Genomic DNA, 54,294 nt, shown 5'->3' with positions numbered 1-54,294 from the left:
CGACCCCCGCGCAGTGCGTCAGAGGTGACGGTCTTGAGGTTCGACGAATATGAAGCCGTCCGGAGAACCTGCGGGCATACCGCACGCACTCTAAGGACAGTGGACGCCACCTTACCGGCGACTATGGCCCCCTAGGAACGACCAACCGGGGATGCCCCTTTTGAGAGGCATCCCCGGTCGGATGTTCAGGCCATCGAGTCGTCTCAGACGAGCTCGGTGACGGTGCCGCCGGCGGCGGCGATCTTCTCCTTGGCGGAGCCGGAGACGGCGTCGACCGTCACCTGCAGCGCCACGGAGACCTCGCCGGTGCCGAGCACCTTGACGAGCTGGTTCTTACGAACCGCACCCTTGGCGACCAGATCGGCCACCGTGACCTCGCCACCCTGCGGGTAGAGCGCGGCCAGCTTGTCCAGGTTCACGACCTGGTACTCGGTGCGGAACGGGTTCTTGAAGCCCTTGAGCTTCGGGAGGCGCATGTGGAGGGGCATCTGCCCACCCTCGAAGCGCTCCGGAACCTGGTAACGGGCCTTGGTGCCCTTGGTACCACGACCGGCCGTCTTACCCTTCGACGCCTCACCACGACCCACACGGGTCTTGGCGGTCTTGGCGCCCGGGGCGGGACGGAGGTTGTGGATCTTGAGCGGGTTGTTCTCCGCCATGATCAGTCGACCTCCTCAACCGTCACGAGGTGGCGGACGGTGTGCACCATGCCGCGGAACTCGGGGCGGTCCTCCTTGACGACCACGTCGTTCAGGCGCTTGAGCCCGAGCGAACGAAGGGTGTCGCGGTGGTTCTGCTTGCTGCCGATGTACGACTTCGTCTGCGTGATCTTGAGGCGAGCCATTACGCACCCGCTCCCGCACGCGCACGAAGCAGAGCCGCGGGGGCGACGTCCTCGAGGGGCAGACCACGGCGAGCCGCGATCTCCTCGGGACGCTGCAGGCCCTTGAGGGCCGCCACGGTCGCGTGCACGATGTTGATCGCGTTGTCGGAGCCGAGCGACTTCGACAGGATGTCGTGGACGCCGGCGCACTCGAGCACGGCGCGCACGGGGCCACCGGCGATCACACCGGTACCGGGGGAAGCAGGCTTGAGCAGGACGACGCCCGCGGCCTTCTCGCCCTGGATCGGGTGAGGGATGGTGCCCTGGATGCGCGGAACCTTGAAGAAGTTCTTCTTGGCTTCCTCGACACCCTTGGCGATGGCCGCGGGAACTTCCTTGGCCTTGCCGTAACCGACACCTACCGTGCCGTCACCGTCGCCCACCACGACCAGCGCGGTGAAGCTGAAGCGGCGACCACCCTTGACAACCTTGGCGACGCGGTTGATCGCGACAACGCGCTCAACGTACGCGGTCTTCTCGGCGGCAGCGCCACCGTCGCGGCCCTTCCGGTCCCGCCGCTCGCCGCCACCGGCACCGCTTCCGCGGCGCTGGGGTCCAGCCATTGGATTACCTCTCTCTGTTACGTCCGTTAGTCCCGGAACCGGGGCTTAGAACTTCAGCCCGGCTTCGCGGGCGGCGTCAGCCAGAGCGGCAATGCGCCCGGCGTACCTGTTGCCACCACGGTCGAACACGACGGCCTCGACACCGGCGGCCTTGGCGCGCTCAGCGACCAGGGCACCGACCTGCTTGGCCTGCGCGGACTTGTCACCCTCGCCACCGCGGATCGACGCGTCCAGGTTCGACGCCGACGCCAGGGTGTGACCCTTGAGGTCGTCGATGACCTGAGCGGTGATGCCGCGGTTCGAACGCGTCACGACGAGGCGCGGACGCTCCGCCGTACCCGACACGTGCTTGCGGATGCGCAGGTGACGGCGCGCCTTGGCAGCGCGCTTGTAAGCGTCGCCCTTGGCGATCTTGACACCGTATGCCATGGCTTACTTACCAGCCTTTCCGACCTTGCGGCGGATGACCTCGCCCGCGTACTTGACACCCTTGGCCTTGTACGGGTCGGGCTTACGCAGCTTGCGGATGTTGGCGGCGACCTCGCCGACCTTCTGCTTGTCGATGCCCTCGACAGCGAACTTGGTCGGGGACTCGACCTTGAACGAGATGCCCTCGGGCGCCTCGACCAGGATCGGGTGGCTGTAGCCGAGCTGGAACTCCAGACCGGAGCCCTTCGCGGCCACGCGGTAACCGACACCGCTGATCTCGAGCGCCTTGACGTATCCCTGGGTCACACCGGTGATCATGTTGGCCACCAGCGTGCGGGACAGGCCGTGGAGGGCCTTGTTCTGACGCTCGTCGTTCGGACGGGTGACGTTGAGAACGCCGTCCTCGCCCTTAACGATCTCGATCGGGGAGGCAACGGTGTGGGTGAGGGTGCCCTTGGAACCCTTCACCGTGACCGTGCGGCCCTCGATGGTGACGTCCACGCCGGCGGGAACCGGGATGGGGAGCTTGCCAATGCGAGACATAGCTTTTCCTCCGTTCCCGACTACCAGACGTAGGCGAGGACTTCCCCACCTACGCCCTTCTTGCCTGCCTGCTGGCCGGTCAGGAGACCGTGGGACGTGGAGATGATCGCCACGCCCAGGCCGCCGAGAACCTTCGGCAGGTTGGTGGACTTCGCGTAAACCCGGAGGCCGGGCTTCGAGATCCGCTTGATGCCCGCGATGGAGCGCTCACGGTTCGGACCGAACTTGAGCTCGAGGACGAGGTTCTTGCCGACCTCGGCGTCCTCGACCTTCCAGCCCGTGATGAAGCCCTCCTGCTGGAGGATTTCCGCGATGTGAGACTTGATCTTGCTGTGCGGCATCGTCACGGTGTCGTGGTATGCCGAGTTCGCGTTACGCAGACGCGTGAGCATGTCTGCGATCGGATCAGTCATGGTCATGAATTGGCCTTCGGCCTCTCTCGCCGGGGTTTCCTGGTGCACCATCCCTCTCCCCGATCCGAGACGGGGCGGGTGCGGTGCGGTGGACCTACGGCGTAGTAAGTCGTACGGGCGGCGGACGCCCAACCCCACTAGCCTAAGCCATACGGGGGTGGGCCTCCGCCAACCCAGTGCTTACCGAGAGACTCCGGTCATTCACCAACGCCCAAAGGGCGAAGGGGAATTACCAGGAGCTCTTGGTCACGCCCGGCAGCTCGCCACGGTGAGCCATCTCACGAAGGCACACGCGGCACAGGCCGAACTTGCGGTACACGGAGTGGGGGCGACCGCAGCGCTGGCAGCGGGTGTAACCCCGCACGCCGAACTTGGGCTTGCGGGCAGCCTTCGCGATGAGAGCCTTCTTCGCCATCTCGCTTACGCCTCCTTGAACGGGAAGCCGAGGTGACGGAGAAGCGCGCGGCCCTCGTCGTCGTTGGTCGCCGTGGTCACCACGGTGATGTCCATACCCCGGGTACGGTCGATCTTGTCCTGGTCGATCTCGTGGAACATGACCTGCTCCGTGAGACCGAAGGTGTAGTTGCCACGGCCGTCGAACTGCTTGGGGGACAGGCCGCGGAAGTCGCGGATGCGCGGCAGCGCGAGCGACAGGGTGCGGTCCAGGAACTCCCACATGCGGTCGCCACGGAGGGTGACGTGCGCACCGATCGGCTGACCCTCACGCAGCTTGAACTGCGCGATGGACTTGCGGGCCTTGGTGATGGCCGGCTTCTGACCGGTGATGGTGGTCAGGTCACGGACGGCACCGTCCATGAGCTTCGAGTCACGGGCGGCGTCGCCGACACCCATGTTGACCACGATCTTCACGAGGCCGGGGATCTGCATGACGTTCTCGTACTTGAACTCGTCACGCAGCTTGCCCGCGATCTCCTCGCGGTACTTCGTCTTGAGACGCGGAGTGGTGGTAGCCATCAGATGTCCTCACCCGTCCGCTTGGCAACGCGGATCTTGTTGCCCTCGTCGTCGAAGCGGTAACCGACACGCGTGACGACCTTCTTGCCGTCCTTCTCCACGACCAGCTGGACGTTGGAGACGTGGACCGGAGCCTCGGTCGTCACGATGCCGCCGGCCTGCGAGGGACCGGCCTTGGTGTGCTTCTTGACCCGGTTGACACCCTCGACCAGGACACGGTTCTCCGTAGGGAAGGCCGTGATGACCTTGCCCTGCTTGCCCTTGTCCTTACCGGTGATGACCTGGACCAGGTCGCCCTTCTTGATCTTCATGCTTACAGCACCTCCGGCGCGAGCGAGATGATCTTCATGAACTTCTTCTCGCGCAGCTCACGGCCCACCGGGCCGAAGATACGGGTGCCGCGAGGGTCGCCGTCGTTCTTCAGAATGACGGCGGCGTTCTCGTCGAAGCGGATGTACGAGCCGTCCTGGCGGCGGCGCTCCTTGACGGTGCGAACGATGACCGCCTTGACGACGTCACCCTTCTTCACGTTGCCACCGGGGATCGCGTCCTTGACGGTGGCGACGATGACGTCACCGATGCCCGCGTAGCGGCGACCCGAGCCACCGAGAACACGGATGCAAAGGATCTCCTTGGCACCAGTGTTGTCGGCGACACGCAGTCGCGACTCCTGCTGGATCACGTCTTATCTCCTGATTTGTCTGCCGGTTCCCCGCCGGGGGCCGATCACTCGGCCCCCGGCGGAGCCTGGCGGAACGAACCTGAGGGAATCCTCAGGTGCTTACTTGGCCTTCTCGAGGATCTCGATGACGCGCCAGTGCTTCGAGGCGGACAGCTTGCGCGTCTCCATGAGGAGGACACGGTCGCCGACGCCCGCAGCGTTCTGCTCGTCGTGAGCCTTGAGCTTGTTCGTACGGCGGATGACCTTGCCGTACAGCGCGTGCTTGACGCGGTCCTCGACAGCGACGACGACGGTCTTGTCCATCTTGTCGCTGACGACGAGGCCCTCGCGGACCTTGCGAGCGTTGCGCTCGCCCGCGTTCGATGCAGTCTCAGTCACGTTGTTCTCGCTCATCAGACGTTCTCCACCGTCTCGATGCCCAGCTCACGCTCGCGCATCAGGGTGTAGATCCGGGCGATGTCCTTACGGACGGACTTGAGCCGACCGTGGTTCTCGAGCTGGCCCGTCGCCGCCTGGAAGCGGAGGTTGAACAGCTCTTCCTTGGCCTCGCGGAGCTTGGCGACAAGCTCCTCGTTGCCCAGCTCGCGCAGCTCGGACGCCTTGGTACCGGCCGACATCACAGCTCACCTGCCTCGCGCTTAACGATCTTGCACTTCATCGGCAGCTTGTGAGCCGCACGAGTCAGAGCCTCACGCGCGATCTTCTCGTTCGGGTAGGACAGCTCGAACATCACCCGACCGGGCTTGACGTTCGCGATCCACCACTCGGGAGAACCCTTACCGGAACCCATGCGGGTCTCGGCCGGCTTCTTCGTGAGCGGGCGGTCCGGGTAGATGTTGATCCAGACCTTGCCGCCACGCTTGATGTGGCGGGTCATCGCGATACGCGCGGCCTCGATCTGACGGTTGGTCACGTACGCCGGCGTGAGGGCCTGAATGCCGTACTCGCCGAACGCAACCTGCGTGCCACCCTTGCTCATGCCAGAGCGCTTGGGGTGGTGCTGCTTGCGGTGCTTGACCCTACGGGGGATCAGCATTTCGGTCAGGCCTCCGTTCCGGTGCTCTCAGCAGCCGGAGCGGCGGCGGGAGCGTCGGCCTTGGGGGCCTCGGCAGCCTGAGCCTGCTGCGGCTTGCGACCGCGACCGCCACGCTCGCCACCGCGGCCACCGCGGCCGGCCGGACGGTCAGCGCCGCCACGGGCCGGGCGGTTGCCAGCGCGGGCAGCAGCGTTCTCGGCGCGGACCTCGGCGATGTTCTTGACGTCGCCCTTGTAGATCCAGACCTTCACGCCGATGCGGCCGAAGGTCGTCTTGGCCTCGAAGAAGCCGTAGTCGACGTTCGCGCGGAGCGTGTGCAGGGGCACGCGGCCCTCGCGGTAGAACTCCGAGCGGGACATCTCGGCGCCGCCGAGACGGCCGCCGCACTGGATCTTGATGCCCTTGGCGCCGGCCTTCATCGTGCCCTGCATGCTCTTACGCATGGCGCGACGGAAGGAGACGCGGGAGGAGAGCTGCTCGGCGACGGCCTGGGCCACCAGCTGAGCGTCCATCTCGGGGTTCTTGACCTCGAGGATGTTCAGCTGGACCTGCTTGCCGGTCAGCTTCTCCAGCTGGCCACGGATCTTGTCGGCCTCGGCGCCGCGGCGACCGATGACGATGCCCGGGCGAGCCGTGTGGATGTCCACGCGGACGCGGTCACGGGTGCGCTCGATCTCAACCTTCGAGATGCCGGCGCGCTCCATGCCGGACGTCAGCATCCGACGGATGGCGACGTCTTCCTTGACGTAGTCCTTGTACAGCTTGTCGGCGTACCACCGGGACTTGAAGTCCGTGGTGATGCCGAGCCGGAACCCATGCGGGTTAACCTTCTGGCCCATTACCGGGTTCCTTCCTTGCTGCTGACGACCACGGTGATGTGGCTGGTCCGCTTACGGATCCGGTAGGCACGGCCCTGGGCACGCGGACGGAACCGCTTCAGGGTCGGGCCCTCATCCACGTACGCCTCGCTGATGACCAGCGAAGAGGCGTCAGTGTGGTCGTAGTTGTGCGCGGCGTTGGCGATGGCGCTGTCCAGCACCTTGCCAACCGGCACGCTCGCGGCCTGCGGGGCGAAACGCAGGACCGCCTGAGCCTCCGTGGCGTCCATGCCACGGATAAGGTCCACCACGCGGCGGGCCTTCATGGGCGTGACGCGGATGTACCGCGCCTGGGCCCTGGCTTCCATGGTTGTCCTTCCAGTGTCTGTCATGGTCATTCCACCCCGCTACTAGCGGCGCTTCGACTTCCGGTCGTCCTTCACGTGACCCCGGAAGGTGCGCGTCGGCGAGAACTCGCCGAGCTTGTGGCCGACCATCGACTCGGTGACAAACACCGGAATGTGGGTCTTGCCGTTGTGCACCGCGATCGTGTGGCCGAGCATGGCCGGGATGATCATCGAGCGACGGGACCAGGTCTTGATGACGTTCTTGGTACCGGCTTCGTTCTGTACGTCCACCTTCTTGATGAGGTGTCCGTCGACGAAGGGTCCCTTCTTGAGACTGCGCGGCATCTAAACCCGCTCCTAGCGCTTCTTGTTCGTCTTGCGGCGGCGGACGATGTACTTGCTCGAAGCCTTCTTCGGCGAGCGAGTACGACCCTCCTTCTGACCCCACGGGGAGACCGGGTGGCGACCACCGGAGGTCTTACCCTCACCACCACCGTGCGGGTGGTCGACCGGGTTCATCGCCACACCGCGGACGGTCGGGCGAACGCCCAGCCAGCGCTTACGGCCGGCCTTGCCCCAGTTGATGTTCGACTGCTCGGCGTTGCCGACCTCGCCGATGGTGGCGCGGCAGCGGGCGTCGACGAGACGGATCTCACCGGACGGCATACGAAGGTGGGCCATCGTGCCCTCCTTCGCCAGCAGCTGCACGGAGGCACCAGCGGAACGCGCGAACTTGGCGCCGCCACCGGGGCGGAGCTCGATCGCGTGGATCGTGGTACCGACCGGGATGTTGCGGAGGGCCAGGTTGTTACCGGGCTTGATGTCCGCGCCCGGGCCGTTCTCGACGCGGTCACCCTGCGTCAGGCCCTTGGGGGCGATGATGTAGCGCTTCTCGCCGTCCGCGTAGTGCAGGAGCGCGATGCGCGCGGTGCGGTTGGGGTCGTACTCGATGTGAGCGACCTTGGCCGGCACGCCGTCCTTGTCGTGACGACGGAAGTCGATCACACGGTAGGCGCGCTTGTGTCCACCACCCTGGTGGCGAACGGTGATCCGACCGGTGTTGTTACGGCCGCCCTTGCTGTGCAGGGGGCGAACCAGCGACTTCTCCGGCGTGGACCGCGTGATCTCGACGAAGTCGGCTACGGAGGAGCCACGACGGCCCGGCGTAGTCGGCTTGTACTTGCGGATTCCCATTTCTCAGTCCTCGTCCGATTCCGGACGATCCAGACCGCCGTTAGGCGGTCGGACCGCCGAAGATGTCGATACGGTTGCCCTCAGCAAGGGTCACGATGGCGCGCTTGGTGTCCTTGCGCTTGCCGAAACCGGTCTTGGTGCGCTTGCGCTTACCCTGACGGTTGATCGTGTTGACCCCGGTGACCTTGACCGAGAAGACCGCCTCGACGGCCTGCTTGATCTGGGTCTTGTTGGCGCCGGGCGCGACGATGAACGTGTACTTGTTCTCGTCCAGCAGCGCGTAGCTCTTCTCGGAGACAACCGGCTTGACGAGAATGTCGCGCGGGTCCGTGAAGGTCTTGCTGGTGATCGTGGCCTCGGACATCAGGCCTCGCTCCCTTCGGTCGTGGTGGCCTGGGGGCCAGACACGAAGGACTCGAGGGCGGCCTGGGTGAAGACCACGTCGTCGGATCGCATCACGTCGTACGTGTTCAGCTGGCCCGGCTCCAGGATGTGCACCTGGGGCAGGTTGCGGGCGGACAGCCACGCGGCCTCGTCGGAGCGCTCGACGACCAGGAGCAGGTTCTTGCGCTCCGAGATCTTGCCGAACAGCGTCTTGGCGGCCTTGGTGGAGATGCCACCCTCGACCACGCCGGAGACGACGTGGATGCGGGAGTGGTTCGCCCGGTCGGTGAGGGCACCGCGGAGGGCGGCGGCCTTCATCTTCTTCGGGGTCCGCTGCGAGTAGTCACGCGGCACGGGACCGTGCACGACGCCACCACCGGCGAACTGGGGGGCGCGGGTCGAACCCTGACGGGCGCGGCCGGTGCCCTTCTGGCGGTAAGGCTTCTTGCCACCACCACGGACCTCGCCACGCGTCTTGACCTTGTGCGTGCCCTGACGGGCGGCGGCCAGCTGCGCGACGACGACCTGGTGGATCAGCGGGATGCTGACCTTGGCCTCGAAGATCTCGGCCGGGAGCTCGACGGTCCCGGTCTTGTCGCCCGCGGGCGACAGAATGTCAATGGTGCTCATATCCTCAGGCCCCCTTGGCCGCGGTGCGGACCAGGACGAGGCCGCCGTTCGGACCAGGAACCGCACCCTTGATCAGGAGCAGGCCCTTCTCCGCGTCAACGGCGTGGACGGTCAGGTTCTGGGTGGTCACGCGCTCGTTGCCCATACGGCCGGCCATGCGCATGCCCTTGAAGACGCGGCCCGGGGTGGCGCAGCCACCGATCGAACCAGGCTTGCGGTGCACGCGGTGGGCACCGTGAGAAGCCTTGCCACCACGGAAGTTGTGGCGCTTCATGACACCGGCGAAGCCCTTGCCCTTGCTCTTGCCGGTGACGTCGACCTTCACGCCGGCCTCGAAGACCTCGGCGGTGATCTCCTGGCCGAGCGCGTACTCGGAGGCGTCAGCGGTGCGGAGCTCCACCAGGTGGCGGCGCGGGGTGACGTCGGCCTTGGCGAAGTGACCCTTGAGGGGCTTGTTCACCTTGCGCGGGTCGATCTCGCCGAAGGCGATCTGGACCGACTCGTAGCCGTCGTTGTCGTTCGTACGGACCTGGGTCACGACATTCGGGCCGGCCTTGACGACGGTCACCGGGACGACCCGGTTGTTCTCGTCCCAGACCTGCGTCATGCCGAGCTTCTCGCCCAGGATGCCCTTGATGTTCTTAGCCATCTGCGCGCCCTCAGAGCTTGATCTCGATGTCGACGCCCGCCGGCAGGTCGAGACGCATGAGCGAGTCGACGGTCTTCGGCGTGGGGTCGAGGATGTCGATGAGGCGCTTGTGCGTGCGCATCTCGAAGTGCTCGCGCGAGTCCTTGTACTTGTGCGGCGACTTGATGACGCAGTACACGTTCTTCTCAGTGGGCAGCGGCACCGGGCCCGCGACCGACGCACCAGTGCGCGTCACCGTCTCGACGATCTTCTTCGCCGAGGAATCGATGACCTCGTGGTCGTAGGCCTTGAGCCGGATGCGGATCTTCTGTCCCGCCATGGCTACTCAGTAGTCCTTTGTCTAGAAACGCTCTGGAACCCGGGGGTTCTACCGACTCCCTCTCCGACCCACGCGGTCGGGCGTGTCGCACTCCCTCTACGAAGAATTCCCTAGGGAATTCCCAACCAAGGGGGTGCGGGCCCAAAAAAACCCGCGAAGCCGGGGATGGAACACCACCCGGGTGCCTGGTCGGCACCCCGCTGACACTTCCCGGAAGATTCCCGTACGTCCGCTCCTGAACAGGGGCGACGAGTACTGTGGGACTCGCTTCCGGTCCTCCCGGCGGGAGGCGCGCAGCATCGGTACTCAACCGAGCAACCCCGACAGTCTGCCACACGTGGCCATCCCGCCGCCAATCGAGGTCGAAGACTGTACCCCACGTCACGTCGGGGTACACGCAGGGGCACGACCGGCGGGCCGCGCCCCCGTGGGGCCTCAGCTGCGAGTGGCCTGGTGGCAGGTGTCCGGCTGCTCGTCGAGGTCCTTGGTCCGGTCGTACGGGTCGAGGGCCGGCCCGGTCGGCCGCGCGCCCCCGGCGGCGTAGTCCTCGGTGAACTTCGGGCGCAGGAAGCCGGTCGCCCTGCGGGTGCAGTCGTCGTTGGCCGCGCTCTCGTCCCAGCGCAGCACGTAGAGCCGCTCCGGGGTCGCGCGGATCCTCGCCGGGTCGTACAGCGCGAAGGTCATCTGGCGCCGCACCACGGTCCTGGCCACCTCGTCGAAGCCGGGCCGGGTCTTGAGCACCGGGTACACGAAGGTGTAGTCCGCGTGCACCAGCACCTCGTGCCGGTCCTTCCCCGCCGTCACGGTCATCCGGCCGCGCGTCTTGACCACGTCCCCGGCCGGCCGCACCTCCGCCGGATCGAAGCGGCTGAAGAGCAGCACCGGGTTGTCCCGCTCCGAGGGCCTGGCGAGCATCCGGTCGACCCGCCCCCGGACGTCGTCCTGGTACGGGTCGAGCAGCGCGATCGCCGTGTCCGGGCGCTTGCCGCCCGCGACCACCGCCGGGTCCAGGTTGGCCGCCACCAGGAAGGTCTTCGCGCGCGTGAGGGCCTCGGCGACCCGCTCCCGCGACATCCAGCCCACCGCCTTCGCCGGCGGCGGCACGATCCCCGCCGCCCCGTCGGCCCAGCGCACCGCCGGGGAGCCCTTGAAGGGCTCCTTCAGCGTCGGCCGGTTCGGGTCCACCGCCTCCGGCGGCGCGGTCGGCCGGGCCGTCTCGGCGGCCAGCGGGGTGGTGTCCTCGGGCCGGTCGCTCCAGCTCGACGGCAGGGCGGAGGCCATCCCCTCCGGGAGGTACCCGGTGACGAGCTGGGGCCGTACGGCGACCAGCGCCAGCGCGGCGACCAGGGTGACGCCGAGGACGGCCCGCACCCGGCGCCGGCGGTGCGCGGTGCCGTTCATCTCCTGCCAGGCGGGCCCGGTGCGCCAGCCCGAGGGCTCCTGCGCCTTGGGCCGCTTCGGCCGCTTCGGCGGGCGGGCCTTCCCCAGCAGCCGCTCCTGCTCCTCCGTGCCCAGCCCCTGCTCGCGGGCCCCCTCGACGAACGAGGCCCATTCCTCGTCGGAGACCGACCGCTTCTCGCTCATGTTCCGCTGCCCACCCCGGTGACGCCGTACCGCATACTGCGAACCGGACGGTCTCACGCCGCCCGCCGGGAGAAACAGACTGGTCAGCGCCTTTTGATCAGTTCGTGACCCGTCCTCGGCCGGCCACCGTCGAACCCGGACCCCCGAATCGCCGTCTAGTCAGGCGCACGGGACCGGCAGGGACACGACGGCACAGGGGACGTACGACCGGTGGACAGCAGAAGAGTGACGCGGCGCGGGGTGCTCGCGGGAGCGGTGGCGGTGGGCGCGGCAACGGCCGCCGGGTGTTCCGTACCCAGCCCGCCACGGGTCGAGAAGAGCGCCGATCCGGCGCCGGGGCGGCCGATCGCGCACGCGGCGGGGCGGGCGCTGCTGATGCAGTTCGCCGCGCACCCGGACGACGACCTGTACTTCATGAATCCCGACTCCCAGCGGCTGCTCGACGCGGGGGTCCCGCTCGTCTCCGTGTACGTCACGGCGGGCGAGCACACGGGCCGGAACTGGATCAAGGGGATGCCCCCGCGGACACCCGACCGGGCCGCCTACTCCTCCGCGCGCCACCAGGGGCTGCGCCAGGCGTACGCGGAGGCGCTCGGCGTGGACCGGTTCACGCCCTGGGAGCGCCGGACCACCGAGCTCGCGGGCGGGCGCCGGGCGGAGGTGGACACGCTCGCGCACGCCGGCCGCAGGGTCGAGCTGGTGTTCCTGAACCTGCCCATGCACACCCCCCGCCGGTACATGGCGCTGCCCGCCCTCTGGGAGGACCGCGCCCTCGAACTGCGCACCCACCTGTCCGCGGACTCCCCCGTGGCCCGCTCCGACGGCTACGACCACGACGGGCTGATCGAGGTGCTCGCCGGGCTGCTGGCCGCCTACCGGCCGACCGTCGTGCACACCCTGGACCCCGACCCGGACATCCAGCACAGCGACGCGGCCACCCGCGGGCGGGACAGCGAGCAGCCCGGCTACTCCGACCACGGCGACCACACCGCCGTCGCCTGCTTCACCTGGGCGGCGCTGCTGCGCCGGGTCGCCCGCGCCACCGCCGCCGGGGAGCCCGTGCCCGCGTTCGCCACGGTCTCCTTCCGGGGCTACTACAACCGCCACTGGCCCAAGAACCTGCCGCCCCGGGTCCTCGCCGAGAAGGCCGCCCACCTCGTCCCGTACGGCGGCGACCCGTCCTGGGAGTGCGGCAACCCCTCCGGCTGCGGCGACTACGGCGTCGGCGGCGACCGCCCGCTCACCAACCGCAAGGGCTGGGTACGGGCCACCCACTACCGCTGGCCCGCGCCCGGACCCGCCGTCGCGGCCGGGCCCGACGGGCGGCTCGCCGCCTACGGGGTGCTGGGGCTGCGCGCGGTCCGCTGGCGGGAGACGGCCCCGGGCTCCGGGCGCTTCGGCGAGCCGGAGGACCTGGGCGGCGGCCCGCTGGCGCCCGCGCTGGCCCGCGCGGTGCTGCCGGACGGGCGGCTGCTGCTGTTCGCGGTGCGCTTCGCCGCGCTCGCCGGGCGCGGCGGGCCGAACCGGCGCGAGCTGGTGGTCCTGGAGCAGCGCTCCCCCGGCGGGCCCTTCCTGGCCTGGCGGGGGCTGGGCAATCCGGAGCGCGCCGACGACCGGGGGCGCCGGATCGGGGCCCCGGCGGCCGTGACCGGGCCCGACGGGCGCGTCCACCTCTTCGTACGCGACGCCGACAAGGGCGTCGCCACGCGGGTGCGGGCCGCCGACGGCACCTGGGGCCCCTGGAAGGCGCTCCCGGCGCAGGGGGAGCTCCAGGACGGCCTGACGGCGCTCACGGACGCGGCGGGCCGGGTGCACCTGCTGGCCGCGGGCCGGGACGCCGTACGGCACTGGACCGACGGGCGGCCGGTCGCCGCGCTCCCCCGCGCGGGGGACCCGGTCGCCGCCGTCCCGGCCGAGGGGCCCGAAGGTGTCCGGGTGTTCTACCGGCGCCCGGCCGAGGCGGCGCTGCGCGCGAGCTCCGGTCCGGTCCCGGACTTCGACGGCTACGGCCTGTTGTCCGCCGCCCCCGGTCCCGGCGGCCCGCTGCTGCTGGGCCGGGACGAGCACCACCGGGTCCAGTTGTCCCGCGCGGGACGGCTGCACACCCGTACGGAGGGCCCGGCGCCGGTCGGCGACCCGGTGCCGCACGCGGGGGCGGCGGTCGGCCTGGGGGCGGACGCGCGGCCGTGGCTCTGGCGCCCGTAGAAAGCCCGTAGGAAGCCCGTAGGAAGCCTCGTAACAGGCTCGGAAAAGGCCGAGGGCCCGTCTCCCCGAAGGGAGGCGGGCCCTCGACGCGTCCGTGTTCAGGTCACTTGGTGAAGTAACCCGTGATGTCGGCGAGCAGGTCGACCGAGCCGGACTTGTTGTAGAAGTTCACCTTGCCGTTGACGACGGGCACGACCACCAGGTTGGGGATGGTCAGGCCGGCGGTGAAGTTCAGGTTCGACGCGCTGGAGCGCTCCTGGCCGTCCGGGTAGACGGAGACGAAGCTGCCGGCGGTCGGGTTGGTGGCCGTCACGTTGAGGACGACGGCGGTGACGCCGGTGGCGGGGACGCCCTGCACACCCGCCACGTCGAGCGTGACGAAGCTGTTCGGGCCGACCTTGGCCTTCGGGACGCCGAGGCCGGAGCGGGTGTCCATGAGGCGGAGCGGGCCGAGGTTGACGTGCGTGGAGCCGGTGTTCTCGGACGTGAAGTAGCCGGTGATGTCGGCGAGCAGGTCGACCGAGCCCGACTTGTTGTAGAAGCTGACCTTGCCGTCGACGACCGGGACGATCACCAGGTTGGGGATGGTCTGGCCGGCGCTGAAGTTCAGGTTCGACGCGCTGGCGCGGGGGGTGCCGTGCGGGTAGACCGAGACGAAGCTGCCCGCGGTGGCGTTGGTGGCCGTCACGTTGAGGACGACGGCGGTGACCTTGTCGGCCGGGACGCCCTGCACGCCGGTGACCTGGAGGTCCACGGTGCCGTTGGCGCCGACCTTGGCCTTCGGTACGCCGAGGCCGGAGCGGGTGTCCATCAGGCGCAGCGGGCCGAGGTTGACGTGCGTGGAGCCGGCCGCGTCCTTGGCGTAGTAGCCCGTCACGTCGGCGAGCAGGTCGACCGAGCCCGACTTGTTGTAGAAGTTCACCTTGCCGTTCACGACCGGGACGACCACGAGGTTCGGGATCGTCTGACCGGCGCTGAAGTTCAGGTTCGACGCGCTGGAGCGGGTGGCCCCGTTCGGGTACACGGAGACGAAGCTGCCCGCGGTCGGGGCGGTCGCCGTCACGTTCAGGACGACGGCGCCGACGCCGGTGGCGGGGATGCCGCCCTGGCCGGCGACCTGGAGGACGACCTCGCCGTTGGGGCCGACCTTGGCCTTCGGGACGCCGAGGCCGGTGCGGGTGTCCATCAGGCGGGTGGGCGCCAGGGGCTGGAAGGTCTTCGTACCCGCGGCGGTCACGTCGACGGTGCCGGACACGGTGGTGCTGCCCGTCTTGTACGTGGTGCGGACGGCGACCTTGTGGACCTCGGGGCCGGACACGGTGACGGCCGCGCTGCGGTCGGCGGCCGCGGCCTCGACGACGGGGGTGCCGTCGACGAGGACCTCGAACTTGGAGATCAGGGCGTTCGCCGTGGCGGTGGACCAGTTGACGGTCGCGGGCCCGGAGGTCTCGTAACCGCTGCCGTTCCAGGCCGCCGTGCCGCCGAGCGAGTCGATCTTCAGCTTCGAGTCGTAGCTCTTGGCGTACGTACGGATCTGCGGCAGCTGCGGGTACAGCATGGTGCCGGGGCACTCGGTGTTGAAGCCGTTGCGGTGTCCGGAGACGGCGTCGAACTGGTAGGTCTGGCCGGCCGTGAACTGGGTGCCGAAGAAGTTCTTCTGCGTGGCACCGGCGGTCAGCGTGGCCTTGCCGGCCGGGTCCACCCCGTACTGGCCGAGCTTGTACGCGACGACCTTGGCGGCCGAGGCGAGCGCGGCGTCCGAGGCGGCCTGCTTGGTGTAGTCGCCCATGATCGAGACGCTGGTCGACTCGGAGTTCCAGCCGTAGGTGTGGGCACCGAGGACCGGCTGGTCCACGCCGCCCTGGCGGCCCTCGAAGATCGTGCCGCACTTGTCGACCAGGAAGTTGTAGCCGAGGTCGCGCCAGCCGTTGGTCTTCACGTGGTAGACGTGCATCGCCCGGACCAGCGCGGCGGACTGGGAGCAGTCGTAGTCCGCGTCCGTCGTGTGGTGCACGAAGGCGGCCTTGATCTTCCCGCCGACGAGGTAGATCGGGCCCTCGTTGTTCAGCGACTCGTCGGCGCCCCACTCGGCGCGGCTGACGATCGTCGGCATCGGGGCCGTGGACGGCGGGCCGGCCGGGGTCGGCGGCGCGTCGGCGCGGAAGGCCGCGTTCTGGGCGTTGAAGCCGCCCTTGGCGGCGGTGGTGCTGGTGCCGGGGTCGACCAGGTCGAGGCGCAGGCCGGCCGGCAGCGCGCCGTCGGCGGCACCGTCGGTGACCCGGACCTCGGCGCCGTCGGAGGCGCCGACCCAGATCGGCTCGGTGGAGCCGCGGGCGCCGGCCCGCTTGCCGTCGAGCAGCGCGGGGTACGGCTCCAGGTCCATCCACTCGGTCCACGTGCCGGTCTCGGCGTCGCGGGAGCGGGCCTGGATCTTGCCCTCGATCTTCGCCTCGGGGTCCGTCCAGGACACACCGAGCAGGCCGAAGCGCTGGGTGTCGCGCTGGGACAGGACGGCCTCGCCGCGGCCCTTGTCGGTCAGCAGCAGCTTCTGGACCGCGCTCTTGACCGTGCCGGTCTCGTCGCCCTGGGCGCTGTAGACGCTGGGCGGGTTGGCCGCCGGGCCCGTCTCGCCGTTCACCGCACCGTTCGCGGCGGCCTGGAAGCCCAGGACCGACGCCGCGGCGAGGGCCGCGGTCACCGCCGTACGACGTACCAGTTTGCTGTGTTTGCGACGCACTCCACGTCCCGAACTCAAGTCGTCTCCACCCCTGTATGTGGCCATGACACGGCTGTCCGGGCGCATATTACGGGACGTCATGTTTGCGGCTGCCATGGGGGTGGGTACGCAGAAGGGCCCCGCGCCGCCGAAGCGGTGCGGGGCCCTTCCAAGCAGCTCTCGCGGAGCTACCAGGTCAAACCACCGAAGTTCGTGAGAACTTACTTGGTGATCTTGACGACCTGGCCGGCGCCGACGGTCCGGCCACCCTCACGGATGGCGAACTTGAGGCCCTCCTCCATGGCGATCGGCTGGATCAGCGCGACCGACATGGCGGTGTTGTCGCCCGGCATGACCATCTCGGTGCCCTCGGGGAGGGTCACGACGCCGGTCACGTCCGTGGTACGGAAGTAGAACTGCGGGCGGTAGTTGTTGAAGAACGGGGTGTGACGGCCACCCTCGTCCTTCGACAGGATGTAGGCCTGGGCCTCGAACTCGGTGTGCGGCGTGACCGAACCGGGCTTGATGATGACCTGGCCGCGCTCGACGTCCTCGCGCTTGATGCCACGGAGGAGCAGACCGACGTTCTCACCGGCCTGGCCCTCGTCGAGCAGCTTGCGGAACATCTCGATGCCGGTGACCGTGGTGGTGGTCTTCTCGGTCTTGATGCCGATGATGTCGACGGTCTCGTTGACCTTGAGGACACCACGCTCGATACGACCGGTGACGACGGTGCCACGACCGGTGATCGTGAAGACGTCCTCGATCGGCATCAGGAACGGCTTGTCGACGTCACGCTCGGGCTGCGGGATGGACTCGTCGACGGCCTTCATCAGACCGAGGAGCTTGTCAGCCCACTCCTTGTCGCCCTCGAGCGCCTTGAGCGCCGAGACGCGGACGACCGGCAGGTCGTCGCCCGGGAACTCGTACTCGGTGAGGAGCTCACGGACCTCGAGCTCGACGAGCTCCAGGATCTCCTCGTCGTCCACCATGTCGGCCTTGTTCAGGGCGACGACGATGTACGGAACGCCGACCTGGCGGGCCAGGAGCACGTGCTCCTTGGTCTGCGGCATCGGGCCGTCGGTGGCGGCGACCACGAGGATGGCGCCGTCCATCTGCGCGGCACCCGTGATCATGTTCTTGATGTAGTCAGCGTGACCGGGGCAGTCGACGTGCGCGTAGTGACGCGACTCCGTCTGGTACTCGACGTGCGCGATCGAGATCGTGATACCGCGCTGGCGCTCCTCAGGAGCCTTGTCGATCTGGTCGAAGGCCGAGGCCTCGTTCAGGTCCGGGTACGCGTCGTGCAGCACCTTGGTAATGGCGGCCGTGAGGGTCGTCTTACCGTGGTCGATGTGACCGATGGTGCCGATGTTGACGTGCGGCTTAGTCCGCTCGAACTTCGCCTTCGCCACTGGGGTCCTCCTGTGGAGTGGTTCTGTACGCCTTACTCAACGGCGCCAGGTGATCTTTGCTGGGATGCCGTCCGCCGGGGCGCTTCCCTCGGGTTCGAAGTCCGAACCCCGGCGTACGGTGTCAAGCCTAAAGCGTGCACTCGGGTGAGTTACTCGCCCTTGGCCTTCGCGATGATCTCCTCGGCGACGTTCCGCGGAACCTCGGCGTAGGAGTCGAACTGCATCGAGTAGCTTGCGCGACCCGAGGTCTTGCTGCGGAGGTCTCCGACGTAGCCGAACATCTCCGAGAGGGGCACGAGGCCCTTCACGACGCGAGCGCCGCTGCGCTCCTCCATGGCCTGGATCTGGCCACGGCGGGAGTTGATGTCGCCGATGACCTCACCCATGTAGTCCTCGGGCGTGGTGACCTCGACGGACATCATGGGCTCGAGGATCACGGGCGAAGCCTTGCGCGCGGCCTCCTTGAAGGCCTGCGAGCCGGCGATCTTGAACGCGAGCTCGGAGGAGTCGACCTCGTGGTAGCCACCGTCGAGAAGGATGACGCGGACGCCAGTCATCTCGTAGCCGGCGAGGATACCGAACTGCATGGCCTCCTGCGCACCCGCGTCGACCGAAGGGATGTACTCCTTCGGGATGCGGCCACCGGTGACCTTGTTCACGAACTCGTACGAGGCGTCGCCGCCCTCGATGGGCTCGATCGCGATCTGCACCTTGGCGAACTGACCGGTACCACCGGTCTGCTTCTTGTGGGTGTAGTCAAGTCGCTCGACGGCCTTGCGGATCGTCTCGCGGTACGCGACCTGCGGCTTGCCGACGTTCGCCTCGACCTTGAACTCGCGACGCATACGGTCGACGAGGATGTCGAGGTGAAGCTCGCCCATACCACCGATGATGGTCTGGCCGGTCTCCTCGTCCGAGTGGACCTGGAAGGAGGGGTCCTCCTCCGCGAGACGCTGGATGGCGACACCCAGCTTCTCCTGGTCACCCTTGGACTTGGGCTCGATCGCGACCTGAATGACCGGCGCCGGGAAGTCCATGGACTCCAGGATGACCGGGTTCTTCTCGTCGCACAGCGTCTCACCGGTGGTGGTCTGCTTCAGGCCCATGACGGCGACGATGTCGCCGGCGCCCACCGAGTCGATCTCCTCACGCTTGTTCGCGTGCATGCGGTAGATCTTGCCGATGCGCTCACGCTTGCCCTTGACGGAGTTCAGCACCGCGGTGCCGGCCTCCAGGCGACCGGAGTAGATCCGGACGAAGGTGAGCTTGCCCAGGTGCGGGTCGCTCGCGATCTTGAACGCGAGGGCGGCCAGCGGCTCCTCGTCGGAAGGCTTGCGCTTCACGACGACCTCGGCGTCCTTGACGTCGTGGCCCTCGATGGCCTCGACGTCCAGGGGCGACGGCAGGTAGCGGACGACGGCGTCGAGCAGGGGCTGAACGCCCTTGTTCTTGAACGCGGTGCCACAGAACACCGGGGTGACCGTGGTGTCGCCGCCCTTGCCGGAGGCGATGGTGATGCGGCGGACGGCGGCGTAGAGCTGCTCCTCGGTGGGCTCGACGCCCTCGAGGAAGAGCTCCATGAGCTCCTCGTCGTTCTCCGCGACGGCCTCGACGAGCTTGGCGCGGTACTCCTCGGCGAGCTCGGCCTTGTCCGCGGGGATGTCGACGACGTCGTACATCTCGCCCTTGCTGGCCTCGGCGGACCAGACAAGCGCCTTCATGCGGACCAGGTCGATGACGCCCTGGAAGTCGGCCTCGGCACCGATCGGGAGCTGCATGACGATCGGGGTCGCGCCGAGGCGGCTCACGATCATGTCGACGCAGCGGAGGAAGTCGGCACCGGTCCGGTCGAGCTTGTTGACGAAGCAGATACGCGGAACGCCGTAGCGGTCCGCCTGACGCCAGACGGTCTCGGACTGGGGCTCGACGCCGGCCACGCCGTCGAACACGGTGACAGCACCGTCGAGCACGCGCAGCGAACGCTCCACCTCGACGGTGAAGTCGACGTGGCCCGGCGTGTCGATGATGTTGATCGTGTGGTCGACGTTCTCGAGCGGCCAGTGACAGGTGGTGGCAGCAGAGGTGATCGTGATGCCACGCTCCTGCTCCTGCTCCATCCAGTCCATCGTGGCGGCGCCGTCGTGGACCTCACCGATCTTGTACGAAACGCCGGTGTAGAACAGGATCCGCTCGGTGGTGGTCGTCTTGCCCGCGTCGATGTGGGCCATGATGCCGATGTTGCGCACCTTGGCCAGGTCAAGCGAAGTGGTAGCCATAAGGCTTCAGTCTTCTCTCGGTCTCGATGTGGGTTGCGACTACCAGCGGTAGTGCGCGAAGGCCTTGTTGGACTCGGCCATCTTGTGCGTGTCCTCGCGCTTCTTGACCGCGGCTCCGAGGCCGTTCGAGGCGTCGAGGAGCTCGTTCATGAGGCGCTCGGTCATGGTCTTCTCGCGACGGGCGCGGGAGTAACCGACGAGCCAGCGGAGGGCCAGCGTGGACGCGCGGCCCGGCTTGACCTCGATCGGCACCTGGTAGGTGGCGCCACCGACACGGCGGGACTTGACCTCGAGGGACGGCTTGACGTTCTCGAGAGCGCGCTTCAGCGTGACGACCGGGTCAGCACCGGTCTTCTCGCGGAGGCCCTCCATGGCGCCGTAGACGATGCGCTCGGCGGTGGAACGCTTGCCGTCCAGCAGGATCTTGTTGATCAGCGAGGTGACAAGAGGAGAGCTGTAGACCGGGTCGATGATGACCGGGCGCTTCGGGGCGGGGCCCTTACGAGGCATTCTTACTTCTCCTTCTTGGCGCCGTAGCGGCTGCGAGCCTGCTTACGGTTCTTGACGCCCTGCGTGTCGAGGGAACCGCGGATGATCTTGTAACGAACACCCGGCAGGTCCTTCACACGGCCACCGCGGACGAGCACGATCGAGTGCTCCTGCAGGTTGTGGCCCTCACCCGGGATGTAGGCCGTGACCTCGATGCCCGAGGTCAGACGCACACGCGCGACCTTACGGAGGGCCGAGTTCGGCTTCTTCGGGGTGGTCGTGAACACACGCGTGCAGACGCCACGACGCTGAGGGGAACCCTCAAGTGCGGGCGTCTTGTTCTTCTCGACCTTGTCCTGCCGGCCCTTCCGGACCAGCTGCTGGATCGTAGGCACTACTTCTCCGGTTTCTGTGTGCCGTCGGTGAAACTAACCTGGAACATCTCCGACCCACGCGGTCGGGTGTGTCGAATCGCGCGAACCCCTGCCAGAGGCAGGGAGGGGCGCTGATTGCGGTGGCCGTTCTCGGACTCCGTCTGCGGTTGAGGACACGCACACGAGTCCGGGCACACCCCAGGCACAAGGCTTGAGCGTACCTATCGCATGGACTCCGGTCAAAACAAATGCTCACACGCGGGCCGGTCCGGCCGGCCCCGGTCGGCCGGGGCCGGTCGCGCCCCGGTCAGTCCTGGGCCGCGCGCCGGGGCTCGCCGGCGGCGCGGGCGTCCGCGCCCTCGGCCTCCGGGTCCATGAACTGGTGGACGACCTTCACGAAGACGTCCATGCGTTCGTCCGGGACGCCGAGCCAGCGCGCGAAGTCCTCCATGGTCGGCCGCCAGTCACTGGGCGGCAGCAGGTCCGCCGCGATCGGCAGCTCCTCCGGGGTGACCCGGCCGGACCTGATCAGCATGTCCCGTACGGAGACCCCGAGGAGCGGCGCGATCCTGCGCATGGTCTCCAGGTCGGGCATGCTCTGCCGCTGCAGCAGCCGGGTCACGGCCGCGCGGTGCACGCCCGCCTCGTCCGCGATCCGGGACTTGCCGCCGCCGCGGGGGCTGTCGATGTCGTAGCCGCGCGCGCGCATCAGGCCCTCGACCCAGCCCGCGAACTCGTCGAGCCCTTGAGTGCTCATGTCGTATCGCTCCCTTAACTCCCCCACCTTTCGGTCCGCCCACTTTAGCGTGCTTGCGCGCGCGGAATTACGTGCTTTCGGGCACGCAACCGTGTCGAATCGGTGAAGGGGGCGGTACGGGCACCCCCAAAGATAGTTGCGAGCTCGCACGCAACATGTCTATCGTCCTTCGCGCCGCACTCGTCAGCCTCACGAGCCCCACAGGTCCCATCGGGCCTGGGGGTGCGTGGCGCCCGGACCGTGGAGAACCTCCTTGCCCACGCTCGACCACTCCCCCTGGCAGGCCGCCGCCGCGTGCGCCGGCCTCTCCCCGTCCGTCGTCTTCTCCCGCCGCGGCAAGGAGGCGGCCCCGGCCCTGCGGGCCTGCGCCGTCTGCCCGGTCCGTCGCGAGTGCGAGAGCGCCGTCGCCCCCGCCGAGAGCTGGTTCGACGGCGTCTGCGCCGGCCGCCTGTGGCGCAACGGCCGCCCGGTGAAGCCCCGCCGCCGCGCCGGCGACCCGGCCCCGCCCGCCGCGGAGCCCGTGGCGGACGCGCCCGCGACCGCCGCCGGGACCGCCGCCGCCCTCGACGCCGCGGGCGCCGTCCTCGCCGCCGCCGGGAGCCACCGTGACTGAGCCCTCGCAGGACCAGGGCACCGCAGCCGTCACCGCCGCCGTCGCCGCCGCCGACGAGCGGATGGTGCGGGACATCGTGCTCTGGACCGCCTCCCTGGTCCGGCAGTTCCCCGAGCTCGCCGAGGAGCTCACCCCCGGCCGCCGCTCCCCCGCCGGGGCCGCGCCCACCGCCCCCCACCCGGGGCGCGACGAGCTGATCCGCGCGGAGCGCCGCGAGGCCCTGCTGCTCGAACAGCGCCACGGCCTCTCCGTGCCGGGCCACGGCGCCGCCCCGATCCGGCTGCACGTCTCGGACGCGATCCGGGACATCACCGACGGCGTGGTGGAGCTGGAGGAGGCGGTCTGCGCCCGGCTCGGCCTGCCCCGGCCGCGCCGCGCGGGTGTCGTGGAGCGCCTGCGCCGCGTCACCGGGACCCTCGGCACGATCGCCGCCCACCCGGACCTGACCCGGCACGTGCGCGACGAGATCCGCCGGATGGCCCGCCGGTGCGCCCGCACCCTGGGCGACGCGGAGACGGTCGTCCGGGTGTCGGGGCGCTGCCCGTGGTGCGACTCGGTGTCGCTGCGGGCCTTCCCGGACCGGCGCGCGGTGCTGTGCGTGAACCCGGCGTGCGTGTGCACGGACCCGGCCTGCGGCTGCCAGGACGACCCGGCCTACCGGCACCTGTGGCCGGAGGACGAGTGGACGGAGCTCGCGGACGCGTCGGGTGCGCGCACGGAGGAGATCGAAGCGGCGATGGACGACACGAAGGAGACCTCATGCTGAGCTCGACCGCGCTTTCCCTGCCGGCCCTGATCCCGGGCCCGCTCGCCGCCCTGGAGGCCGGGGTGGCCCCGGCGACGATCCGCAAGTGGGTCCAGCTGGGCCACCTGCGGGCGGCGGGGAAGGCGGGGCGGGCGCAGCTGTTCCGCCTGGAGGACGTCTTCGCGGCGGAACGCGCGACCCGCCGCAGGCCGCGCACGGCCTGAACGCCCGCCACTCCTTCGCTCCCGTACGCCGAAGCGCCCTCGTCCCGATCCGGGACGGGGGCGCTTCGGCGTGTCGTCACACCCGGAGGAAGGCGCGGAGCGAGTCGGCCATGGCCGCGACGAACCGTTCCCGCACGTCCGCCCCGACCAGGTCGAGAGAGAGGTACGGGTTGAGGTCCTCCAGCTCGACCAGGAGGAGGTCGCCCTCGGGGGTGCGGCAGGCGTCGACGCGCTGGATGCCGTGGTCGAGGGTGTTCCAGTCGACGAAGCGGCGGGCGAAGCGCAGGTCCTCGTCGTCGGCCTCGTACGGCTCCAGCTCCCAGCGCTTCGCGGGGTCGGGGGCGTACAGGGCGTACTGGAAGCGGTCGTCGACGAAGTAGAAGGAGACCTCGTACCGGAAGTCGATCCGCGGCTGGACCAGCAGCCCCTCGCCGTACGGAAGGGCGGCCAGCTCCTCGTACGGGAGGAAGCGCAGCCCTATGGAGTCGGCGCCGGCCTTGGGCTTCACCGCGAACGAGGGGGCGGCGGGCAGCCGTTCGAGGTCGGCGGCGCGGTCGACGGTGGGGATGACGGGGAGCCCGGCGGCGGTGAGGTCGAGGAGGTACTGCTTGCCCGCCATGTCGCCGCGCCCGTGCAGCGGGTTGTAGACGCGGGCGCCGAGGGCGGCGGCGCGGGCGCGGAAGTCGTCGTAGGCGTCCTGGTAGTGCAGGACGGGCCCGCTGTTGCGGACGACGACGGCGTCGAAGGCGTCCATGAGCGCGGCGGCGTCGCGCGGATGACAGACGGCGAGGTCGAAGCCCTCCCGGAGCCGGGCGGTGAGGCCGATGTCCTCGTCGCAGTAGCGCCGGCCGCGGGCGGGGTAGGCGAGGTCGGAGACGTAGAGGAGGCGGGGGCGGGGGCGGGCGGACATGTCTGCTCCTCTGGCGGGGCGGGCTGGGCGGCGACACCGGGCTTGGCGCTCGGGGTCGGCGCCGGGCGGGGGCGCCGGCCGATGCCGGGTGACCGGCCGGCCGGTGCGGTCACGCTACCGACCGCCGCCCGCGGCCGGTCCGCCGGATGCTCACCGCCGGGACCAGCGGCTCCTGGGGCGCTCGGCGGGCGGGACCTCCCGGCTGAACTCCAGCTCGGCGGCGGTGAGATGGAAATGGCGGGTGCTGGTGCGTTCGCGGCCGTCGGCCCAGTACGAGCGGCTCGTCTCGACGATCCAGTGTGTCGGGGAGGTGCGGAACACGAGGCGTCCGTACTCCTCGGGCCGGTCCGTCGGCGGGTAGGTCCGGCTCAGTTCCTCGGCATGGGCGAGGGCAGCCTCGCGCCCACCCTCGACGGGGATCTTCTTCACCAGTTCCCAGCGGTCGTCGCTGCTCGACGTCACGGTCGTCTCCACCAGCACGTACCAGCTCATGGCCCGTCCCTCCCCTGTCCCACGTCGTGTGTCCGGCCCAATCTAGACGGCCTTCCGCCGGGGAATCCGAAACCGGTCACCGAACTAGTTGCGTGCGCGCACGCTCTCTGTCACAGTTGGTGCAGCGGCGGAGCTGCGCCCGCAGGACGGGCGGCGGCTTCGCCGTTCGCCGTCCGGGAGCGCTCCGCGCCCCCCGCCCCTTCCCCGCGTCGAGCGCCCCCGGGCGGCACCCCGCACCACCCGCACCACCGGCGGCACCGCCGCCCGCCCCTCCCCTCCCGCCTTCCTTCGAGGAGACCCGTCATGACCACTCCCCCGAGTGCGTTCCCGGACGTCGAGAAGCTGGTCGTCGACGTCCTCAAGGCCGACCCGGCGCTCGCCGGCGTCACGGTCGCCGCCCAGGCCGCCGCCGGCTTCGACGGCACGCAGAACGCCGTCCTGGTCAACCGCCGCGGCGGTGCCTGGATCGGCGACCTGCACGTCGACAAGCCGCTCATCGAGTTCGAGGTCTACGGCCCGAACAAGACCGCGGCCCACGTCACCGCCAACGCGGCCCGCCGGGCGCTGCTCGCCACCATCGGCAAGCAGCTCGGCACGGTCTACGTCAGCGACGTGGAGGAGCAGGACGGGCCGCGCTGGACGCCCGACTACCTCTACCGGGGCGCGAACCGCTACCTCTGCGTGATCCGCCTCTCCCTGGACGTCCTGTAGACCGCACCGGTCTCCCCGACACCACCCCCGAACGGCCCGTTCCGGCCGTTCCCCACAGACCAGGCCCCGCCGGACCGTCCAGCGGGGCCTTTGCCGTACCCGGAGCCGATCCCCGGCCACCGGAGCGGCGCCCCACCCCCTCTGTATCCAAGGAGAAACACCACCATGGCTGGAAACAACTCTGCCGAGATCCGCGTCGCCGGCAGCGGCAAGCTCTACGTCGCCAAGGTCGGCACGGCCGCCCCGAACTTCGGCGCGGACGCCACCGCCGACTGGTCCTCCTGGACCAACCTCGGCTTCACCACCGGTGACGGCGTCACGTTCTCGAAGAAGGACAAGCTGGAGGCCATCGACTCGTGGCAGTCGGTGTCCCCCGTGCACTACATCTACTCGGCCCGTGACCTGTCGCTGAAGTTCTCGCTGCTCCAGTTCAACGAGGACACGCTGCCGTTCTTCATGGGCGGCGGCAAGGTGGACGCCGACCCGGCGCCGGCCACCGGCACCTACAAGTACGAGATCGCCGAGCGTCCGTTCGCGGACGTCCGCGCCCTCGGCCTGGAGTTCACCGACGTCAAGGCGGGCGGCACCACCGCCGTCACGTACCGCTTCATCATCCCGCGCGGCCAGGTGACCGCCACCGACGACATCAAGCTCAACCGCAAGGCCGCGTCCCAGCTGGGCGTGACCTTCACCGCGATGTCGAACGGTGACGGCAAGCCGCTGGCGTCCTTCCTGATGAAGGACGACCAGTACTCCGCGACCGTCTGATCCGGCGGACCCTTCCCCACCCGGGGCGGGACGGCCGCGTGCCGTCCCGCCCCACCCTCTCCGCTCTTCACCCACGCGCACCACGCGAACAAGGAGTACGCACACCATGGCCCGTTTCGACGTCAACGCCGCCCGCGCCCAGCGCCTGGAGGCCCACGGCCGCACCTGGTCCTTCGAGCTGGACGGCGAGTCCTACACGCTCCCCACCGAGCTCTCGCGCAAGACCGCGAAGGCCCTGCGTCAGCTCGACGACAGCGACGTGGACGGGCTGCTCGAACTCCTCATGGGTGAGGAGCAGTACGCCCGCTTCGAGGAACACGACCTCACGATGCAGGACATCGCCGCCATCCTGGAGGCATACGGCAAGGAGACCGGGCTCGGCCTGGGGGAAGACTGAGCCTCGTCGAGTTCGTCGACGAACACGCCGAGGCCCTTGAGGCGGACCTGCTCCGCTTTTACGGGACGGATCTCCTCGACTGGCATCGGGGAGAACTGTCCAGCAGGCGTCTGACGGTCATGATCAGGCACCTGCCGCACGACGCCGCCGTCCAGCGCGAGGTGCACGGGGAATCCGCGGAGTGGTCGGTCTCCGACCATCTGCTGGCCGCCGCCGTGGACCATCTCGCCGTCGCCAACTGGATGTTCCACGCCGTGAACACCGGCGAGGACGACGAGGCCCCCGACCCGCCGCAGCCGATCCCCCGGCCCGGCGTCAGGAACGAGGACGAGGGTGAGGACGACGGGCACCCGGACGGGAACCCGTCGGGACGGTCCGCGGACGGGGCCGAGGGGGCGGACTCCGCCGTGCTCTCGCCCTTCCAGCTCGCCCGCTTCTTCGGCTGACCGCAGGAGTGGACCAGACGGCCGCCCCTCAGGCCGGTCCACCCCCGTGGCCCCCGGTGCCCGTTCCCGTCAGGGAGCGGGCTCCGGGGGCGCTTCCTGTGCTCCTTCGGCTCCCAGCTCCTGTTCCAGGGCCCTGGCCCGGTCGGACAGGCGGCGCCCACGCGCGCGCGGGCGCCCGTCCGGCGCGCCCGGCTCGCCGCCGCGCCGGTCCTGGCCGGGCACGCTGGTGAGCGGCGGCACGATCGGCCGGCCGCCCTTGCCGCGCACCACCTTGCGCACCGGCTGGGCGGCCCGGAGGGGGCGGCGCTGCCGGGCGGCCGGCCCGGCGGCGGCCTCGGACTCGGACTCGGACCCGGCCCCGGTGTCGGCCCCGGCGTCGGACATGTCCTCGGCCTCGGCCTCGCCTTCGGACACCGCCTCGGTGTCCGGCGCGTCCTCCGCCCCGAGCGTCGCCTCGGTCTCCGGGTCCTCCTCGGCGCCGTGCTCCGCCCCGGCGCCCGCCCCGCGCTCGCGGCCGGGCCCCGGATCCCGTACGGGGCCGGGCTCGGGGTCCGTACCGGGGCCGGGCTGTTCGGCGTAGGTGTGCTCGGCCTGCTGGTCGAACAACCGGCGCTCCAGCCGCACCCGTTCCTCGGCCTCGACGAGCGAGGCGGGCGGTTCCATCAGCCGGGCGAACGGCAGCGTGATGACCCGGGCGCCGTCCGGGTTCGGGTCGGTGCGCCGCTCCGGGCGGCGGATGCCGCGGGCGTCCCCCTGCCCCTGGGCGTACGCGTCGGCGACCCGCTTCTCGTACTCGCGGCGGATCCTCGGGAGTTCGTCGGAGACGGCCTCGGCCCAGCCCGCGGTGAAGGCGGCGGTCTCGCGGCGGTCGACTTCGGTCCGGGGCATGATGACGAGGTCCTCCGGGGCGTAGCCGGACAGGTGGACCAGTTCCGCGAGGCGGGCGAAGAGGTGAGGCAGATCCGGGTGTGACTCGAGCCAGTCGACGGACCGCTCCTGCCGGCTAGCCCCCGGCTCCGTATCCATGCGTCAGCACTGCCTTCCAAGCCCCCTGGGGTCCCCGCGCGCCCCTCGCGCCCCGTCGCTCCCCGGCTGTGTCAGGCCCGGGAACGCGTCCTCCAGATTACCCCGGCTCGAACACAGGCTCCGTTCCGGGCGTGGCCCGGCCGGACGGGGGCGGGCCGACGCGCCGTCGTACCCTTCTCGCTCGACATACTCGAACCAATGTTCGACAATGCTTCGCACGTACGTTCGATAGCCGGAAGGCAGGGCACCATGACGTCACAGACCGGGGGAAGCGCCACCCAGAGCACGCTTCACGAACGCCTCCACTCGTTGCTCCAGCGCCCCGGTCCCCTCGACAAGCGCACACTGCTCGCCACCCTCGACGCCGAGATCGCGGCTCGCGAGATCCACGCCTACAAAGCGGGCTGGAACGACGCCCTGGCCGAGTTCCGCCGCGTTTCCTAGGATCACGCCATGAACAAGACGGGGTGGCGGGTACTGCTCGGACTGCTGGGCTGCAGCGCCTTCTTCACGGGCCTCGCCGGAGGGGTGCACCTGGGCCTCGTCCGGGTCCACCGGGGCTACAGCCTCCCCGACGGCGGCGAGGCGTTCGGGATCGCGGCGCTGGCCGGCCTGGTCGTCGGTCACCTCGCCGTGGCCTCCCTGACCGACCTGCTCCCGCCCTCGCGCATGGCACTGATCCCGACCGCGGGCGCCGTCGTCGGCGCCGCCGTGTGCCTGACGCTCGGCCAGGAGCCCCGGTACTGGGTCGGCGCGTCGGCGCTGCTCCTGATCGGCGCCCTCCCGCCGGTCGTCGTGCACCTCCGAAGCCGCCGGGCCGCCGCCCGCCGGAGCCCGGCCCCCTCCCGCTGAGCGGAGTCCCCTCCCCCCGTACGACGAAGCCCCCGCCGGTCCCACCGGCGGGGGCTTCGTCGTATCCGCTCGCGCCCGCCCACACCGTCACCGCCCATCCGGTACGGAAGGAGCCCCCATGGACGACAAAGACGTCCAGAAACTGCAAGGCCAGATCGACACCCTGCGCACCAACCTCAACGGCAAGGCCGACACCTCGGCCCTGACCGGCGTCGCCAAGGTCTCGGAGATCCGGACCTCGGCCCTCACCAAGACCACGACCGAGGAACAGGTCGCCACCCAGGCATGGGTCAAAGAGGAGACCGCGTCCAAGACCTGGCAGTGGTGGAAGGATCCCGAGATCCTCGGCGCGGCCTTCGCGTTCACGATCCTCAAGCTCGAGATCACCCCGTTCCTCAACATCGACCCGGCCATCGAGAAGTTCTTCACGAACAAGGGCTTCGAGCGCAACCGGTGGGGCGTCCTGTGGAAGGTGTCCCAGCGCGAACTCGAACGCCGCGAACGCGAATCGCCGGAGACCGCGATCCGGCGCCTCCAGCAGCTGGTCGTCAGCGCTCACACCAAGATCCAGAACTCCAACAAGCGCATCGGCGTGCTGGAGAAGAAGGTCGGGCGGCTCTCCACCCAGAACAACACCACCCGCCAGCAGATCCGCCACATGGACTCCAACCCCGCGCTGCAGGGCACGACCAACCAGGTCACCCTCCTCCAGCGCCGCGTTGATCTGCTCGCGAGTGCCCTGTCCTGACCAGCCTCCCCATCACTAGCAGAGGTGGACAGTCATGTCCCTCGTCAGTTCCCTCAAGAACGCCAACGGCTCGCTGCAGCAGTTCAGAACGGCCACGTCCAACGCCGAGCGCGCCGCGCAGACCCTGGGTCAGCGCGCCTCCTCGGCCGGTCGCGGCGTCAACGGCATCAAGTCCGCCGCCCAGAGCTCGGCCAAGGAGCTCAAGAACCTCAAGACGGCCTCCGACCAGGCCGAGAAGTCCATGGCGAAGGCCGGTCAGACCGCCCAGTCGGCCGGCACCAAGATGGGCAAGTACGAATCCGGCGCCGGCAAGGCCGCCAAGGGCCAGGACAAGCTCAACAAGTCCATGAAGGGCAACTTCCTGGCCCGCCTCATCGAGCTGTTCATGCCGCTCATCGAGAAGATCGTCGAGATGGCGTCCCGCTCGAAGACGATGCAGACGATCATGAAGAAGGCGTTCGACGCCATCAAGGTCGTCATCAGCGCCGTCATGAAGGCCATCGGCCCGATCATGAAGAGTGCCGGCGCCCTGATCAAGACGGTCTGGAACGGCATCAAGAGCGCCATCTCCACCGTGGTCAAGGCGGTCGCCACCGTCGTCAAGACCTACGTGAACATCTGGAAGACCGTCATCACCACCGTGATGAAGGCGATCAAGACGGTCATCAGCTCCGTCTGGAACGGCATCAAGGCCGTCATCACCCCCGTGGTGAACTGGATCAAGAGCGCGATCCCCAGCGCCTTCCAGGCGGTCAAGGACAAGATGTCGTCCATCTGGAACGGCCTCAAGGACATCGCGTCCCGGGCGTTCAACGGCATCAAGAGCGGCGTCTCCGGCCCGATCAACGGCATCATCGGCCTGATCAACCGCCTGATCGGCGCCGTCAACCGGGTCAAGGTCAGCATCCCGGGCTGGGTGCCCCTCGTCGGCGGCAAGACCTTCGGCGTCAGCGTGCCCACCATCCCGATGCTCGCCACCGGTGGCGTCGTCATGCCGCGCGCCGGCGGCGTCCCGGCCATCATCGCCGAGGCCGGCGAGGCCGAGGCCGTCCTCCCGCTCTCCAAGCTGGACCGGCTGCTCGCCCTCACCGCCCGCCGCGCCCGCATGTCGGCGCAGACGCAGTCCGGCCGGGGCGGCGGCGTCGGGCTCCACATCGAGAACTACCACGCGGCCCGCAACAGCGACCCGCAGTCCACCGCAGACGCGCTGATGTACCTGGCGAAGGCGCGCGGATGAGTGCCGCCGCGGCCCTCAATCCGCTCGCCGGATCCGGACCCGGCTTCACCGCGCTGGGACGCGGCGCCCAGCAGGCGGCACAGGCCGCGCAGCGGATCCTCGATGCCGTACGGCGCGCCTCCTCGGGCGTCGGCGCCCTCGGCCGGGACGCGAAGGGCACCACCCCCTCGGTCCGCTCCTTCGGCGAGAGCGCGACGTCCGCGCAGGGCTCCGTCAACAAGCTCGGCAACGCCGCCCCCGCCCGCGGCGTCAAATCCTTCGGCGACAAGGCCGCCAAGGCCAAGGGCGCCTTCGGCAAGCTCGCCTCCGGGCTCGGCGGGATCCTCACGATCCTGCTGCCGCTGCTGCCCATCACCGACATCGTCACCGGCCTGATGGACAAGTTCGGCCTGGTCATGACCGTCGCCTCCGTCGTCATGACGGCCGTCAACCTCGCCATGCGCGCCAACCCGATCGGCTTCCTCGTCGGCATCCTGCTCCCGGTCGCCGCCTGGCTCATCGAGTACGCGATGAACAGCGAGGCCGGCCAGCGGATCATGCAGCAGGTCATGCAGCAGGCCCTCAAGGGCTTCGAGTCGGTCTGGAAGTTCCTCCAGCCGGTCATGGAGCTCGTCGGCGGCGCCGTCATGACGTACTTCCGGGGCTACCTCACCGTCATCACCGCCGCCCTCGCCGTCATCGGCGCCGCCGTCGGCGGCTTCTCCGGCACCGGGTCCTCCGTCTCGTCCTCCTCCAACGCCCTCCGGGGCATCGCCTCCGGCTCCATGAACGGCATCCGCTCCTCGGTCCAGCCGATGCTGTCCTTCTTCACCGAGCAGGTCCCCGGCTTCTTCCGCAACGCCACCACCGCCGTCGGCGGGGCCATGCGGGGCTTCGGCGAGCTCATCAAGGGCGCGCTGACCGCGGCCGGCGGCGTGGTGTCGGCCCCCATCAAGGGCCTCATCGCCTTCGCCAACTGGGTCATCGACGGCCTCAACAAGCTGAGCTTCGACTTCCTCGGCAAGCACTTCGGCGTCGACATCCCCAAGATCCCCATGCTCGCCGAGGGCGGCGTGGTCTTCCCCGGCGCCGACTCCGCGCCGCGCATCGACCCGCTCACCGTCCTGGAGTCCCGCCAGGTCCCGGCGATCACCGAGCCGCCGCGGCAGCCGCACCGGATCCGGGACTTCCACGAGGACCCGGGCGCCGGGCCCAGGGCGACCGCCGAGGACCTGCTCTTCCTCATGGCCGCCCACGTCTGACGCCCTCCACCCGCCCACCCCCGCAGAAGTGAGGTGACGGCCCCCATGGCCGAGACCACCAACCCCTACTCCGGAAACTCCTACACCGCCGACCTCGCACCCGGCTCGCTGATCACCCAGGACGGGCAGATCCAGTGGGCCGGGTTCCTCATCGGGCCCGGCACCCCGTTCGCCGTCGACCGGTCCGGGCTCCAGGGGTGGGAGGACCTGCCCGAGTACGACTCCTCCGACGCCGACCGGCCCACCTCGCACGGCGCCTGGCCGGGCGCCCGCTACGCCAAGCCCCGCAAGATCGCCGGCACCGTCATCCTGATGCCGGAGTTCAACGGCGTCCCCGAGGCGCTGCGGGCCCTGCGCCAGTCGCTCGCGCTGCTGGACGAGGAGCGCTGGCTGACCGTCCGGCTGCACGGCGAACTGCTCGCCGTACGCGCCCGGATCGCCCAGCGGGTGGTCCCGGCCGACCAGGGCTTCGCCACCCAGGGCAGCTCGAAGATGTCCATCCAGTGGCTGACCTCCGACCCGCGCCGCTACGCGGTCAACGAGCAGACGGCCATCACCACCCCGCCGCAGCCGGAGTCCGGCCTGACCTGGCCGCTGACCTGGCCGCTCAACTGGGGCGAGGCCAAGTCCACCGGCGACGCCGTCATCGAGAACACCGGCTCGGCCCCCACCCACCCGGTGATCGTCTTCCGCGGCCCCTGCTCGATGCCGACCGTCACCGACCGGGCCAGCAAGCGCCGGCTGCGGTACGCGATCGACCTCGCCGCCGGCGACGAGCTGGTCGTGGACACCGCCAACGGCACGGTCATGCTCAACAACTCCGCCTCCCGCCGCCACACCGCGATGGCTGACTCCAGCCCCGAGGAGCTCTTCCTGCTCGAACCGGGGCGCACCGAGCTGTCGTTCCGCCCCGACTCGGCCCCGCCGGAGGCCCTGATGACGGTCCGCTGGCGCAACGCCGAGTGGTGACCGGGCCCCACCCGCAGGCACCCCGCCCGAAGCCGCACCGGCCCACGCCCACGCACCAGCCCCCGGCCGGGCCCCCGCACCAAGCCTCGCCCCAGCCCCCGCCCCCGCCTCACGAGAGGAGCGCACCATGACCGTGAAGGCATCCTGGCTCCAGCCCACGGGCCAGACGCGCGAAGAGACCCGCCTGACCCTCGCCGCCCTGCTGACCCCCACCGGCGCCAGCGCGGCGGAGACCCCGCTGCGCTCCCGCCACGGCATCCTGCCGGGCGGGTTCGTGCTGACCGGCACCGCCGCCATGCAGTGCACGATCGGCACCGGCCGCGCGATCATCCAGGGCAAGGACACCCGCCAGGGCGCCTACCTGGTCGCCGCGATCTCCCCCGAGACGCTCACGATCGCCGACGGCGACCCGCAGTTCGACCGGATCGACCTGATCGAGCTGGCCGTCCTGGACGACACGTACGACAAGACGGGGGTCACCGACGCGGTCATCCGGCTCGTCAAGGGCACCCCGGCGGCCGTCCCGGTCGCGCCCTCCCCGGGCCCCGGCAGCGCCCAGCCGCTGTACCAGATCAAGGTGCCGAAGGGCGTCTCCGGCGGCACCGGCGGCATCGCCTGGACCACCGGCGGCGTCACCCCGCAGTACTGGTACACGGCGGCGCTCGGCGGCATCTCCCCGGCCAGCGGCTTCAACGGCGCCTACCCCGGCCAGTACCGGGACACCAGCGGGATGCTCCAGCGCTGGGACGGCACCGCCTGGGTCTCGTACCCGAAGGCGATCGGCGGCCTCGCGCCGAGCACGGTCGGCGTCGGCAGCTACGTCGGCCAGTACCGCGACAACGGGGTGACCCTCCAGCGCTGGGACGGCAACGCCTGGCAGCTCTCGCACGGCACCGGCACCGTGCTGTTCGGCGCCACCCAGTGGCAGGCGTCCGAGCAGCAGACGATCCAGCCCAACACCTGGACCGTGATCAACCTGCCGACGGTCGAGGTCGACGACCTGCGCGGCTTCAACGGCAGCAACACCTTCGTCGCCCCGCGCGCCGGCTGGTGGCGGGTCAACGCCCACGTCACCTGGCAGAACGACAGCCAGACCGGGATGCGCGGCTCCAGGGTGCTGGTCAGCGGCGTCGGGCAGTCCCGGATGACCTGGCTGACCCCGGCCGGCAACGGCGCCGTCTCGGTCGGCGGCGGCGGGCTGCTGCGGCTGGTCACGGGCGACACCCTCCAGCTCGCCGGCTTCCACAACCACACCGCCGCGATCAAGACGCTGGGCGGCTCCGGCTACGGCTGCACCCTGACGGCCGAGTGGGTCAAGGCGTAACCGGCCCCCGCCGGCCGGCCTCCCCCGCCCCGCCCGCCCCTTCCTTTCCGCCTTCCCTCCGCACCACACCCCCCGACGGGAGAACCCCATGAACCTGCGCAGCAGCTGGGTCGCCGAGACCGGCCAGACCCGCGAGGACACCCGCCTCACCCAGATCGGCGCGACCACCATGGTCAACCCGGTCCAGGTCCGCTCCGGCGTCCTGCCCGGCTCCTACAGCGGCCAGTACCGCCTCTCCGGCTTCTGGATGACCAACGCGTCGGCGATGGCCGCCACGGTCTCCGAGGGCCGCGCCGTCATCCAGGGCGACATCTCGCAGGGCGTCTACCCGGTCGCCCTGCCCACCTCCGAGCAGGTCACCTTCGCCCCGGGCGACGCCCAGTACGGCCGCGTGGACCTGGTCGTCCTGCGCGTCTACGACAAGCTCTACGAGGGCACCCGCAACGAGGCCGTCATCGAGATCATCCAGGGCGTGCCCGGCCAGACCCCGAAGGCAGCCGCCGCCCCGGCGCGCAGCCTGCCGCTGTACGAGGTGCTGGTACCGGCCGGCGCCAGCGCGGGCAACGGCGGCATCCCCTGGAACACCTCCCTCAAGGACCTGCGCACCGCGGTCGTCTCGGTCGGCGGCATCCTGCCGGTCGAGAACGCGGTCCTGGGCGGCGCCTACCCGGGCCAGTACCAGGACACGGCGAACAACCAGTTCCAGCGCTGGGACGGCGGCAAGTGGGTCGCCTACCCGGAGGCCGTCGGCGGCATCGTGCCGACCTCGGCGCCCATGGACAACGGCAGCTACACCGGCCAGTACCGGGCCACCGCCGCCGGTCCGCTGCAGCGCTACGACGGCGCCAAGTGGGCCCCGGCCTACCCGGGTCCGTACTTCTACGACTCCCTGGACGCGGGCTACACCCTCTCCACGACCTATGTGAACGCCCTGGTCGAGCGCGCCGAGAACCCGCTGGCGGTCACCTTCACCGCGCCGGAGAGCCGCTCCGCCATCCTCACCTTCGGCTCCCGCATGGAGCTCAGCCTCAACTCCGGCTCCACCGGCATCGCCTCCTCCGCGTACATGTGCGTCCGCGTCACCCAGGGCGCCACCCTCGTCCGCGAGCTCGACGACGAGCTGGCCGCGATCTCCTCCAAGTCCGCCGACCCGACGGGCCCGGCCTCGGTCGCGACGACCCAGCGCCTCTACAACCTGACGCCGGGCGCCAGCTACACCGTCACCTCGTACTACCGGACCAGCAACGCCAACGTGCGGGCCTGGTTCGACAACACCTTCATCCAGGTCACCCCGCAGTACTAGGCCCGGCCCCGACCCGCCCCGGCCGCCCGACCGACCCGCCTCCAGGAGAGACCATGCCCGTACGCACCGGCTGGCTGCAGACCACCGGCCAGACCCGACCGCACACCCGCCTCACCAGCAACGGCGCCACCACCCCCGCCAACCCCCTCTCGTCCCGCTCCGGCGTCCTGCCGGGCACGGTCGACGGCAAGTACCGCGTCGGCGGCCTGTGGATGGGCAGCTCCGGCCCCATGACGGCCACCGTCTACGCCGGGCGGGCCGTCATCCAGGGCACCGGCGGGGGCGGCGACTACCCGGTCGCCCTCGACGCAGACATGACCATCACCTTCGGCGACGGCGACCCGCTCAACCCGCGCGTCGACCTGGTCGTCATCCGCGTCTACGACAACGACGTGGACTCCTCCGGCAAGTTCGAGGCGGCCGTCGAGATCATCAAGGGCACCCCGGCCGCCACCCCGGTCGCGCCGGCCGCGCCCGCCCGCTCGCTGGTCCTCTTCTCCGTACTGGTCCGCAAGGGCGCCTCGGCCGGTACCGGCGGCATCGACTGGGCCGGCAACGCCTCCACCGACCTGCGCCAGACGATCGTCGCGACCGGCGGCATCCTGCCGGTCTACAACAACGGCGCGGTGCCCGGCTCCTACCCGGGCCAGTACCAGGACAACGAGAACGCGCACTACCTCCAGCGCTGGGACGGCACCGCCTGGGTCGGCTACCCGAGGGAGCTCGGCGGCGTCGCCCCCAGCGGCGCCCTCTCCACCGGCTCGTACACCGGGCAGTACCGCGACAACGGCGGCAACCTCCAGCGCTGGACCGGCTCCGCCTGGGCCAACTACCAGCCCCCGCTGGAGAACGAGACCGTCACCACCGGCGCCGGCGCGCTGCCCAACTGGTCGGTGAGCTCGCTCTTCGCCCGCCGCACCAAGAGCGGCCTGTGCTCCGTGTCGGTCACGGTCACCCGCACCGGCCCCACCGTCACCGCCGACAACACCGGCCAGATCAGCGACGAGTCGGTGTGCGTGCTGCCCGTCAACCTGCGCCCCGCCATCTCCTTCGAGGCCGCCGCCTGCGACGGCTTCGGCAACGGCGGCGCCTACATCTCCACCAACGGCCAGATCGACCTGCGCACCTGGTCCCCCAACGGCCAGCTCGCCGCGGGCCGCGCCATCCGCATCTCCGCCACCTACGTCCTGTAAGGAGGCCCGCCATGGCACTCGACACGCCCTACCGGGCCATCTTCTGCGACCTGATCACCGACCAGACCATCGACATCCTGCCGCTGCGCGACGTCTCCTTCGACGACTTCATCGGCAAGGCCGGCTCGCTCTCCGGCACCATCCCCATCCCCAACAAGGACATCGCCGACCGCGTCAAGAAGGTCCGCGAGGGCCGCACCGCCGTCTATCTGGAGCGCGGCGGCGACCTGTGGTGGGGCGGCATCGTCTGGACCACCACCCTCCAGTCCAGCGGCCGAGGGGTGCTGACCCTGGCGCTCCAGGCGGCGACCTTCGACTCGTACGCGAGCCGCCGCCGGATCCGTACCGAGATCAAGTACGACGTCCCCACCGACCAGCTCACCATCGCCCGCCGGCTGTGGAGCGAGATGACCGGCAGCGGCGCCTGCTTCCGGCTCACCCTCGGCGAGGAGAAGTCCGACGTCCTGAAGACGGCGAGCTGGCGCAACGGCGACGAGACCGTCTACCTGGAGGCCCTGGACCAGCTCGGCGCCACCCAGAACGGCTTCGAGCACCAGATCCTCGTCTACCGCGACCCGGTCAGCGGCGAGCGCGTCCGCCAGCTCCGGCTCGGCTCGCCCAAGATCCGCACCGGCGCCACCGACCTGGTCTTCGACCGGCCCGGCGTCATCCTGTCGTACTCCTTCCCGTACGACGCCACCCGCGGCGGCACCACCGCCGTGGCCCGCGGCGCCTCCGTCAACAACAACGCCGCCGCCGAGTCCCGGCCGGTCCTCTCCACCGAGCAGCGCGCCACCGACCTCCTCGCCGACGGCTGGCCGGTCATCGACCTGTCCTCCGACCACAACGAGGTCGGCGACCAGCTCACCCTCGACTCGCTGGCCGCCGCCGAACTCGGCGAGGCCCGCGGCGCCGTCGTCATCCCCGAGGTCAGCATCCACCTCGGCGGCATCGTGCCGCCCCAGCTGCTCGGCCGGGTCGCCCGGATCCGGATCACCGACGAGTGGTACTCCACCGGTCTCGACGCCCGCTACCGGATCATCGGCGTCAAGATCACCCCACCCGAGCGCGGCCGGCCCGACACCGCCCAGCTCTACCTCGAGGAGGCATGATGCCCCAGCTGCCCGAGGACATCATCGACCGGCTCAACCAGATGGAGAGCCGGATCAAGGCGCTGTCGACCGCCGTCAACACCCGCCCGGCCGTCAACGAGTTCCGGCCGCCGACCCAGGACGGCAGCGTGACGATCAACCGTCCGCTGTTCCGCATCTTCGACGGCTACAACCACGAGATCTTCGCCGACGACATCATGACCGGCGGCCTCGCCCGGCCCTGGCTCCAGCTGATGCCGCCGCTGCCGACCGACACCGCCAAGTGGCCCTCCACCACCAGCGGCGCCTTCACCACCATCGCCCGCTGCGCCAACCCGATCTGGCAGCCGAAGATGCGCATCGCCGTGAGCACGGCCGCCTCGGCCGGCGCCACCGGCCAGGTCCGGGTCCTCGTCGACACCGTGCAGTTCGGGCCCACCGTCACCGCGGGCACCACCTTCGACCACCTCGGCCTGCTGCCCGGCGACATGAAGACCCGCTTCGGCCAGACGATGAACATCGAGGTCCAGGCGCTCGCCACCGGCGGCACCGTCTACGCCCAGACCGTGCTCATCCACGGCGCGCAGACCTGATCCCGTTCCCACCCCACCAGGAGCACCCATGACCATCGACCCCACCCAGCCCTGGGGCCTCGCCATCGACTACGCGGGCCGCGCCACGGTCGAGGAGAACGGCCACACCCTCAACATCCGGGTCTACGACAACAGCTTCGGCCACACCCTGGAGCGCGACCCGGTCACCGGCCAGTACCCGGCGGTGTACGTCTCCGCCGAGCTCTCCGAGCGCGGCGAGCGCGACGCCGTGCTGCGCGGCTCCGGGCTCGTGATCGTCCAGGCCCAGAACGGCGCGCCCGCCCAGCCCGACCCGACCGCCGTCGAGCGGGCCGTCGCCGACGCCCTCGCCGACTTCGAGGCCCGCCGCTCGGCCGCCGCCGCGCTCTGCGCCGTCTGGGTCCCGGCCCCGCCCGCGCCCGAGACCCCCGCGCCGCCGGCCGCGGAGAACCCGGCGCCGTAGCCCCGGCGCCCCCAGCCCGCGGGCCGCGCCCGCCCCTGTACGTCCACGCCCCGAGCCGCTCCGGCCGGGGTTTTCGCATGTCCGGAGGACACAGATGGCCACTCCCCTCCCCGCGGACCGGTTCCTCGCCGCGCTCCGCGCCGAAGGCGTCACCGTCGTCGAACACGACGGCTGGCGCACCCACAACCGCGACGGGCACGGCGCCTGGGGCCCGGTCGTCGGCGTGATGATCCACCACACCGTCTCCAGCGGCACCGAGAACACCGTCTCGCTCTGCTACGACGGCTACGCCGGCCTGCCGGGCCCGCTCTGCCACGGCGTCATCGCCAAGGACGGCTCCGTCCACCTGGTCGCCAGCGGGCGCGCCAACCACGCGGGCGGCGGCGACCCGTCCGTCCTCCAGGCCGTGATCACCGAGACCTACGGGGACCGCCCGCCGGTCCCGCGCGCCCACCAGGGCAGCCCCGGCGCCGTCGACGGAAACGCCCGCTTCTACGGCTTCGAGTGCGTCAACCTCGGCAACGGCACCGACCCGTGGCCGACCGCCCAGCTCGAAGCCATCGAGCGGGTCTCGGCCGCGCTGTGCCGGGCCCACGGCTGGGGCGCCAAGTCCGTCATCGGCCACTCCGAGTGGTCCGACTGGAAGAACGACCCCCGCGGCTTCGGGATGCCGGTCATGCGCGGGCGCGTCCAGCAGCGCCTCGGCTCCGCGCCGACCGCCCGGCCGGTCCCGCCCAAGCCCGCCGCGCCGCGCTACCAGCCGTTCCCCGGGACCGCCTTCTTCAAGACCACGCCGAGCTCCGCCGTCGTCACCGCGATGGGCCGCCGGCTGGTGGCGGAGGGCTGCGGCCGGTACGTGTCCGGCCCGAGCCCGCGCTGGTCCGAGGCCGACCGCCAGTCGTACGCCGCCTGGCAGCGCAAGCTCGGCTTCTCCGGCACCGACGCCGACGGCTGGCCCGGCGCCGCCTCCTGGAACGCCCTCAAGGTCCCGTACGTCCGGTAAGCCCCCGCACCGAACCCCCACGCAAGGAGAACCACCCATGTCCGAAGCCGCCAAGCGCACGGCCCGCACCGTGCTGCAGACCGCCGTCGGCATCGCCGTACTGCTGCCGGCCCTGGTCGACGCCTCCGGCATCCCCGCCACCCTCCCCTGGGTCGCCGGGGCCCTGGCCGCCGCGGGCGCCCTCACCCGTGTGATGGCCGTCCCGGCGCTCCAGGCGCTGCTGCCGTCCTGGCTGCGCGTCGACCGGCAGCCGCTGCCCGGGGCGGAGGCGGCAGATGACCGAGGCTGACCCGAACGACCCGGTCGCCGTCGCGCTCGAACTGGAGCGGCTGCGCGGCACCCTGGAGGCCGGCTTCGCCCGCGTCGACGGCTCGCTCGCCCTGCTGGTGCAGCGCAGCGACCAGACCGACAAGCAGCTCGCCGACCACGAGGCCCGGCTCGACGCGCTGGAGCGCTCCCGCTGGCCGCTCGCCAGCATCGGCGCCCTCGCCGCGGTGGCCACGGTCGCCGTCGCCGCCTGGGAGATGACCGCGCGCTGACCCCGCGCCCGTACCCGGGAACGCCGAAGGGCGGCCACCCCTCGCGGGGTGACCGCCCTTCGGTCAGGCGACTCGCTTACTGGTTGTACGGACCGTAGTCGTAGTCCTCCAGCGGAACGGCCTGGCCGGAGCCGGTGCCGAACGGCGAGTAGTCGATGTCGTCGTAGCCGACGGCCGAGTACATCGCGGCCTTGGCCTCCTCGGTCGGCTCCACCCGGATGTTGCGGTAGCGGGACAGACCCGTACCGGCCGGGATGAGCTTACCGATGATGACGTTCTCCTTGAGGCCGATGAGGCTGTCGGACTTGGCGTTGATCGCCGCATCCGTCAGGACTCGGGTCGTCTCCTGGAAGGAGGCGGCCGACAGCCAGGACTCCGTCGCCAGCGACGCCTTGGTGATACCCATCAGCTGCGGACGGCCGGAGGCCGGGTGGCCGCCTTCCTGGACCACACGACGGTTCTCGGTCTCGAACTTCGAACGCTCGACCAGCTCGCCGGGCAGCAGCTCCGCGTCGCCCGACTCGATGATCGTCACGCGGCGCAGCATCTGCCGGATGATGATCTCGATGTGCTTGTCGTGGATCGACACACCCTGCGAGTTGTAGACCTTCTGGACCTCGCCGACCAGGTGGACCTGGACGGCACGCTGGCCCAGAATGCGCAGCACGTCGTGCGGGTTGGTGGCACCCACGGTGAGCTTCTGGCCCACCTCGACGTGGTCGCCCTCGCCCACGAGCAGACGGGCGCGCTTCGAGATCGGGAACGCCGTCTCGTCGGTGCCGTCGTCCGGGGTGATGACGATCTTCTTGGTCTTCTCGGTCTCCTCGATGCGGACGCGACCGGCCGCCTCGGAGATCGGGGCGACACCCTTCGGCTGCCGGGCCTCGAAGAGCTCGACGACACGGGGCAGACCCTGGGTGATGTCGTCACCGGCCACACCACCGGTGTGGAAGGTACGCATCGTCAGCTGGGTACCGGGCTCACCGATGGACTGGGCGGCGATGATGCCGACCGCCTCACCGATGTCGACCAGCTTGCCGGTGGCCAGCGAGCGGCCGTAGCAGAAGGCACAGGTGCCGACGGCCGACTCACAGGTCAGGACCGAGCGGGTCTTGACCTCCTCGACACCCGCGTTGACCAGCGCGTCGATGAGCACGTCGCCCAGGTCCACGTTGGCCGGCGCGATGACCTTGCCGTCCACGACGACGTCCTCGGCGAGCATCCGCGCGTACACGGAGGTCTCGACGTCGTCCGTCTTGCGCAGGGTGCCGTCGGCGCCGCGCTCGGCGATCTTCAGCTTCAGACCGCGCTCGGTGCCGCAGTCCTCCTCGCGGATGATCACGTCCTGCGAGACGTCCACCAGACGACGGGTCAGGTAACCCGAGTCGGCGGTACGCAGGGCGGTGTCGGCGAGACCCTTACGGGCACCGTGCGTCGAGATGAAGTACTCGAGGACGGAGAGACCCTCACGGAAGGACGCCTTGATGGGACGCGGGATGGTCTCGTTCTTCGCGTTCGACACCAGACCACGCATACCGGCGATCTGCCGCATCTGCATCATGTTTCCTCGGGCACCCGAGTCAACCATCATGAAGATGGGGTTCGTCTTGGGGAAGTTCGCGTTCATCGCCTCGGAGACCTCGTTGGTCGCCTTGGTCCAGATCGCGATGAGCTCCTGCGTGCGCTCTTCCTTGGTGATCAGGCCGCGCTCGTACTGCTTCTGGACCTTCTCGTCCTGCGCCTCGTAGCCCTTGACGATCTCCTTCTTCGCCTCGGGAACGACGATGTCGGAGATGGCCACGGTGACGCCGGAACGGGTGCCCCAGTAGAAGCCCGCCGACTTCAGGTTGTCGAGCGTCGCCGCCACGATGACCTTGGGGTAGCGCTCCGCGAGGTCGTTGACGATCTCGCCGAGCTGCTTCTTGCCCACCGAGTAGTCGACGAACGGGTAGTCCTCGGGCAGCAGCTCGTTGAAGAGCGCGCGGCCCAGGGTCGTCCGGATGCGGAACGAGTCGCCCTGCTGCCACTCCGGCTCGCCCTCCTCGGCGACCGGGGGAACCCAGCCGCGCGGCGGGACGGTGCCGATCGGGAAGCGGATGTCGATCGGGGACTGCAGCGCCAGCTCGCCGGCGTCGAACGCCATGATCGCCTCGGCCGTGGAGCCGAACGCGCGGCCCTCGCCCTTGGTGTCACGGAGCTCACCGTCGGTGGTGAGGAAGAACAGACCGAGGACCATGTCCTGGGTCGGCATCGTCACCGGACGGCCGTCGGCGGGCTTGAGGATGTTGTTCGAGGACAGCATCAGGATGCGGGCCTCGGCCTGCGCCTCCGCGGAGAGCGGCAGGTGCACGGCCATCTGGTCACCGTCGAAGTCCGCGTTGAACGCGGTGCAGACGAGCGGGTGGATCTGGATGGCCTTGCCCTCGACGAGCTGCGGCTCGAACGCCTGGATGCCGAGACGGTGCAGCGTGGGCGCACGGTTCAGCAGCACCGGGTGCTCGGCGATGACCTCTTCGAGGACGTCGTACACGACCGTGCGGCCGCGCTCGACCATGCGCTTCGCCGACTTGATGTTCTGCGCGTGGTTCAGGTCCACCAGGCGCTTCATCACGAACGGCTTGAAGAGCTCCAGCGCCATGGCCTTCGGCAGACCGCACTGGTGCAGCTTGAGCTGCGGGCCGACGACGATGACGGAACGCGCGGAGTAGTCCACACGCTTGCCGAGCAGGTTCTGACGGAATCGACCCTGCTTGCCCTTCAGCATGTCGCTGAGGGACTTCAGCGGACGGTTGCCGGGGCCCGTCACCGGGCGACCGCGACGGCCGTTGTCGAAGAGGGCGTCGACCGCCTCCTGGAGCATCCGCTTCTCGTTGTTCACGATGATCTCGGGGGCACCGAGGTCGAGCAGACGCTTCAGACGGTTGTTGCGGTTGATCACGCGGCGGTACAGGTCGTTCAGGTCGGAGGTCGCGAAGCGGCCACCGTCCAGCTGCACCATCGGACGCAGGTCCGGCGGGATGACCGGCACGCAGTCGAGCACCATGCCGTTGGGCTTGTTGCTGGTCTGCAGGAACGCGGAGACGACCTTGAGGCGCTTGAGCGCACGGGTCTTCTTCTGGCCCTTGCCGGTACGGATGATCTCGCGGAGGCGCTCGGCCTCCTCCTCCAGGTCGAAGGACTCCAGGCGCTTCTGCAGCGCCGCGGCACCCATCGAGCCGTCGAAGTACGTGCCGAAGCGGTCACGCAGCTCGCGGTAGAGGAGCTCGTCGCCCTCCAGGTCCTGGACCTTGAGGTTCTTGAAGCGGGTCCAGACCTCGTCCAGGCGGTCGATCTCGCGCTGCGCGCGGTCGCGCAGCTGCTTCATCTCACGCTCGGCACCCTCGCGCACCTTGCGGCGCACGTCGGCCTTGGCGCCCTCGGCCTCAAGCTCGGCGAGGTCGTTCTCGAGCTTCTTCGCGCGGTTCTCCAGGTCGGAGTCGCGACGGTTCTCGATCTGCTGACGCTCGACGGAGACGTGCGCCTCCAGCGAGGGCAGGTCACGCGTACGACGCTCGTCGTCGACGAACGTGATCATGTACGCCGCGAAGTAGATGACCTTCTCGAGGTCCTTCGGGGCGAGGTCGAGCAGGTAGCCAAGGCGCGACGGGACGCCCTTGAAGTACCAGATGTGGGTGACGGGAGCGGCGAGCTCGATGTGGCCCATCCGCTCGCGGCGCACCTTGGCGCGGGTGACCTCGACGCCACACCGCTCGCAGATGATGCCCTTGAAGCGGACACGCTTGTACTTGCCGCAGTAGCACTCCCAGTCCCGGGTCGGACCGAAGATCTTCTCGCAGAAGAGTCCGTCCTTCTCGGGCTTCAGGGTGCGGTAGTTGATGGTCTCCGGCTTCTTGACCTCGCCGTGGCTCCACTGACGGATGTCGTCAGCGGTGGCCAGACCGATCCGGAGCTCGTCGAAGAAGTTGACGTCGAGCACTATGCGTCAATCCCTCTCAGGGTTGTAAGGCTGTGGGTCTGATACGGGGGTCCTGGGGCCGGCCGGGGACTCGGTGGACTGCACCGAGTCCCCGTCCGGACTCCCGTCAGACCTCTTCGACGCTGCTCGGCTCGCGCCGGGACAGGTCGATGCCGAGCTCCTCCGCTGCGCGGAAGACGTCCTCGTCGGTGTCGCGCATCTCGATGGACATGCCGTCCGAGGACAGCACCTCCACGTTGAGGCACAGGGACTGCATCTCCTTGATGAGCACCTTGAAGGACTCGGGGATGCCGGGCTCAGGGATGTTCTCGCCCTTGACGATGGCCTCGTAGACCTTCACGCGGCCGGTCACGTCGTCGGACTTGATCGTCAGCAGCTCCTGGAGGGCGTACGCGGCGCCGTAAGCCTCCAGCGCCCACACCTCCATCTCACCGAAGCGCTGGCCACCGAACTGGGCCTTACCACCCAGCGGCTGCTGGGTGATCATCGAGTACGGGCCGGTCGAACGCGCGTGGAGCTTGTCGTCGACCAGGTGGTGGAGCTTGAGGATGTACATGTACCCGACCGAGATCGGGTCCGGGAACGGCTCGCCGGAGCGGCCGTCGAACAGGCGCGCCTTACCGGTCGGGAGCACCATGCGCTCGCCGTCGCGGTTCGGGATGGTGTGCTGGAGCAGACCCGCGAGCTCGTCCTCACGCGCACCGTCGAAGACCGGGGTGGCGACGTTGGTGCCGGGGGCGACCTGGTCGGCACCGATGGCCTGGAGGCGCTGCGCCCACTCGTCGGCGAGACCGGAGACGTCCCAGCCGCGGCTGGCGAGCCAGCCGAGGTGGATCTCCAGGACCTGTCCCGGGTTCATTCGGGACGGGACGCCGAGCGGGTTGAGGATGATGTCGACCGGGGTGCCGTCGTCGAGGAAGGGCATGTCCTCGATCGGAAGGATCTTGGAGATGACACCCTTGTTGCCGTGACGGCCGGCGAGCTTGTCACCATCGGTGATCTTGCGCTTCTGGGCGACGTAGACGCGAACCAGCTGGTTCACACCCGGGGGAAGCTCGTCGCCCTCCTCGCGGTCGAAGACGCGGACGCCGATGACCTTGCCGATCTCGCCGTGCGGCACCTTCAGCGAGGTGTCACGGACCTCACGGGCCTTCTCACCGAAGATCGCGCGGAGCAGGCGCTCCTCGGGGGTCAGCTCGGTCTCGCCCTTGGGCGTGACCTTGCCGACGAGGATGTCGCCGGCGACGACGTCCGCACCGATGCGGATGATGCCGCGCTCGTCGAGGTCGGCGAGGACCTCCTCGGAGACGTTCGGGATGTCCCGGGTGATCTCCTCGGGGCCCAGCTTGGTGTCACGGGCGTCGACCTCGTGCTCCTCGATGTGGATCGAGGAGAGGACGTCGTCCTGCACGAGGCGCTGCGACAGGATGATCGCGTCCTCGTAGTTGTGGCCCTCCCACGGCATGAACGCCACGAGCAGGTTCTTGCCGAGCGCCATCTCGCCGTCTTCGGTGGCGGGACCGTCGGCCAGCACCTGGCCCTCGATGACCCGGTCGCCTTCGTCGACGACGACCTTCTGGTTGACCGAGGTGCCCTGGTTCGAGCGGGAGAACTTGTGCAGGCGGTACGTGATGTACGTGCCGTCGTCGTTGGCGACCGTGATGTAGTCGGCCGACAGCTCCTGGACGACACCGTCCTTCTCGGCCTTGAGCACGTCGCCGGCGTCGGTGGCGCAGCGGTACTCCATGCCGGTGCCGACGAGCGGGGCCTCCGACTTAATCAGCGGGACGGCCTGACGCATCATGTTCGCGCCCATGAGGGCACGGTTGGCGTCGTCGTGCTCGAGGAACGGGATCATGGCGGTCGCGACCGACACCATCTGGCGCGGCGAGACGTCCATGTAGTCGACCTCGGACGGGAGGACGTAGTCGACCTCGCCGCCACGCTTACGGACCAGGACGCGGGGCTCGGTGAACTGGAGCTCGTCGTTCAGGGTCGCGTTCGCCTGGGCGATGACGAAGCGGTCCTCCTCGTCGGCGGTGACGTAGTCGACCTCGTCGGTGACCTGGCCGTCGACGACCTTGCGGTACGGCGTCTCGATGAAGCCGAAGGGGTTGATCCGGCCGTACGAGGCGAGCGAACCGATCAGACCGATGTTCGGGCCTTCGGGGGTCTCGATCGGGCACATGCGTCCGTAGTGGGACGGGTGCACGTCTCGGACCTCGAAGCCGGCCCGCTCACGGGACAGACCGCCGGGACCCAGCGCCGAGAGACGACGCTTGTGCGTCAGACCCGACAGCGGGTTGTTCTGGTCCATGAACTGCGACAGCTGGCTGGTGCCGAAGAACTCCTTGATGGAGGCGACGACCGGCCGGATGTTGATCAGGGTCTGCGGCGTGATCGCCTCGACGTCCTGGGTGGTCATGCGCTCGCGCACGACGCGCTCCATACGAGCCAGACCCGTGCGGACCTGGTTCTGGATGAGCTCGCCGACGTTGCGCAGACGACGGTTGCCGAAGTGGTCGATGTCGTCGGGCTCGACGACGATCTCCGCGCCGCTGGCGCCGACCGTCTCGGTCTCGCCCGCGTGGAGCTTGACCAGGTACTTGATCGTCGCGATGACGTCGTCGGTGGTGAGGACACCGGCGTCCAGCGGCTCGTCCGCGCCCAGCTTCTTGTTGACCTTGTAGCGGCCGACCTTCGCGAGGTCGTAGCGCTTCGGGTTGAAGTACAGGTTCTCAAGCAGCGTCTGGGCGGCCTCACGGGTCGGCGGCTCGCCCGGGCGCAGCTTGCGGTAGATGTCGAGCAGCGCGTCGTCCTGACCCTGGGTGTGGTCCTTCTCCAGGGTGGCGCGCATGGACTCGTACTCGCCGAACTCCTGCAGGATCTGCTCGGTGGTCCAGCCGAGCGCCTTCAGGAGGACGGTGACGGACTGCTTGCGCTTGCGGTCGATGCGGACGCCGACCATGTCGCGCTTGTCGATCTCCATCTCCAGCCAGGCACCCCGGGACGGGATGATCTTGGCGGAGAAGATGTCCTTGTCGGACGTCTTGTCGATGGAGGAGTCGAAGTAGACACCGGGGGAACGGACGAGCTGCGACACGACGACGCGCTCGGTGCCGTTGATGACGAAGGTGCCCTTGCTGGTCATGAGCGGGAAGTCGCCCATGAAGACCGTCTGGGACTTGATCTCGCCGGTCTCGTTGTTCGTGAACTCGGCGGTCACGAAGAGCGGGGCACCGTAGGTGAAGTCACGGTCCTTGCACTCGTCGATCGAGTTCTTCGGCGGCTCGAAGCGGTGGTCGCGGAAGGTCAGCGACATCGACCCGGAGAAGTCCTCGATCGGGGAGATCTCCTCGAAGATCTCCTCCAGACCGGACTTCGTGGGGACGTCGCGTCCCGACTCAAGGGCGGCCTCGACGCGAGCCTTCCAGGCAGCGTTGCCGAGCAGCCAGTCGAAGCTCTCGGTCTGGAGCGCGAGGAGGTTCGGAACCTCGAGAGGCTCCTTGATCTTTGCAAAGGAGATGCGCAGCGGGGCGGTGCTGGCGCCGTTGTTCGTATTGGTCGAGGCGTTGCGCGAGGCGGCCAAGAGGGGGTCCTTCCGAGGGCTCGGACTCACTACGCGCGTACCGGTCCCTAGCGATGCTTGTTGGAAGACGTTTCCCGATGTGGCTGAAAGGCCAGGTCAGAGTGGGTCGACCAGCGAAGCGGATGCGAGGGGATGCCCCTGGTGACGGGCAGGGGGCAGTTAACAGGCAGCGCAAAGGGACAGTGTAGCCACTTGGCCCACTGATGTCCAGGGCGAGTTCTTCGCAACCCTCGTTGTTCTCAACTCCGCGGTACCTCGCGCCGTGCGGCGCACCTCGATACTGCCCGTTCGGTCGCCGATCCATGCCTCGGAAACGGATCGATGTGACGACGCGTCCTGAGAATTGCGCGCTGCGTGCGGTTCGTCAAGGCCCCCGCCCCTGCGCGGCGCACGGCGAAGATCACCATACTCCGCCCCGGGAGCCCCGTACGACCGCCGCCACGCGGTCCCAGGCAACGCCGAAGGGCGACCACCCAGATGGATGATCGCCCTTCGGTGCCTCCGCGTTACACGGGGGCGAGAATCAGCTCAGCGAGCCGAAACGGCCTTACTTGACCGTGACGGAGGCGCCGGCGGCCTTGAGGGACTCGGCAGCCTTCTCGGCGGCCTCCTTCGCGACCTTCTCGAGGACCGGCTTCGGGGTGCCGTCGACGAGGTCCTTGGCCTCCTTGAGGCCCAGGGAGGTGAGCTCGCGCACGACCTTGATGACCTGGATCTTCTTGTCGCCGGCACCCTCGAGGATGACGTCGAACTCGTCCTGCTCCTCAGCGGCCTCGGCGGCGACCGGGGCACCCGGGCCGGCAACGGCGACGGCCGCGGCGGCGGTGACGTCGAACTTCTCCTCGAACGCCTTCACGAACTCGGAGAGCTCGATGAGGGTCATGCCCTCGAACTGCTCGAGCAGGTCTTCCTGAGACAGCTTCGCCATGATGGGCGATCCTTCCACTAATTCGGCAGGTGCCGGATGTACTGGTGAGGCGGGCGTACGTTCGGCCCGCTGCGACCCGCTCCGCCCGGATGGGCGGACCGGATCATTGCGCGAGCCGAGTTACTCGGCACCGCCCTGCTCGGCGAGCTTGACGCGAAGCGCCTCCGCGGTGCGGACGAACTTCGACGGCAGCGCCTGGAAGAGCGAGGCAGCCTGAGACTGCTTGCCCTTGAAGGCACCGGCCAGCTTGCTGAGCAGAACCTCGCGGGACTCGAGGTCCGCGAGCTTCTTGATCTCGTCGGCGGAGAGAGCCTTACCGTCAAGGACACCGGCCTTGATGATGAGGTTCGGGTTCTCCTTGGCGAAGTCACGCAGAGCCTTCGCCGACTCCACCGGGTCACCGGTGACGAAGGCGACCGCGGTCGGACCAGCGAAGTGCTCGTCCAGTGCGGTGATCCCGGCCTCGTTGGCCGCAATCTTGGTCAGCGTGTTCTTCACCACGGCGTACTGGGCGTTCTCACCGAGCGAACGACGCAGCGTCTTGAGCTGCGCCACGGTGAGACCCCGGTACTCGGTCAGCACAGCGGCGTTCGAGCCGCGGAACTGGTCCGCGAGCTCGGCCACCGAGGCAGCCTTGTCGGGCCTTGCCATAGAGCGTCGGCCTCCTTCCGGGTGATGTGACCGCTCGGAAGGGGCTGAACAAAACAAAACGCCCCGGGCGCAGGCGCACGGGGCTCAGCTCGACCGGATCGAAATCCGGGAACTCATCCACAGTCACCTGCGCGGGTCGTTCGCCACTCAGCGAATCCTTCGGCCACCGCACCTATAAGGGCGCGGCGACGACCAGCGGTCTCTGGCTTCTGTGGAAGAGTACGTGACGGGGGCGCCGCGGGGCAAATCAGCCCTGCGCGCCGGCTCCCTTGAGCCCCTTGAGCATCTCGAAGAGGTCGAAGGTGTCCTTGGCGGCCGGGGCCTGGACGGTGGCCTTGGCGCCGTAGTCGGTGTAGTTCGTGGTGATGGTCGTGAGCGCCTGCGGGGACTCCGTCTTGACGATCATCCGGACCGGGTAGTTGTCCGGGCTGACCCATGCCTCGATGTCGTACCCCTCGATGCCCGCCTTCTTCACGTTGGCGAGCAGCTTCTGCCGCTCCTCGGCTGAGAGGGTCGACTGCAGGGCCTTGTTGCTGGCGAGCACCTCGTCGACCGTGAGGCTGCCCTTGTAGTGCCGTGCCTCGATGCCGTTGACCTTCGCGGCGCCGAGGTCCTTCACATTCGGCGAGGCCGCCAGCAGGGCGAGCTGCTTCGTCGGGTCCTGGTTCAGGTTCTCCAGGCCGCCGGCCAGCTGCTTCTGCGCGGCGGAGTCCCCCGTGGCCTCGGCAGCGGCCTTGAGGTCCAGCTTCATCCAGCGCTTGCCGTCCATCTGGGCCGCCTTCTCGGTGCCCATGTCGGCGTACAGCACACCGTCCAGCATGATCACGCGCGACTGCTCGGCAGTGCCGAGGCCGTTCTCGCTGAAGGCACTGCTCTTGACCGTGAAGTCGGCCGCCGAGGGGTTCCAGCTCTGGATCCCGGTCACCTCGGTGCTGCCGCTGCCGCTGCCGTCCTGCCCCTGAGGCACGGCCACGCTCATGTGCATGGTGACCTTGGCGGACTTGGCCTCTGCGGTCTTCTGGTACGCGGCCTGCACGACCTTGCCGATCTGGTCGCCGCCTTGGACCTCCTGTTTACCCGGACCTGCGGCGGCCTTGCCGTCGCCGTCCTGACAGCCGGCCACACCGGCGATGACGGCCACGGCCGCCAGCGACACGCCCGCGCGCTTCCATGCGGACTTGTTCATGCGTACCCACCCCTTGCTCGTCTGTACGTTCGTAAACCCCGCGATGCCCAGCACCGTAACCCACGGTGCCGACAACACCGGAACGACAAAACCGCCCCCCACGGCTCCGGAGAGCCGTGAGGGGCGGTTTCAGGACGCTTGAGTCAGGAGACTCAGACCGCGGCCGGGTCCTCCTCGACGAGGAGGTTGCGGGTGCGGTTCGAGTCGACCGGAATGCCGGGGCCCATCGTGGTGGCGATGGCGGCCTTCTTGATGTAGCGACCCTTGGCGGCGGACGGCTTCAGACGGAGGATCTCCTCCAGGGCCGCGCCGTAGTTCTCCACCAGCTGGGCGTCGTCGAAGGACACCTTGCCGATGATGAAGTGCAGGTTCGAGTGCTTGTCGACGCGGAACTCGATCTTGCCGCCCTTGATGTCGTTGACAGCCTTCGCGACATCGGGGGTGACGGTGCCGGTCTTCGGGTTCGGCATGAGACCACGCGGGCCGAGGACGCGGCCGAGGCGGCCGACCTTGCCCATGAGGTCCGGGGTGGCGACGACGGCGTCGAACTCGTTCAGGCGGTTGCCCTTGGAGATCTCGTCGATGAGCTCGTCGGAACCGACGATGTCGGCGCCCGCGGCGATCGCGGCCTCGGCACGGTCACCGGTCGCGAAGACCAGGACCCGGGCGGTCTTACCGGTGCCGTGCGGAAGGTTCACGGTGCCACGGACCATCTGGTCGGCCTTGCGCGGGTCGACACCCAGACGGAAGGCGACCTCGACGGTGGCGTCGAACTTCGTGGTGGAGGTCTCCTTGGCGAGACGGACGGCCTCGAGCGGGGCGTAGAGCTTCTCCCGGTCGATCTTCGCGTCCGCAGCGCGGAGGGACTTGCTGCGCTTCACTGCTGCTCCTGGTGTGTTTCAGGGGTGGAGTCGTGGTGCGGGCCGGCGCAGGCCCTACCACTGAGGTCGAACGAGGGTGCTGATCAGCCCTCGACCGTGATGCCCATGGAACGGGCGGTGCCGGCGATGATCTTGGACGCGGCGTCCAGGTCATTGGCGTTCAGGTCGGGGAGCTTGACCGTGGCGATCTCGCGGACCTGGGCGGCCGTGAGCTTGGCGACCTTGGTCTTGTGCGGCTCGCCGGAGCCCTTGTCCACACCCGCGGCCTTGAGGATCAGCTTGGCGGCCGGCGGAGTCTTGGTGATGAAGGTGAAGGAACGGTCCTCGTAGACCGTGATCTCCACCGGCACGACCATGCCACGCTGCGACTCGGTCGCGGCGTTGTAGGCCTTGCAGAACTCCATGATGTTGACGCCGTGCTGGCCGAGCGCGGGGCCGACCGGCGGGGCCGGGTTGGCCGCACCGGCGTTGATCTGGAGCTTGATAAGCCCCGTGACCTTCTTCTTCTTGGGAGGCATGTGCTCTCTCCGGGTCCTAGTGAGAGTTTTCAGCCGATCCATCCGGTCGTCCGGACGGAGGCATACCGCACAACGATAACGGGTATAGGCGTGCGGCTAAAAACCGAGCAGGTCAGAGCGGCTGTGAGCCACTCTGACCTGCTCGGAAACCTGTGAAGATCAGTTCTTCTGGATCTGGTCGAAGCTGAGCTCGACCGGGGTCTCGCGACCGAAGATCTCGACGAGGCCCTTGACCTTCTTCGAGTCGGCGTTGATCTCGTTGATCGTGGCCTGGAGGGTCGCGAAGGGGCCGTCGGTGACGGTGACCGAGTCGCCGACCTCGAAGTCCAGGACCTCGACGGTGACCTTGCGGGCCGGAGCCGGCTTGCCCTCGGCCTCGGCGGCCTCGCGGGCGGCCTTCTCCTCGGCCTCCGGGGCGAGCATCTTGACGATCTCGTCCAGGGTCAGCGGGTACGGGTCGTAGGCGTTGCCCACGAAGCCGGTGACGCCGGGGGTGTTGCGGACGACGCCCCAGGACTCGTTCGTCAGATCCATGCGGACGAGAACGTAACCGGGCAGCTTGTTCTGCCGGACGTTCTTGCGCTCGCCGTTCTTGATCTGGACGATCTCCTCTTCGGGGACCTCGGCCTGGTAGATGAACTCCTCGACGTTCAGCGAGACGGCACGCTGCTCCAGGTTCGCCTTCACGCGCTTCTCGTAGCCCGCGTAGGTGTGGATGACGTACCACTCGCCGGGAAGCGTGCGGAGCTCCTCGCGGAGCGCGGCGATCGGGTCGACCGGAGCGGCGGGCTCGGCGTCCTCGTCCTCGGCGGACTCCTCGGACTCGGCCTCGGCCTCTTCGTCGTCCTCCGAGTCCTCGTCGGACTCCTCGGACTCCTCGTCGGCGGCCTCGGCCTCGTCCGACTCCTCGGCGGCCTCGGCGTGCACCGCGGACTCCTCGGCGGCCTCGCCGGCCTCGGCGTCAGCAGCGTCGGCCTGGTCCTCGTCGGCAGCCTCGACGATGTCCAGCTCGTCCTCGACGGACTCGGACTCGAAGGCGTCGTTCAGGTTCGCGTCAGACACGGTGGCTGCTTCTTCCTGCGATACAGATGGGGTGGAACAAAAAGTCAGCCGAAGACGTACTTGACTGCTTCCTGGAAGCCATAGTCAATCACGGTCACAAGGCCGATCATGATGACAACGAAGACAATCACCACAGTGGTGTACGTCGACAGCTGGCTTCGCGTGGGCCAGACGACCTTGCGGAGTTCCGCGACGATCTGGCGGTAGAAGAGCGCGAGACGGCCCAGAGGGCCCTTCTTTCCGCGCTTTCCGCCCTTCCGGGTCTTCTTCTTCGACTCCGGGGTGGCGTCTTCGGCATCAGGCATGTCGATGGAGCCTACGGCGTCCGTCACGATCTTTCACCTGATTCCGGGTCGTGGCCGTGCCGCGCCCGGATGGGTTGAGCCGCACGGCGGTGCAATGAAGTACGTACAACATGCGCACACAACCTGGCGGTGTGTGTAGCAGGGCCGGAGGGACTTGAACCCCCAACCGCCGGTTTTGGAGACCGGTGCTCTACCAATTGAGCTACGACCCTTTGTGGCGTCCCCCAACCTACCGCATCGTGAGATGTGGTCGGTGCGGGGCCAACGAGCAGTGAGTGTACGTGGTCGGAGGGCCCCGCGTCGAACAGAAACGGCTCCGACCTGCGTCCGGCCCGTCTCCGGGGCCCCCGGGACGGCGTGTACGACCGGGAATGACCGTTCCTGTCCGCTCCGTGAAACCTGTGTGCCGGGCCCGTTCGGGGTCTGGGACGATGGGCCGTATGAGCGCTGCTACCCCTCCCACCGAGCGCCGGGTCTCCGCCCGCGTCGGTGCGATCTCCGAGTCCGCCACCCTCGCCGTCGACGCCAAGGCCAAGGCCCTCAAGGCCGCCGGGCGCCCGGTCATCGGTTTCGGCGCGGGTGAGCCCGACTTCCCGACGCCGGACTACATCGTCGACGCGGCCGTCGAGGCGTGCAAGAACCCGAAGTTC

The 54,294-nt window shown here is 69.3% G+C and carries 64 protein-coding genes and 1 tRNA gene (1 of these 65 cut by a window edge); 24 read left to right on the top strand and 41 right to left on the bottom strand.

Annotated elements, in window-relative coordinates:
• Positions 1 to 203: 203 nt before the first annotated feature.
• The 22 genes from rplO to AB0C99_RS02885 form a co-directional block, all read right to left on the bottom strand.
• Positions 204 to 659 carry a 50S ribosomal protein L15 gene (rplO, locus tag AB0C99_RS02990; protein WP_030494264.1) on the bottom strand — a complete coding sequence of 152 codons (456 nt, stop codon included), beginning with the start codon at positions 657 to 659 and terminating at the stop codon, positions 204 to 206.
• Between the two features lie 2 nt (positions 660 to 661).
• Positions 662 to 844 (bottom strand): 50S ribosomal protein L30, encoded by a 183-nt coding sequence (rpmD, locus tag AB0C99_RS02985; RefSeq protein WP_005313525.1) that lies wholly within the window; start codon positions 842 to 844, stop codon positions 662 to 664.
• Complete coding sequence (gene rpsE / locus AB0C99_RS02980; protein ID WP_017239585.1) at positions 844 to 1,446, bottom strand: 30S ribosomal protein S5; 603 nt, start codon at positions 1,444 to 1,446, stop codon at positions 844 to 846. Before rpsE ends, rpmD begins: the two co-directional genes overlap by 1 nt.
• 45 nt (positions 1,447 to 1,491) lie before the next feature.
• Positions 1,492 to 1,875 (bottom strand): 50S ribosomal protein L18, encoded by a 384-nt coding sequence (rplR, locus tag AB0C99_RS02975; protein WP_046908252.1) that lies wholly within the window; start codon positions 1,873 to 1,875, stop codon positions 1,492 to 1,494.
• A gap of 3 nt (positions 1,876 to 1,878) precedes the next feature.
• The gene (rplF, locus tag AB0C99_RS02970; protein WP_362468559.1) at positions 1,879 to 2,418 is read right to left on the bottom strand and encodes a 50S ribosomal protein L6; all 540 of its coding nucleotides are present in this window, start codon (positions 2,416 to 2,418) and stop codon (positions 1,879 to 1,881) included.
• Between the two features lie 20 nt (positions 2,419 to 2,438).
• Positions 2,439 to 2,837 carry a 30S ribosomal protein S8 gene (gene rpsH / locus AB0C99_RS02965; protein ID WP_030209003.1) on the bottom strand — a complete coding sequence of 133 codons (399 nt, stop codon included), beginning with the start codon at positions 2,835 to 2,837 and terminating at the stop codon, positions 2,439 to 2,441.
• A 223-nt stretch (positions 2,838 to 3,060) separates the two neighbouring features.
• Positions 3,061 to 3,246 (bottom strand): type Z 30S ribosomal protein S14, encoded by a 186-nt coding sequence (locus AB0C99_RS02960; RefSeq protein ID WP_003948630.1) that lies wholly within the window; start codon positions 3,244 to 3,246, stop codon positions 3,061 to 3,063.
• A 5-nt stretch (positions 3,247 to 3,251) separates the two neighbouring features.
• A complete protein-coding gene (rplE, locus tag AB0C99_RS02955; protein WP_362468653.1) occupies positions 3,252 to 3,809 on the bottom strand; it encodes a 50S ribosomal protein L5 in 558 nt (185 codons plus the stop codon).
• The gene (gene rplX, locus AB0C99_RS02950) at positions 3,806 to 4,117 is read right to left on the bottom strand and encodes a 50S ribosomal protein L24 (RefSeq protein ID WP_329423212.1); all 312 of its coding nucleotides are present in this window, start codon (positions 4,115 to 4,117) and stop codon (positions 3,806 to 3,808) included. Before rplX ends, rplE begins: the two co-directional genes overlap by 4 nt.
• Positions 4,118 to 4,119: 2 nt before the next feature.
• The gene (gene rplN / locus AB0C99_RS02945; RefSeq protein WP_003956455.1) at positions 4,120 to 4,488 is read right to left on the bottom strand and encodes a 50S ribosomal protein L14; all 369 of its coding nucleotides are present in this window, start codon (positions 4,486 to 4,488) and stop codon (positions 4,120 to 4,122) included.
• 99 nt (positions 4,489 to 4,587) lie between these two features.
• Complete coding sequence (gene rpsQ, locus AB0C99_RS02940; RefSeq protein ID WP_362468557.1) at positions 4,588 to 4,881, bottom strand: 30S ribosomal protein S17; 294 nt, start codon at positions 4,879 to 4,881, stop codon at positions 4,588 to 4,590.
• On the bottom strand, positions 4,881 to 5,105 hold the full coding sequence (rpmC, locus tag AB0C99_RS02935) for a 50S ribosomal protein L29 (protein WP_046908248.1): 225 nt from the start codon (positions 5,103 to 5,105) through the stop codon (positions 4,881 to 4,883). Before rpmC ends, rpsQ begins: the two co-directional genes overlap by 1 nt.
• Entirely contained in the window at positions 5,105 to 5,524 is a 420-nt protein-coding gene (gene rplP, locus AB0C99_RS02930; protein WP_015035580.1) for a 50S ribosomal protein L16, read from the bottom strand. The genes rpmC and rplP overlap by 1 nt, the downstream gene beginning before the upstream one ends.
• Positions 5,525 to 5,529: 5 nt before the next feature.
• Positions 5,530 to 6,363, bottom strand: coding sequence for a 30S ribosomal protein S3 (gene rpsC / locus AB0C99_RS02925; protein ID WP_046908247.1), 834 nt, complete (start codon positions 6,361 to 6,363; stop codon positions 5,530 to 5,532).
• Entirely contained in the window at positions 6,363 to 6,710 is a 348-nt protein-coding gene (rplV, locus tag AB0C99_RS02920) for a 50S ribosomal protein L22 (protein WP_004571827.1), read from the bottom strand. Before rplV ends, rpsC begins: the two co-directional genes overlap by 1 nt.
• A 42-nt stretch (positions 6,711 to 6,752) precedes the next feature.
• A complete protein-coding gene (rpsS, locus tag AB0C99_RS02915) occupies positions 6,753 to 7,034 on the bottom strand; it encodes a 30S ribosomal protein S19 (protein WP_013001415.1) in 282 nt (93 codons plus the stop codon).
• 12 nt (positions 7,035 to 7,046) lie between these two features.
• Positions 7,047 to 7,883: a 50S ribosomal protein L2 gene (gene rplB / locus AB0C99_RS02910; RefSeq protein WP_362468554.1), complete on the bottom strand. Its 837-nt coding sequence runs from the start codon at positions 7,881 to 7,883 to the stop codon at positions 7,047 to 7,049.
• 40 nt (positions 7,884 to 7,923) lie between these two features.
• Positions 7,924 to 8,247: a 50S ribosomal protein L23 gene (rplW, locus tag AB0C99_RS02905; protein WP_362468553.1), complete on the bottom strand. Its 324-nt coding sequence runs from the start codon at positions 8,245 to 8,247 to the stop codon at positions 7,924 to 7,926.
• The gene (gene rplD, locus AB0C99_RS02900) at positions 8,247 to 8,897 is read right to left on the bottom strand and encodes a 50S ribosomal protein L4 (protein ID WP_362468551.1); all 651 of its coding nucleotides are present in this window, start codon (positions 8,895 to 8,897) and stop codon (positions 8,247 to 8,249) included. Before rplD ends, rplW begins: the two co-directional genes overlap by 1 nt.
• A gap of 4 nt (positions 8,898 to 8,901) precedes the next feature.
• Positions 8,902 to 9,546, bottom strand: a complete 645-nt coding sequence (rplC, locus tag AB0C99_RS02895; protein ID WP_362468549.1) for a 50S ribosomal protein L3 — start codon at positions 9,544 to 9,546, stop codon at positions 8,902 to 8,904.
• A gap of 10 nt (positions 9,547 to 9,556) precedes the next feature.
• Entirely contained in the window at positions 9,557 to 9,865 is a 309-nt protein-coding gene (gene rpsJ / locus AB0C99_RS02890) for a 30S ribosomal protein S10 (protein WP_003948644.1), read from the bottom strand.
• A gap of 435 nt (positions 9,866 to 10,300) precedes the next feature.
• Entirely contained in the window at positions 10,301 to 11,449 is a 1,149-nt protein-coding gene (locus tag AB0C99_RS02885) for a hypothetical protein (protein WP_362468547.1), read from the bottom strand.
• A 225-nt stretch (positions 11,450 to 11,674) separates the two neighbouring features.
• Here AB0C99_RS02885 and AB0C99_RS02880 point away from each other — a divergent pair, with 225 nt between their 5' ends.
• Positions 11,675 to 13,654 carry a PIG-L family deacetylase gene (locus AB0C99_RS02880; protein WP_362468651.1) on the top strand — a complete coding sequence of 660 codons (1,980 nt, stop codon included), beginning with the start codon at positions 11,675 to 11,677 and terminating at the stop codon, positions 13,652 to 13,654.
• A gap of 103 nt (positions 13,655 to 13,757) precedes the next feature.
• Here AB0C99_RS02880 and AB0C99_RS02875 read toward each other — a convergent pair whose 3' ends face one another.
• The 6 genes from AB0C99_RS02875 to AB0C99_RS02850 form a co-directional block, all read right to left on the bottom strand.
• Entirely contained in the window at positions 13,758 to 16,352 is a 2,595-nt protein-coding gene (locus AB0C99_RS02875; RefSeq protein WP_362468545.1) for an N-acetylmuramoyl-L-alanine amidase, read from the bottom strand.
• 239 nt (positions 16,353 to 16,591) lie between these two features.
• Positions 16,592 to 17,785: an elongation factor Tu gene (gene tuf / locus AB0C99_RS02870; RefSeq protein ID WP_362468543.1), complete on the bottom strand. Its 1,194-nt coding sequence runs from the start codon at positions 17,783 to 17,785 to the stop codon at positions 16,592 to 16,594.
• Positions 17,786 to 17,934: 149 nt separating this feature from the next.
• The gene (gene fusA / locus AB0C99_RS02865; RefSeq protein ID WP_362468541.1) at positions 17,935 to 20,061 is read right to left on the bottom strand and encodes an elongation factor G; all 2,127 of its coding nucleotides are present in this window, start codon (positions 20,059 to 20,061) and stop codon (positions 17,935 to 17,937) included.
• A 39-nt stretch (positions 20,062 to 20,100) separates the two neighbouring features.
• Positions 20,101 to 20,571 carry a 30S ribosomal protein S7 gene (gene rpsG, locus AB0C99_RS02860; RefSeq protein ID WP_329423203.1) on the bottom strand — a complete coding sequence of 157 codons (471 nt, stop codon included), beginning with the start codon at positions 20,569 to 20,571 and terminating at the stop codon, positions 20,101 to 20,103.
• A 2-nt stretch (positions 20,572 to 20,573) separates the two neighbouring features.
• Positions 20,574 to 20,945, bottom strand: a complete 372-nt coding sequence (gene rpsL / locus AB0C99_RS02855) for a 30S ribosomal protein S12 (RefSeq protein WP_003948652.1) — start codon at positions 20,943 to 20,945, stop codon at positions 20,574 to 20,576.
• Positions 20,946 to 21,231: 286 nt separating this feature from the next.
• Positions 21,232 to 21,681 (bottom strand): helix-turn-helix transcriptional regulator, encoded by a 450-nt coding sequence (locus AB0C99_RS02850; RefSeq protein ID WP_362468539.1) that lies wholly within the window; start codon positions 21,679 to 21,681, stop codon positions 21,232 to 21,234.
• A 253-nt stretch (positions 21,682 to 21,934) separates the two neighbouring features.
• Here AB0C99_RS02850 and AB0C99_RS02845 point away from each other — a divergent pair, with 253 nt between their 5' ends.
• The 3 genes from AB0C99_RS02845 (at position 21,935) to AB0C99_RS02835 (ending at position 23,263) form a co-directional block, all read left to right on the top strand.
• A complete protein-coding gene (locus AB0C99_RS02845) occupies positions 21,935 to 22,294 on the top strand; it encodes a WhiB family transcriptional regulator (protein WP_362468537.1) in 360 nt (119 codons plus the stop codon).
• A gap of 61 nt (positions 22,295 to 22,355) precedes the next feature.
• A complete protein-coding gene (locus AB0C99_RS02840; protein WP_362468649.1) occupies positions 22,356 to 23,060 on the top strand; it encodes a hypothetical protein in 705 nt (234 codons plus the stop codon).
• On the top strand, positions 23,054 to 23,263 hold the full coding sequence (locus AB0C99_RS02835; protein WP_362468536.1) for a hypothetical protein: 210 nt from the start codon (positions 23,054 to 23,056) through the stop codon (positions 23,261 to 23,263). The genes AB0C99_RS02840 and AB0C99_RS02835 overlap by 7 nt, the downstream gene beginning before the upstream one ends.
• A 76-nt stretch (positions 23,264 to 23,339) precedes the next feature.
• Here the strand turns inward: AB0C99_RS02835 and AB0C99_RS02830 are convergent, their stop codons facing one another.
• Together AB0C99_RS02830 and AB0C99_RS02825 are read right to left on the bottom strand one after the other, a co-directional pair.
• Positions 23,340 to 24,173, bottom strand: a complete 834-nt coding sequence (locus tag AB0C99_RS02830) for a hypothetical protein (protein WP_362468534.1) — start codon at positions 24,171 to 24,173, stop codon at positions 23,340 to 23,342.
• Between the two features lie 150 nt (positions 24,174 to 24,323).
• Positions 24,324 to 24,665, bottom strand: coding sequence for a hypothetical protein (locus tag AB0C99_RS02825; protein WP_362468532.1), 342 nt, complete (start codon positions 24,663 to 24,665; stop codon positions 24,324 to 24,326).
• 303 nt (positions 24,666 to 24,968) lie between these two features.
• On the opposite strand from AB0C99_RS02825, the gene AB0C99_RS02820 reads away from it, so the two are divergent.
• From AB0C99_RS02820 to AB0C99_RS02805, 4 genes are all read left to right on the top strand, one after another.
• On the top strand, positions 24,969 to 25,376 hold the full coding sequence (locus tag AB0C99_RS02820; protein ID WP_362468531.1) for a hypothetical protein: 408 nt from the start codon (positions 24,969 to 24,971) through the stop codon (positions 25,374 to 25,376).
• A gap of 165 nt (positions 25,377 to 25,541) precedes the next feature.
• On the top strand, positions 25,542 to 26,144 hold the full coding sequence (locus AB0C99_RS02815) for a phage tail protein (RefSeq protein WP_362468529.1): 603 nt from the start codon (positions 25,542 to 25,544) through the stop codon (positions 26,142 to 26,144).
• Between the two features lie 106 nt (positions 26,145 to 26,250).
• Positions 26,251 to 26,541, top strand: coding sequence for a hypothetical protein (locus tag AB0C99_RS02810; protein WP_362468527.1), 291 nt, complete (start codon positions 26,251 to 26,253; stop codon positions 26,539 to 26,541).
• A gap of 119 nt (positions 26,542 to 26,660) precedes the next feature.
• Entirely contained in the window at positions 26,661 to 26,987 is a 327-nt protein-coding gene (locus tag AB0C99_RS02805; protein WP_362468525.1) for a hypothetical protein, read from the top strand.
• A gap of 69 nt (positions 26,988 to 27,056) precedes the next feature.
• Here AB0C99_RS02805 and AB0C99_RS02800 read toward each other — a convergent pair whose 3' ends face one another.
• Complete coding sequence (locus tag AB0C99_RS02800) at positions 27,057 to 28,013, bottom strand: hypothetical protein (RefSeq protein WP_362468523.1); 957 nt, start codon at positions 28,011 to 28,013, stop codon at positions 27,057 to 27,059.
• Between the two features lie 249 nt (positions 28,014 to 28,262).
• On the opposite strand from AB0C99_RS02800, the gene AB0C99_RS02795 reads away from it, so the two are divergent.
• From AB0C99_RS02795 to AB0C99_RS02725, 15 genes are all read left to right on the top strand, one after another.
• Entirely contained in the window at positions 28,263 to 28,457 is a 195-nt protein-coding gene (locus AB0C99_RS02795; protein WP_362468521.1) for a hypothetical protein, read from the top strand.
• A 9-nt stretch (positions 28,458 to 28,466) separates the two neighbouring features.
• Positions 28,467 to 28,865, top strand: coding sequence for a hypothetical protein (locus AB0C99_RS02790; protein WP_362468519.1), 399 nt, complete (start codon positions 28,467 to 28,469; stop codon positions 28,863 to 28,865).
• A 118-nt stretch (positions 28,866 to 28,983) separates the two neighbouring features.
• A complete protein-coding gene (locus AB0C99_RS02785; RefSeq protein ID WP_362468518.1) occupies positions 28,984 to 29,613 on the top strand; it encodes a hypothetical protein in 630 nt (209 codons plus the stop codon).
• Between the two features lie 34 nt (positions 29,614 to 29,647).
• On the top strand, positions 29,648 to 30,850 hold the full coding sequence (locus AB0C99_RS02780) for a phage tail protein (protein WP_362468516.1): 1,203 nt from the start codon (positions 29,648 to 29,650) through the stop codon (positions 30,848 to 30,850).
• Positions 30,847 to 32,091, top strand: coding sequence for a tape-measure protein (locus AB0C99_RS02775; RefSeq protein WP_362468514.1), 1,245 nt, complete (start codon positions 30,847 to 30,849; stop codon positions 32,089 to 32,091). Before AB0C99_RS02780 ends, AB0C99_RS02775 begins: the two co-directional genes overlap by 4 nt.
• A gap of 45 nt (positions 32,092 to 32,136) precedes the next feature.
• Positions 32,137 to 33,060 (top strand): phage tail protein, encoded by a 924-nt coding sequence (locus AB0C99_RS02770; RefSeq protein ID WP_362468512.1) that lies wholly within the window; start codon positions 32,137 to 32,139, stop codon positions 33,058 to 33,060.
• 127 nt (positions 33,061 to 33,187) lie between these two features.
• Positions 33,188 to 34,384: a hypothetical protein gene (locus tag AB0C99_RS02765; RefSeq protein WP_362468510.1), complete on the top strand. Its 1,197-nt coding sequence runs from the start codon at positions 33,188 to 33,190 to the stop codon at positions 34,382 to 34,384.
• 88 nt (positions 34,385 to 34,472) lie between these two features.
• Complete coding sequence (locus AB0C99_RS02760) at positions 34,473 to 35,687, top strand: hypothetical protein (protein ID WP_362468508.1); 1,215 nt, start codon at positions 34,473 to 34,475, stop codon at positions 35,685 to 35,687.
• A 53-nt stretch (positions 35,688 to 35,740) separates the two neighbouring features.
• On the top strand, positions 35,741 to 36,880 hold the full coding sequence (locus AB0C99_RS02755) for a hypothetical protein (RefSeq protein ID WP_362468506.1): 1,140 nt from the start codon (positions 35,741 to 35,743) through the stop codon (positions 36,878 to 36,880).
• Between the two features lie 11 nt (positions 36,881 to 36,891).
• Entirely contained in the window at positions 36,892 to 37,992 is a 1,101-nt protein-coding gene (locus tag AB0C99_RS02750) for a hypothetical protein (RefSeq protein WP_362468504.1), read from the top strand.
• The gene (locus tag AB0C99_RS02745) at positions 37,989 to 38,564 is read left to right on the top strand and encodes a hypothetical protein (RefSeq protein ID WP_362468502.1); all 576 of its coding nucleotides are present in this window, start codon (positions 37,989 to 37,991) and stop codon (positions 38,562 to 38,564) included. The genes AB0C99_RS02750 and AB0C99_RS02745 overlap by 4 nt, the downstream gene beginning before the upstream one ends.
• 28 nt (positions 38,565 to 38,592) lie before the next feature.
• Positions 38,593 to 39,006: an ATP-binding protein gene (locus AB0C99_RS02740; RefSeq protein WP_362468500.1), complete on the top strand. Its 414-nt coding sequence runs from the start codon at positions 38,593 to 38,595 to the stop codon at positions 39,004 to 39,006.
• 94 nt (positions 39,007 to 39,100) lie between these two features.
• Positions 39,101 to 40,009: a peptidoglycan-binding protein gene (locus AB0C99_RS02735; RefSeq protein WP_362468498.1), complete on the top strand. Its 909-nt coding sequence runs from the start codon at positions 39,101 to 39,103 to the stop codon at positions 40,007 to 40,009.
• Positions 40,010 to 40,046: 37 nt separating this feature from the next.
• Positions 40,047 to 40,298, top strand: coding sequence for a hypothetical protein (locus AB0C99_RS02730; protein ID WP_362468496.1), 252 nt, complete (start codon positions 40,047 to 40,049; stop codon positions 40,296 to 40,298).
• Positions 40,285 to 40,548, top strand: coding sequence for a hypothetical protein (locus tag AB0C99_RS02725; protein ID WP_362468494.1), 264 nt, complete (start codon positions 40,285 to 40,287; stop codon positions 40,546 to 40,548). Before AB0C99_RS02730 ends, AB0C99_RS02725 begins: the two co-directional genes overlap by 14 nt.
• Before the next feature lie 76 nt (positions 40,549 to 40,624).
• Here AB0C99_RS02725 and AB0C99_RS02720 read toward each other — a convergent pair whose 3' ends face one another.
• The 10 genes from AB0C99_RS02720 to AB0C99_RS02675 form a co-directional block, all read right to left on the bottom strand.
• The gene (locus tag AB0C99_RS02720) at positions 40,625 to 44,524 is read right to left on the bottom strand and encodes a DNA-directed RNA polymerase subunit beta' (RefSeq protein WP_362468492.1); all 3,900 of its coding nucleotides are present in this window, start codon (positions 44,522 to 44,524) and stop codon (positions 40,625 to 40,627) included.
• A 106-nt stretch (positions 44,525 to 44,630) separates the two neighbouring features.
• Positions 44,631 to 48,113 carry a DNA-directed RNA polymerase subunit beta gene (rpoB, locus tag AB0C99_RS02715; RefSeq protein ID WP_362468490.1) on the bottom strand — a complete coding sequence of 1,161 codons (3,483 nt, stop codon included), beginning with the start codon at positions 48,111 to 48,113 and terminating at the stop codon, positions 44,631 to 44,633.
• A gap of 547 nt (positions 48,114 to 48,660) precedes the next feature.
• The gene (gene rplL, locus AB0C99_RS02710; RefSeq protein WP_362468488.1) at positions 48,661 to 49,041 is read right to left on the bottom strand and encodes a 50S ribosomal protein L7/L12; all 381 of its coding nucleotides are present in this window, start codon (positions 49,039 to 49,041) and stop codon (positions 48,661 to 48,663) included.
• A gap of 120 nt (positions 49,042 to 49,161) precedes the next feature.
• Entirely contained in the window at positions 49,162 to 49,692 is a 531-nt protein-coding gene (gene rplJ / locus AB0C99_RS02705; RefSeq protein WP_046908215.1) for a 50S ribosomal protein L10, read from the bottom strand.
• Between the two features lie 247 nt (positions 49,693 to 49,939).
• A complete protein-coding gene (locus AB0C99_RS02700) occupies positions 49,940 to 50,878 on the bottom strand; it encodes a hypothetical protein (RefSeq protein ID WP_362468486.1) in 939 nt (312 codons plus the stop codon).
• A gap of 152 nt (positions 50,879 to 51,030) precedes the next feature.
• Complete coding sequence (gene rplA, locus AB0C99_RS02695; RefSeq protein WP_362468484.1) at positions 51,031 to 51,759, bottom strand: 50S ribosomal protein L1; 729 nt, start codon at positions 51,757 to 51,759, stop codon at positions 51,031 to 51,033.
• Between the two features lie 83 nt (positions 51,760 to 51,842).
• Positions 51,843 to 52,277 (bottom strand): 50S ribosomal protein L11, encoded by a 435-nt coding sequence (gene rplK / locus AB0C99_RS02690; RefSeq protein WP_030318720.1) that lies wholly within the window; start codon positions 52,275 to 52,277, stop codon positions 51,843 to 51,845.
• Positions 52,278 to 52,436: 159 nt separating this feature from the next.
• Positions 52,437 to 53,339, bottom strand: a complete 903-nt coding sequence (gene nusG, locus AB0C99_RS02685) for a transcription termination/antitermination protein NusG (RefSeq protein ID WP_362468482.1) — start codon at positions 53,337 to 53,339, stop codon at positions 52,437 to 52,439.
• Between the two features lie 44 nt (positions 53,340 to 53,383).
• Positions 53,384 to 53,671: a preprotein translocase subunit SecE gene (gene secE / locus AB0C99_RS02680; protein ID WP_362468480.1), complete on the bottom strand. Its 288-nt coding sequence runs from the start codon at positions 53,669 to 53,671 to the stop codon at positions 53,384 to 53,386.
• A 112-nt stretch (positions 53,672 to 53,783) separates the two neighbouring features.
• Positions 53,784 to 53,856, bottom strand: a tRNA-Trp gene (locus tag AB0C99_RS02675).
• A 228-nt stretch (positions 53,857 to 54,084) separates the two neighbouring features.
• Between AB0C99_RS02675 and AB0C99_RS02670 the strand changes: the two genes are divergently transcribed.
• Positions 54,085 to 54,294: the start of a pyridoxal phosphate-dependent aminotransferase gene (locus AB0C99_RS02670; RefSeq protein WP_362468478.1), read on the top strand. 1,017 nt of this gene lie beyond the right edge of the window; 210 of the gene's 1,227 nt are visible here — the first part of the coding sequence; its start codon is at positions 54,085 to 54,087; its stop codon lies beyond the right edge, outside the window.

The organism is Streptomyces sp. NPDC048659 (genome assembly GCF_040650575.1).
Lineage (GTDB): Bacteria > Actinomycetota > Actinomycetes > Streptomycetales > Streptomycetaceae > Streptomyces.
The sequence above is the reverse complement of the archived record's forward strand: the minus strand, read 5'-3'. Positions and strand labels throughout refer to the sequence as shown.

Coding starts and splice junctions, on each gene's coding strand:
- AB0C99_RS02810 (WP_362468527.1), top strand. CDS start 26,251: ATGGCCCGTTTCGACGTCAACGCCGCCCGCGCCCAGCGCCTGGAGGCC.
- AB0C99_RS02700 (WP_362468486.1), bottom strand. CDS start 50,878: ATGAACAAGTCCGCATGGAAGCGCGCGGGCGTGTCGCTGGCGGCCGTG.
- rplX (WP_329423212.1), bottom strand. CDS start 4,117: ATGAAGATCAAGAAGGGCGACCTGGTCCAGGTCATCACCGGTAAGGAC.
- AB0C99_RS02770 (WP_362468512.1), top strand. CDS start 32,137: ATGGCCGAGACCACCAACCCCTACTCCGGAAACTCCTACACCGCCGAC.
- rplO (WP_030494264.1), bottom strand. CDS start 659: ATGGCGGAGAACAACCCGCTCAAGATCCACAACCTCCGTCCCGCCCCG.
- rpmD (WP_005313525.1), bottom strand. CDS start 844: ATGGCTCGCCTCAAGATCACGCAGACGAAGTCGTACATCGGCAGCAAG.
- AB0C99_RS02740 (WP_362468500.1), top strand. CDS start 38,593: ATGACCATCGACCCCACCCAGCCCTGGGGCCTCGCCATCGACTACGCG.
- rplB (WP_362468554.1), bottom strand. CDS start 7,883: ATGGGAATCCGCAAGTACAAGCCGACTACGCCGGGCCGTCGTGGCTCC.
- AB0C99_RS02885 (WP_362468547.1), bottom strand. CDS start 11,449: ATGAGCGAGAAGCGGTCGGTCTCCGACGAGGAATGGGCCTCGTTCGTC.
- AB0C99_RS02750 (WP_362468504.1), top strand. CDS start 36,892: ATGGCACTCGACACGCCCTACCGGGCCATCTTCTGCGACCTGATCACC.
- rpsH (WP_030209003.1), bottom strand. CDS start 2,837: ATGACCATGACTGATCCGATCGCAGACATGCTCACGCGTCTGCGTAAC.
- AB0C99_RS02800 (WP_362468523.1), bottom strand. CDS start 28,013: ATGGATACGGAGCCGGGGGCTAGCCGGCAGGAGCGGTCCGTCGACTGG.
- AB0C99_RS02960 (WP_003948630.1), bottom strand. CDS start 3,246: ATGGCGAAGAAGGCTCTCATCGCGAAGGCTGCCCGCAAGCCCAAGTTC.
- AB0C99_RS02730 (WP_362468496.1), top strand. CDS start 40,047: ATGTCCGAAGCCGCCAAGCGCACGGCCCGCACCGTGCTGCAGACCGCC.
- rplK (WP_030318720.1), bottom strand. CDS start 52,277: ATGCCTCCCAAGAAGAAGAAGGTCACGGGGCTTATCAAGCTCCAGATC.
- rpmC (WP_046908248.1), bottom strand. CDS start 5,105: ATGTCGGCCGGTACCAAGGCGTCCGAGCTGCGCGAGCTGGGCAACGAG.
- AB0C99_RS02725 (WP_362468494.1), top strand. CDS start 40,285: ATGACCGAGGCTGACCCGAACGACCCGGTCGCCGTCGCGCTCGAACTG.
- rpsQ (WP_362468557.1), bottom strand. CDS start 4,881: ATGAGCGAGAACAACGTGACTGAGACTGCATCGAACGCGGGCGAGCGC.
- fusA (WP_362468541.1), bottom strand. CDS start 20,061: ATGGCTACCACTTCGCTTGACCTGGCCAAGGTGCGCAACATCGGCATC.
- AB0C99_RS02830 (WP_362468534.1), bottom strand. CDS start 24,173: ATGTCCGCCCGCCCCCGCCCCCGCCTCCTCTACGTCTCCGACCTCGCC.
- AB0C99_RS02840 (WP_362468649.1), top strand. CDS start 22,356: ATGGTGCGGGACATCGTGCTCTGGACCGCCTCCCTGGTCCGGCAGTTC.
- AB0C99_RS02790 (WP_362468519.1), top strand. CDS start 28,467: ATGAACAAGACGGGGTGGCGGGTACTGCTCGGACTGCTGGGCTGCAGC.
- AB0C99_RS02835 (WP_362468536.1), top strand. CDS start 23,054: ATGCTGAGCTCGACCGCGCTTTCCCTGCCGGCCCTGATCCCGGGCCCG.
- rpsS (WP_013001415.1), bottom strand. CDS start 7,034: ATGCCGCGCAGTCTCAAGAAGGGACCCTTCGTCGACGGACACCTCATC.
- AB0C99_RS02745 (WP_362468502.1), top strand. CDS start 37,989: ATGATGCCCCAGCTGCCCGAGGACATCATCGACCGGCTCAACCAGATG.
- AB0C99_RS02795 (WP_362468521.1), top strand. CDS start 28,263: ATGACGTCACAGACCGGGGGAAGCGCCACCCAGAGCACGCTTCACGAA.
- rplF (WP_362468559.1), bottom strand. CDS start 2,418: ATGTCTCGCATTGGCAAGCTCCCCATCCCGGTTCCCGCCGGCGTGGAC.
- AB0C99_RS02820 (WP_362468531.1), top strand. CDS start 24,969: ATGACCACTCCCCCGAGTGCGTTCCCGGACGTCGAGAAGCTGGTCGTC.
- rpsG (WP_329423203.1), bottom strand. CDS start 20,571: ATGCCTCGTAAGGGCCCCGCCCCGAAGCGCCCGGTCATCATCGACCCG.
- AB0C99_RS02785 (WP_362468518.1), top strand. CDS start 28,984: ATGGACGACAAAGACGTCCAGAAACTGCAAGGCCAGATCGACACCCTG.
- rpsE (WP_017239585.1), bottom strand. CDS start 1,446: ATGGCTGGACCCCAGCGCCGCGGAAGCGGTGCCGGTGGCGGCGAGCGG.
- AB0C99_RS02805 (WP_362468525.1), top strand. CDS start 26,661: ATGATCAGGCACCTGCCGCACGACGCCGCCGTCCAGCGCGAGGTGCAC.
- rplJ (WP_046908215.1), bottom strand. CDS start 49,692: ATGGCAAGGCCCGACAAGGCTGCCTCGGTGGCCGAGCTCGCGGACCAG.
- AB0C99_RS02825 (WP_362468532.1), bottom strand. CDS start 24,665: ATGAGCTGGTACGTGCTGGTGGAGACGACCGTGACGTCGAGCAGCGAC.
- rplR (WP_046908252.1), bottom strand. CDS start 1,875: ATGGCATACGGTGTCAAGATCGCCAAGGGCGACGCTTACAAGCGCGCT.
- AB0C99_RS02765 (WP_362468510.1), top strand. CDS start 33,188: ATGACCGTGAAGGCATCCTGGCTCCAGCCCACGGGCCAGACGCGCGAA.
- AB0C99_RS02755 (WP_362468506.1), top strand. CDS start 35,741: ATGCCCGTACGCACCGGCTGGCTGCAGACCACCGGCCAGACCCGACCG.
- rplW (WP_362468553.1), bottom strand. CDS start 8,247: ATGTCCGAGGCCACGATCACCAGCAAGACCTTCACGGACCCGCGCGAC.
- AB0C99_RS02815 (WP_362468529.1), top strand. CDS start 25,542: ATGGCTGGAAACAACTCTGCCGAGATCCGCGTCGCCGGCAGCGGCAAG.
- rpsJ (WP_003948644.1), bottom strand. CDS start 9,865: ATGGCGGGACAGAAGATCCGCATCCGGCTCAAGGCCTACGACCACGAG.
- AB0C99_RS02780 (WP_362468516.1), top strand. CDS start 29,648: ATGTCCCTCGTCAGTTCCCTCAAGAACGCCAACGGCTCGCTGCAGCAG.
- rplV (WP_004571827.1), bottom strand. CDS start 6,710: ATGGAAGCCAGGGCCCAGGCGCGGTACATCCGCGTCACGCCCATGAAG.
- rplC (WP_362468549.1), bottom strand. CDS start 9,546: ATGGCTAAGAACATCAAGGGCATCCTGGGCGAGAAGCTCGGCATGACG.
- rplP (WP_015035580.1), bottom strand. CDS start 5,524: ATGCTGATCCCCCGTAGGGTCAAGCACCGCAAGCAGCACCACCCCAAG.
- AB0C99_RS02850 (WP_362468539.1), bottom strand. CDS start 21,681: ATGAGCACTCAAGGGCTCGACGAGTTCGCGGGCTGGGTCGAGGGCCTG.
- AB0C99_RS02775 (WP_362468514.1), top strand. CDS start 30,847: ATGAGTGCCGCCGCGGCCCTCAATCCGCTCGCCGGATCCGGACCCGGC.
- AB0C99_RS02735 (WP_362468498.1), top strand. CDS start 39,101: ATGGCCACTCCCCTCCCCGCGGACCGGTTCCTCGCCGCGCTCCGCGCC.
- rpsC (WP_046908247.1), bottom strand. CDS start 6,363: ATGGGCCAGAAGGTTAACCCGCATGGGTTCCGGCTCGGCATCACCACG.
- rplL (WP_362468488.1), bottom strand. CDS start 49,041: ATGGCGAAGCTGTCTCAGGAAGACCTGCTCGAGCAGTTCGAGGGCATG.
- rplD (WP_362468551.1), bottom strand. CDS start 8,897: ATGAGCACCATTGACATTCTGTCGCCCGCGGGCGACAAGACCGGGACC.
- AB0C99_RS02760 (WP_362468508.1), top strand. CDS start 34,473: ATGAACCTGCGCAGCAGCTGGGTCGCCGAGACCGGCCAGACCCGCGAG.